The organism is Pseudoxanthomonas sp. LjRoot143 (assembly GCF_964252945.1).
Lineage (GTDB): Bacteria > Pseudomonadota > Gammaproteobacteria > Xanthomonadales > Xanthomonadaceae > Pseudoxanthomonas_A.
On the sequence record NZ_CAXUPM020000001.1, the window covers coordinates 2312259 to 2363646 of the forward strand.

The following is a 51388-nucleotide window of genomic DNA, read 5'->3' on the forward strand; positions in this document are numbered from 1 at the left end:
TCGACGACGCCGTAGTCGGTCACCTCGCCCTCGGTCACCGTCAGCAGCCCAGCCGCAACCCAGCCCGCGTAGGGGACCGTTCCGCGCGCCGTGCGCTGGGTTACCGCGTTATCCGGAACCCAGCGGCGACCCCAGGTCACCCGGAGATCTCCGACCTCCCACACCAGACGCCACGCGACCATGTCGGTCGTCGACGCCAGGTCGAGCGCCGCGGTGCAGGGGTACTTCTCCAGCTCGTCCAGGAAGACGTCGCCTTTGCACTTCTTCCACTTCAGCAGGTCGACCCACGCCTGCGCGGAGCTGGCCGGCCGATTCAGACGCTTGATCTTGAACTCGGCCAGCTTGCTCGGCATGGCCTTCGCTTCGACGGCCTCCTTTCGGATCGCCGTCAGAAGATGCGGATTGCTGTCGATGAGCGGGTTCGCTTTGACCCATGCGGCCTCGTCGAATTCGTCGTCATCATCGTCCACCGCGTAGAACAGTGCGAGGAAGTGATCGGCCGAGTTGCCGAACACGCCCTGCAGTAGTTGCTTCGCGAACTGCCGAATCTCGGCCCAGGGGCCGGGGTTCGTGTAGCCCTCCGTCGTCGTGTAGAGCCAGAGCGGGCTGCTACGCGCACCAGCCGCGGAGGTGAGCACGTTCAGCAGGTCCGCCGTCTTGTGGGCGTGGATCTCGTCCAGCCCGACGTGGGACGGGTTGAGGCCGTCCTGCGTGCTCGCCTTCGCGTGAATCGGCTTGAAGCTGCCGCCGGTGTCCAGCCGCGCGATCGACTTCGCGAAGATCTGCAGGCCGAAGGCTTCGCGGAGATCCGCGGTCTTCTCGGCCATGCGCTTCGCGACGTTGAAGATGATCGACGCCTGCGGGAACGTGGTCGCCGCGCTTATCACCTGCGCGCCTGGCTCGTCCTCGCAGCACTCGCAATAAAGCAGGATCGCCGCCGCCAGCGTCGACTTGGCGTTCTTGCGGGCAACCGCGAAGAGCGCCGACGTGAATCGGCGAGTGCCGTCCGGGTTGCGGAACCCGAACAGCTGCACCACGAAGAACACGTGCGAGGGGTGTAGCCGGATCTCCGGCTGCAGCGTCCCGTCCGGGTTCTTCCACACGCCCTCGACGTGCGGGAGCTTCTCGATGAAGTCGCAGGCGTCGCACGCATGCCACTCGTCGAAGTAGAACGGCGCCCCGCGCTTCTTGGCTCGCGTGAGGTCCGTCACGAAGCGGCGAGCCGCCAGCCGCATGAGGCGGCCGAACTTCTTCCCCTTCTTGTCCGCGATCGCTTCCCGGGCGTACGCCTCGGCGATCGCTACGTAGTCACGTGGGCCGTCGTCCGTTCCTGGCGAACTTGTTGCCGGCGTCTTCTTCTTTGCCACCGTTGGGCCTCACCTTGCCCTGCGCCACCGGCGTGAGCCCGAAGTCGTTCGACAGCGCTCGGAGCTGCGCCACCATCGATGCGACCGGCGCCTCGCCGGCCGCGTATAGCTGCACCACCTTCCCGTGGAGCGCGCACAGCTGGCCGAGCGTGGAGAGCGACGCCTCGGTCAGTAATTTGTTCGCGTGCAGGATCGGCGCCAGCCGATTCCATTCCTTCACCGCGTGCGGGTTCGGCAGCCAGTCCGGCGCCGCAGGAACCTCGTCGACCAGCGGCAGCTCGACCACCGGTGCGTCCGTAGGCTGCGCGCGATCCTTCCGCTCTGTTCCCGCGATCACCTTCAGCGGGTTAGGTTTGCGGGGATTCGGCATGGCCTGGGAACCTGGGCGGCGGGCTCCCCCGCCATGAAAAAACCGTTTTTTCTGAACTGACCGCGCGAAAATTTGCCTGGGCGCACGTGTCGGGGGCGAGGGGGCTCGGACTTTTACCCTCCCCCTCCCCTTTTTCGTTCAGGTTCGCGGGTCAGACCGGGTTGCCGTCCCAATCCCGCTCGACGCCGTCCGCCGGGGCCGCTGGCGCTGCGCCTGCGTCGTCGACCGGCGTCCCGAGCTCTTCGCCCAGCAGCTCAGCCACCGCGGCCACGAGGCCGGCGGTGATCTGTGCCTGTTCGGCGATCGCGCGCGTCAGCTTCTCGGCCGTGACCTGTTGCTGGCCGATGGCCTGCAGCAGCCTTTCGATCGTTTCCGAATCCGCCATTCTCGGTGCTCGTCTTGTAGCTGTGACACCAGGCACAAAGGCTCTGGTGATTGGTGTCGTCGTTGTTGCTGTCGTCGCCGTCGACGTGGTCGACCTGATTGGCTGGCCGAATGCCGCTCTTCGCACACTTCGGGCAGCCGCGACGCTCGCAGCATTCGCACAACGGGTTGCGCGCCAGCTTGGCCGCGCGGATCTTGCGCCACGCCGAGCTGTTCGTCGCCAGAGCTCGCCGAGCCTGTCGGCTGGGCTCCGGTGCGACGTAGCGCTTGACGTGGCCGCGGAACGGGTTGTGCTTGGGTGCCCGCTTCACTCGACCACCACGGGCGCCGTGCAGGCCGCGCGCGTGGCGATCAGTTCTCGCTGGAGCCAGGAGATCCAGCCGTCGGCGAGGGCGCCGTCTTGAACGCCCTCCGCGAGGCTCTGCTCTCGAAGTCCGGCGTACTCAGCCTCTCGACTGGCAATGGCCGGAGCTGCGGCGTCACCGGGGCAGGACAGAGCTGGGGTCCAGAAGTCGCGCAGCTGGATACGACCAGCGCGCAGGTCAGCGATAACACGGTCTTTCGCAGCGAGGGCATGGGCCATCTCCGTTCGGTTGGTGGCGTCGTTCTGGGCCGTGGCATCTCTGTACGCCGTGGCCCGGTCTTTCGCTTCCTGTTGCGCCCTCTTCGTGAGGTCGGCCAGGCCGCGCAGCACGCGGGCGTTGTCGTCGCGGGTCTGTTTGTGCGCCGACTTCTCGGCGTCGTACTTCCCTTCCCAGAGCGCCGCGCCCTTGCCGTGGCCGTGGAACCACACCAGCAGCAGGACGAGCAGCAGGCCGCAGATCTTCAGGATCGAGCGAGAGACAGGATCGAGAGGCATCACGCACCTGCCTGATCGGTTTCGTCGATCGTTCGCTGGTGCCTCAGCACCTCGCATCGCACCTGCACCAGGTACAACACGGCCAGACACACCATGAGCGCGACGCGCTCCGCGTCCACGCCAGCGCCTTCCGTCATGACGCGCGCCGCTGCGGCGAGGCACGAGGCGAAGACGCCGAGCCGAGCCCACGCGCGCGCCCAGGCGCGCCAGGTTGCCGGCTTCGGCGTCATGAGGTTGGACGCCAACGCGCAAAGCGCGGTGACGATCGCTGCCAGCAGGAAGATCGCGGTCATGCCTAGCCTCCGGACTGCTTCAGCTTTCGCCCGGCGAGCACCTTCTTGCCGAACTCGAGCAGGAAGCGGATGGACAGTCCCAGCAGGCCGGCACGTACTTCGATCTGGATCTTGTCGGTCCAGCCCAGCCCGGGAAAGTGTTGGATAGCGACGGCTGCCAGCGCGGCGGCGAAGCCCATCGCTACGATGCCGAACACCAGTCGCGACGCCTTGCTGGGAACCTGCTCGGGCTCGAAGTGGTAGCTCGCCGCGGCTCCGATCAGAGCGGCGACCAGCGCCCACCAGGTGAGTCCGAACACCGCGACAGCCGCACCGGCGGTGGCGATGGCTTTCGCAGCGATTCCAGCAGTTTCGGTGTTCATCGTTTCCCCCTGTTACGCGCTGAGAACCTTCAGCGCGCGCGAGTAGCGCGTCCGTCGGTCCGCCTTTCCGTATTGCCCGCCGTTCACCCGTTCGGTGATCTCGTCGAACTTGTCCGCGTCCGCGAACTTGTTTAAGCCCTGCGCATCCCAGAACGCGCCGGCAGCGAGCGCCGCCCAGCGGGGCGACTCCAGCAGCTCGGGGTGGAGGGTGAAGTCAGGGACGCCGCCGAACTTCTTCGCGAGCAGCTCGGTGATCGCCTCGTAATTCGCGGCGCCGGTGTTGCCGATCAGTCCGCGGGCGCGGAACCGATAGCCGTCACCGGTGGCCTCGGCGCGGTTGCCCATGCGTCCGCCGTAAGCTGCATTTCCCAACGCCTCCGGGTTGCGTGCCAGCTGCTCGACGCGCGGCAGCAGCGAGCGCCAGCGCGACTTCAGCGGAGCACCGGCGCAGATCTCGCGCAGGCGTTGTGCCGAGTAGTTTAGGTTCTCGGAAACCTGCCCAAATGAGGCACTTTCGTGCCCAGTCTGGGCAAGAAAAGCGGCCAGGCGCTTCGGCGTTGTGATCCCGTACGCTTCGCACGCTTCCCGGATCGGGCCGACGTAGCGTGAAGCGAGCGCCGGCGTGCAGCCGACGGCCTTTATCAGGGTTTCCGCCGAAGGCAGCATGACCGTTCCAGGTGTAGAGCCGGTCCCCTCGCTGGATAGCCGCCAGCGCGCGCCCGCCAAAGGCACGCGGCTTCTTCCATCCACTTTTGAGAGTACGTCGATCGTTTTTGGCGGCGCGGCCGGGAGTGCCTCACGGCATGCCACGACTGGCCTTCACACGAAGGGACCGGGATTGGTAGCGGGGCCGGGAGTCGAACCCGGGATTTCCGGCTTATGAGACCGGCGGCATGCCTCTTGCCCACGCCCGCTATTCGGGGCAACAAAAAAGCCCCCGGGTTTCCCCGGAGGCTTCTATTGCATCGTGCCTGAAAAGATAGGTCCGCAAGTCCGGACTGTCAACGCGAATGGGGATGCGTGCAACCTATGCCGCGATCGCTAGTGCCGTGAGGAAGCCACGCACCTCCGCCCTGCCGAGCTCTTCCTCCGCGAAGAACCTCTGTCGGGCCAGGCGATACGTCGGCAATTCCAGCGCGCGGCGTACCAATCCCTCCGTTACCTCCCGTCGCTCGACGCCTTTTCGCCCCATGCCGCAGTAGTAGCCACGCAGGATGCAGGCGCGCTCGACGCTGTGCTTCGCGATGTCGCGGACGATGTCTTCGATCTGCTGCGCCAGCGGGTCCGTCTCCAGCGGCTTGAACCCCGTCACCTTCGGAGGCAGCTCGCCCCGGTGTTCGATGAGCACCTGCAGCATGTCCTTCGAACGATGGCCCAGGTATTCGCAGTCCCGGTGCAGCGCGAACTCCCTTCCCCAATCCTCCAGCCGTGCCCGTACGTACAGGCCGAAGGTATCAACCTGCCCCATGTGCCCTCCTTCCCCTTCCGCCGGTACCGCGGCGCGGCCGATCCACGCCCTTCTCCAGCTCTATCGCATTCAAGATCCGATGTGCCGTCGCGCGGCTGCCCCCGAAGCGCTCCTGAAACTGCTCCGCCGTCGGGAAGACGGGCTGGGAGTCGAACCACGCGAGGATCTTCATCGCCCGCGCCAGTGCCGGGTACCCGATCAGCTCGAACGGTCGCATTGCTTGGGTCGTGCTCATCCGTCGCACCCCGCGCCGAGCTCCCCGGTGTTGTCCTTCGCCGTGAATCGCTGGAAAGGAATCCACCCGCGCTCCGGGCAATGGAAGCCCCAGGGCTTCACCCAGCAGACCGTCACCACCAGCGTCCAGCACTTCGCCGGCGGGTCTTCCCTGCGCACGATGCTGTCGCCGTTGTCGACGATCTTCCGCAGCAGCTCAATCCGGTGCGCGCGGCCACGGGGCACGAAGCGGAGCGTTCCCGCGTCGTACTGCCGATGCACATGCACGCCGCCCTGCTCGATCGTGTGCTCGACGTACGAACCGAACAGGATCAGGCTCCAGAAGTGGCCGGGGTGGTCGTGCAGCGCGCGATCGTCGTCGTCCCGCAGGAACTCGTGCAGGTAGATATTCGGCGCCATGCTGGACAGCCACACGGCGAGGCGCTGCCAGCGCGTGCGGGCCGGTGCGTCCACGTCCCGGAACAGGCGACGCCAGGGGGTGAGATACCAGCGGTGCAGGTAGGCGCCTTCGGGATGCCTGGCCCCGACGGTGAAGTCCGGGGACCGGCGCGAAATTACGTGTTCGATCATCAGCTCGAAGATCGTGGATGCGATCCGCTTCATGGTGCCCCCTTAGGCCAGTTTGATTCGGACGGGGTAGTGGTGCTCTACACCCCGTTTCTTGATTCGGAATTCCTTCGTCTCGCGCCCCTTCACGTCGACGTAATCGGGCGCGCGGCCCGGCTCGGTGAAGAACACGAGGAAGTCCAGGACGTACTTCGTGCCGCAGGGCAGATGCATCGGCACCTGTCGCAGCCAGTGCGACACCTCCCCGGCGGCCTTCCGCAGCTTCAGCTGCTCGTAGTAGCGCGCCTCCCGCTTGCTATCGAACCGGATGCCGTCGACGGTGGTGATCTCATTCCCGTACTTCCGCTCCCTGCCCTGCTTCGTGCCGCCCTCTGCGATCGTGTCGACAGCGCGGGCCACCTGCGGGCTTACCGGGCACCCGGCGTGCCTGGCCTGGGCCTGCTCGAAGAGCTTCCGCATGCCCTCCGGCATGTGCTGCGGACTGGAGAACCTGAGTGCGTTTCGGCTCACGCTGCAGCCCCCCTTCGGAGTGCGGCCTCGGTGATCTCGCGCATGCGACAGATCATGTCGTCCTCGATGGCTTGCAGCGGTGCGGCCGGGCGGTACCGACCGACCAGCCAAGCGTCCGGAAGAACGCTGTTGAAATGCCGGTGGATCTGGCGCATCCAAAGCACGCCGTCGGGGCTGAGATAGACGTCATAGGTACTCCGGGCCTGCAGCCGGTGATGCACGGCGGCGGCGGCCTCTGCCCAGCCGGTAGGAACGGGAAAGGTCTTTCCAGGTGCGCGGGCCATCAGCTCCCCCCAGCCGCGGCGTCGCGCGGAGATTGCCCAGGACGACGACGCCACCCTCGGCGCGGTGCGCTGGCCGGCTTGTCTTCGTTCGCAGCCTCGGCAGGCGTCCAGTCGCCCAGCGGATCGAAGCGGCAGATATCGAGGCGGGACTTCAGGCGGGCGGTGCCGGGCGGGCCGCTGCGCTGCTTCCGCACGATGACCTCCGTCATGCCCTTGTCCGTGCTCTGCGGGTTGTAGACCTCGTCCCGGTACAGGCAGATGACCACGTCGGCGTCCTGCTCGATCGAGCCGGAGTCGCGCAGGTCGGCCAGCACCGGGCGCTTGTCGGTGCGCTTCTCGCACTCGCGCGACAGCTGCGACAGCACGATCACGGGGATGCCCAGATTCACCGCCATCAGCTTGAGCAGGCGCGTCGCTTCGCCGATGCCGACGTTCTTGTTCTCGGCGCCGATGGTCTCGAGCAGCTGCAGGTAGTCGATCACCACCAGGGCCAGCGGATTGGCGGCGTGCTCGCGCTGCGTCTGGGCGATGATTTGCTGAACGCGGGCGCTGCGCGGGCGGGAGATCACCAGCGGGGCGTTCTTGAGCACCCGGAAAGCCGTCGTGAAGCGCTCCCAATCGTCGTCGGTGAGGTCGGCCCGCTTCACGTTGTCGTGCGAAATCCGGCCGTTCGAGCAGATGGCGCGCGTCATGAGCTGCTCGGCGGTCATCTCCAGCGAATGCACCGCGACCCGCTTGTCCTGCGCGACCGCGACGTGCTCGGCGATGTTCAGCGCGAGGGTCGTCTTGCCCATAGCTGGGCGGCCGGCGATCACGATCAGGTCGCCGGCCTGCATGCCGGCAATGACCTCGTTCAGCTCTTCGTACTCGAACGGCAGGCCGGTGATCTCTCCGGCGCCGGCTTCGTAGCGGCGGCGAATGTCCTCGGCGACGCGCTTCAACACGACGCCGGCCGGTTCCAGCTCGCACGGCTGCGACTTCAGCAGGTCGCCCAGCCTGGCCTGCCCCTCGGCGAGCACGTCGGTCGCTTCCCGACCGTCACGAGCGAAGGCGTCGGCGACGATCTGAGTGCCGGCGTCGATCATGCCCCGCCGCAGCGCTGCCTCCCGGATGATCTCGGCATAGGCCCGCACGTTGGCGGCCGACGGGGTGGTGCTCGCCAGCTCGACCAGGTACGCGCCGCCGCCGATCAGCTCACCGTGGCCACGCGCGTTGAACCACTCGCCCAGCGTGACCGCATCGAACGGACGCTTGCGCTCGGCCATGTACTGAATCGACCGCCACAACAGTTGGTGGTCGCGGCGATAAAAGTCCGTGTCCAGCAGGTCCGCGACCAGGTCGTAAGCCTCGGGCGACAGCATCACGCCGCCGAGTACTGCCTGCTCGGCGTCGATGTTGTGGGGCGGTACCCGGAGCTGCTGCAGGTGGTCTTCGGGCGTCATGCCAGCAGCTCCGGCTGTTCCGTCGGCATCGCCGGCAGCGCGCGCATGGCCTGGGCCTGCGCTTCCTCGATGCGTCGACACGCGACCTCGAAGCTGTGCGCGTCCTGCTCCACGCCGATGAACTGATATCCGTTCGCCACGGCTGCGGCGCCCGTGGTGCCGGAACCCATGAACGGGTCGAGCACCACGCCACCGGGCGGCACAATGCGGACGATATCGGCCATAAGCTCGATCGGCTTCTGGGCGACGTGCTCACGCTCGCGCGGGGAGCCGTACTGGAAGAACCCGGGAAGGCATCCGACGCCGCGCTCCGTGGGCATGGGTCCAGCGCTGCCCCACACGACGAACTCGCATGCCGCGCCGAATCGGCCCATCTGCGGGCGGGATCCGATCTTCGCCCACGGCACCACGCCCCTCCACACCCAGCCGCCGGCCTGCAGGTAGTCGGTCGAGATGGGCAGCTGGCGCCAGTCGGTGAAGAAACAGGCCACGGCACCAGGCTTGCAGGCGGCCAGCGCGCGAGCGGCCCAGAGCGCCGACCAGAAGTGGGACGAGCGCTGGTCGCGGTTGTCGCCGCTGAAGTTCTGCAGGGCGTCCTGATTACCGCTCGAGCTCTGCACGTACTTCGATTTGGTGTCCTGCGTGCGATCGCTGCGGAACTGGCCGCCGCTACTGTAAGGCGGGTCCGTGATGACGGCGTCGACGACGGGGTCGCGGGAGAGCTGGTCGAGCACGTCCAGCGCCTCGCCGTGGTACAGGGTGGCGCTCCCGATGGTGACGACGCGCATCAGCCCACCTCCGCGGAATCTTCGGAGCTGGCACGGTCGAAGACCTTCAGCATCTCCGCCGGCCGGGTCAGGAACTCGAAGTCGGGGCGCCAGTTTTCATGCGGCGGCGCGTACGGGCCTGCACCGTTGCGGAACGGGTCGGCCGCGCACTCGGCGAAGTAGTCCTCCCACAGCTGGGGCGGGATGCGGTCGGCTTCGTACTTCTCGCTCGCGATCTGGCGGGCCAGCACAATGCAGCGCTTCACCTGCTGCTGGCGCTTGTCGCGGCCGATGGTCGCGCTCACGGCTACCAGCAGGCCGTGCGGCTTGCCCAGAGCGGCGTTGTACGCCTTGACCGCGTCGTCGGTGACCTGGGCGAGCCGCTGCTCCTTCTCCGCCCTGCGCTGGCTGAGATCGACAGGGGTCGAGGCGGGGTCGACCCGCGAAGCGGTCGACTCATCCGAGCGAAGCGAGGATGTAGCTTCCCTCTCTTCTGTCTCTGTCTCTGTCTCTGTCGTGACAGCGCGTGACGCGGCGTGACTTCCGTTCGAGTCACTGGATCGGCCTGAGCCGGGTTGTGACCTTTCTCGCTCCCGCTGCGCCCTCTTCCGGTCGGCTGCGGTGCTGTCCTCGGCCTTGGGCTGCCTACGTTCCCAGCCCGTCAGGTGGTCGCCGTCGAGCGTCTTGCCCTGCATCGCATCGCGGATGGCGGCCACCTCTGCCTCGTCGTAGCCCAGGGCGGCGGCGGCATCCTCGTCGACCCATCCCGACAGCTCGCCGCGCGGCTTCGACTGTGACGCGCACTCCAGCATCAGCGCCCACACGGACAGCACGTGACCGACCGTGACAGCGCGTGACAGTGCCTTTCCGGCACGAGCTGCCACCACCCGCCACTTCGGATCGGTGGCGGTGCCGTGGTGCCAACGGAGCCAGTGTTCAGCGGCCATCCGGCGCGTCCTCCAGCAGGTCCGGCTCGCGCTGGGGGTTGCGCCGTGCTTCAGCGCGCGCCATCTCACGGGCGCGCAGGGTGTTGAACTCGGCCATCTCTTCGAACGACATTGGATCGCCCCGCTCGGCCTTCGCCAGCAGCGCGCGCACCACCTCGGGGTTAGCGGCCATCGGGTGCCCCCGCGCGGGACGCTGCAGCTGCGTGCGAGGCGACGTGCGCCAAAACGTGCTGCAGGCCGGTGCATGCCTTCTCGATCTGGGCGACCTCGTTCGGCGTGATGCGGCCGTCTTCCATCGCCTGCGCGACGATGTGTGCGAGGTCGCCCTGCCCCGCGGCTGCAGCCAGCATCCCTTGGATCAGCGAGCCGCTTTCCGGGGCGTCGGCGCGTTGCAACGTGAAGCCGTGCGTCGCGGCCATGGCGTGCAGGATCCGGAAATCGTCGGTGACCGACATCAGCTCGTCGGCTTCTGCCAGCGTCAGGTGATGCGTCCCGGTGTTGGGGTTGACCTTGTTCCGCAGCACGGCAGCGGACATGCCCAGGCGCGGCGCGAGCGACTCGCTGCCTCCGGGGTATTCCTTCACGGTCTTATGGGCGGCGTCTTGGATGTTCACTTGGCGGTGACCTGAACGTTTTTTGTGGATGGCGGGCGGAGCAATCTGGTCTCGTCCACAGGGGGAGCGAGACCATGGAACTAAGTGACGAAGGCGCCTCCGGCGTAGGATCGGCAGTGCAAACCGACCTCACCCACACCGGAGACAGAGATGGCCGAACTACTCGGCGAGATGTCACACGACGCCTTGTGCAAGGCCGTGCAGCGGCAGGAATTCGCGATCGCCCAGCTGTACGGGCAGGTCAAGGCGTTGGAAGTGCTGGCGACCACCCTCATTGCCTCCCACCACGCCCCAGCAGCCGCGCTAGCAGCGTGGGAAGTCGTGAAAGAAGCGGAGATCGACCACAACATGGGCACGCCTCTCTACGAGAGCCCGACGTTTCGGGACGCATTCCACTGGTCGCTCTCGCAGCTCGAATTGCCCTTTCGACGGTCTGCTCAAGCCGCAGCGGATCAGAGCTGATCGGCTCAAACCTCGAGGAGCCGGCCTCACTCGCCAGGCGCGAGGGGACGCTGAAGTACGTCTGCCAGAACGGGCTATGCGGCATCACTCACCTCCGGGACGCCGAACACGTCGGGGCGCAGGTCGTTACGGGTGACTTCACCGCTCGTCGCCGCCTCAATCCGGGGCGCGAGCTTCGGGCCGGCCTGCTTGTGGCCTTTCGCGATCATGTAGAGCGTTCCCGCGCTGCAGCCTGCGGCGGTGGCGACTCGGGCGATGACCTGGCAGCCGATGGTGCCGGCGCCCCCTTGAGCGGTGATGTAGTCGGCGAGGTTCATGCCCACACATTACCGTTTCGGTTATCTCAATGCAATACCGTTTCGGGAATTTCCCGCAACGGTAACGACGGCGCACCATTCGGGGCTATGGACGCCAACACCGCCCGCACCCTGAACATGCGCCGGCTTGTCGCTGCGGCGAACGGCCCGGCTGAGTGGACGCGCCAGTACGGGGGCACCCGCTGGGTGCAGGCCCAGGTGAGCCAATGGATCTCCGAAACGAACCCGAAGGGCATCGGCGGGAGGCTGGCTCGCGACCTCGAGCGGGCCATGGGACTCGATCACGGCGAGCTGGATCGCCCGCCCGCTGAGGCGTCTCAAGTTGCGGGACAGACGCGTGACATCGTCCGCCTCGGCGTGAGAGTCGTGGCGATCATCAAGGAGGGCGGCTTCCGTGAAGTCACCGACGAGACATATGCCGACGTTCTCTATGACGCCATGAAGGCGGTTCAAGAGTTCGGGATTTCGGATAGCGCGTCGGAGCTCGACATGGTCAGGCTGGCGCGCGCAGCGGCGGGCAAATCTGGCTAGTGAGGTGATGGCATGGGGATGACGGAGAAGCAGTTGCGGGAGATGGCGTCACAGGTGGCCGCGACGATGGGCAAGGCGAAGCCGAAGCCCCGCCTAACGGTGGTCGACAGTGAAGCGGAGGACGCGGGCGACGGGCTCAATGCCCTGCAGCGCGATGTGTTCTATGGCCGCATCACCGACCTGGCATCGCAGTACGGCCTCGGCTGGCTGGTGCGCCAGGACACCATGCACGTGATGGGCGTGCTCGAATGCCTCACCGATGCCGAGCTCACCGGCCTGCTGTCCCGTCTCGACATCGCCGTCGAGTGCATACATGACGGCGTGCCCTTCGTCGAACGCGGTCTCGTGAAAGGTGCGGTCTGCACCTGGGTTGCATAGGAGAAGCCATGAACCCTTGGAAGATCATCGGATGGATCGTGCTCGGCTTCATCGTGCTGGTGCTGCTTTTCTGCGGTCTCGGGATCGTCGGCTCTGCGTGGAAGCGAGGCCAGGCGAAGCTAGACGGCGGCTCGACAGCTGAGCCGGCGCACAACGTCTCCGTTGTCAGTCTCGATTGCAGCGGCTCGCCGATCGACAGCGCGAAAGTCACGATCATCAACAATGGACCCGAGCTGCGCTTCGCGAAGGTCTACGTGGAGTTCGTCGACGGCGGCGGGCGCGTCGCTGCTGCCGAGGACAGCTTCTTGCGGCCCACGACCATACCGACCGGCTCGCGCGCCAGCGCCACCGTCTACTCGCGCGCCACCCGTGCGGGCAAGTGTCGCGTCGCCGAAATACAGGACCGGGACGGGAACCGCATCGGCATACACTGAGGCCCGCCCTGCCCCTTCCGAAGCCCCCGGCCCGCCGGGGGTTTTTCGTTTCTGGGGCTCCCTGCCGAAAAACTTACCGTTTCGGTATTGACACTCCATAACCATTTCGGTAACTTCTTCTCCGCCAGCCATCCCGGCCCCGGAGTCGAAGCCCATGCCCATCCAGACCGTCCGCCGCAGTGCGCCCCCGTCCGTCTCTGTCCACTTCGACGGCCTGGAGCTGCGCCTGATCGAAGGCGACAGCGCCGTCGAACGCTTCCGCCTGGGCCTGTATCGCGAAGGGGTGTACTCCGCGCTGGTGATGGCGTGGGGGCCGAGCATCCGCGTCACGCGGGACAACATCTCGCCGACGCTCTGGCTGGGGCAGACGTTCTGCATCGATATCCCCGAAGCCGCGCTGCAGTCGATCGAGAGCTGGCTGGCCGAGCTCCCGCCGCCCCGCGCCGTCATGCGCCTGGCCGACCAGCCGGAAGCGCTGCCCATCGAGAACGCGGAAGCGATCGCCGCCGCCGCTTCTATCGCACACGGAGCGCCCTGCGATGTCCGGTGCTGATCGCCGCTTCGATCGCCGCGCACGCGCGCACTTCGCGCCTGCAGTGACCGTCGAGATCCTCCCCGTCGCTGGCCTGCTCACCGGTAACCGCGACATCGAGCGGAGCAGCTGGTGGGCCAGCGCGCCGCAATCCTCACCCGCCACCACCCCGGAGACGCCATGAGTCAGGTAACCGACTTCCGCGCGTATGAGACAGCGCGCGACCAGGCTGCACGCCTGGGCCTTTCCCGCAGCACCGCCGTCCGCATGGTCGCCGACGAGCGCCGCGCCGGTCGTTCCGGTCAGCACGTCGCCGGACTGCTGCGCCTGCGCGCCATGGACAGCGCGCGCCCCACCACCACGCCTCCGGGTGCCGCGTGAGTTCCGGCGTCGACGTGCTCGGCGTGATCGAGCTGCAGCAGTACCGCTTCCGGGCGGCGCGTCTGACGCGAGAACTCCGCGACTGCGCTGATCGCGAACTGCGCGAAGCCCGAGCCACCGTCGCCGAGCTCATCGAGGCAGCCGACGCCTACTTCCGCGGCTATTGCCAGGACGAAGCCGACGACACGTTCGAGGCGAACGACACGCGCGGAGATTGCACCGGCTGCTCGCGCGAACAGGCGCATGCCGCCGCGCGGCTACGTGAGGCGATTGCACTGGCGAAAGGCGGTGCCTCGTGAACCTGGCGGCCACCTGCATCGAGCGCACGCACCGCGGCACGCCGCCGCGGCCTGCCATCACCGCTCCGCCGAACGAGCACCGCGACTTCGTCGACGAAGCCACCCGACTCCGCACCTTCGAGATCTCCGCGCTCAGCCGTGGCGGTCACGTGGAGCGCTACACCCCGCCGCTCACTGGCGGCACCACCGCAAACCGCAACCACAAGGAAACCTGCAATGAGCAGTGAAACGAAGCCGGCGGCGGATCAGGGGCGTGCGTCCCTGTCCCCGATCGCCACGAACGTCGCCGAGATGCTGGCCGATCTCAATGGCGGCGTTTTCATGGAGCAGCTCGGCACCGCGCTCTCCGACGTCGCCCTCGGCACCGTGAACTTCGGCGACAAGGGCAAGACCGGCGAAGTCACCGTGAAATTCAAGCTGGCGCGGATCGGCGAAAGCAATCAGGTCGCCCTCACGCACTCCCTGGCGTTCAAGCGCCCCACCTCGAAGGGCAAGCGCGGCGAAGAGCTCTCCGGTGATACCCCGCTGCACGTCAACGCGGGCGGCCGGCTCACCCTCATGCCCGACACCCAGACCAAGTTCCCCTTCGCCAACAACGGATCCGACAAGTAATGGACGCACAAGCCATCTCCCTCATCCAGAAGACCGCAGTCGACGCCGAAGGCAACCGCATGCCGCCGACCTTCCGGCCGACGATCGCGCTGCCGAACGACTACCTGCTGCACGACCTGGAGCAATACCAGTTCCACCGCTCGCACTTCCGCGGCACGTTCTCGACCAGCTCGCTCGAAGCCTTCGCCGACTACACGAAGCGCGAAGCAGCGCGCGCCGATGAATCGAAGGCTCCCGGCCCCGCGCCTGGCTTCGTCGATGTCGATTCCATGTCGGCCCGTATCTTCTTCGACCTGCTGGTGAAGGACGCGGACGAAGTCACCCAGCCCGGTCACGCGCTGCACGCCGCGGTGCTGTCGCTGAAGAAGACCGCCGAGCACGCCGCCGTGCTGCAGGTCAACGGCCGCCAGCTGAAGCAGGTCGACCTGATCGAATGGCTCGAAGACTGGCAGCCGAACATCGTCGCGCTCGCCGACGAAGCCGGCGCGGCCGTCGCCCTGCCTGCAGCGCTTGCTGCGATCCGCCGCCTGGAGATCGCCTCGAAGACGAACACCACGCACACGACCGAAGCCCTGCGCGCCGAGCGGACCGCGATGGAGCAGGTCGAGGCGCGGGGCGCCGGCCAGCTGCCGACCCGCATCGTCTTCCGCTGCATCCCGTATCCCGGCCTGCCGGCTCGCGACTTCCCGCTGCGGGTGGCCGTCATCACCAGCCACGACAAGCCGATGCTCGCGCTGCGGATCGTCAACCTCGAAGCCATCACCGAAGCCATTGCCGAAGACTTCCGGAAAGCCTTGGCCGAAGGCATCGGCGATGCCGCGACGCTCACCCTCGGCACGTTCAATCCGCATCTCGCCCTGAAGGCGTAACCGCTCCCCTTGGAGTTCCGGCGCCGGCCTCTCTCTCCCCCTACCGTCCCGGCCGGCGCCGGGCTCCCCTTTCTTCCTGGACTCTCCATGGCCGACGGCTCCCGATCGCCTCAGCAGGCGTTCCACTTCCCCAACATGACCGCGACCTCGCGCCTGCGCCAGGGCGAGATCGTCGTCGACCTGTTCGCCGGCGGTGGTGGCGCATCGCATGCGCTCGAAACCGCGCTGGCCCGCGCCGTCGACATCGCCATCAACCACAACCCGTGGGCGATCGGCATGCACGCCGCGAACCATCCCTACACCCGTCACCTCTGCGAGGACGTCTGGGCAGCCAATCCGGTGCGCGAGGTCATGGGCCGCCGCGTCGGCTGGCTGCACGCCTCCCCGGACTGCACGCACTTCAGCCAGGCGAAGGGCGGCCAGCCGCGCGACCGCGCGACGCGCTCCCTGTCTTGGGTCGTGCTCAAGTGGGCGGGCCGCCTGAAGCGCCGCGGCCTGCAGCCCCGCGTGATCAGCCTGGAGAACGTCGAGCAGATCCTGAAGTGGGGTCCGCTGATCGCGAAGCGCGACAAGACGACCGGCCGCGTGATGAAGCTGGACGGCACCGTGGCAGCGCGCGGCGAGCGTGTGCCGCTCGACCAGCAGTTCCTCGTACCCGACAAGCGTCGCGAGGGTCAGACCTGGCGGCAGTTCGTTCGTGCGCTGCGTGCGCTCGGATACGCGGTCGAGTGGTCGAAGCTGCGCGCCTGCGACTTCGGCGCCGGCACCACCCGCCAGCGGCTCTTCATGGTCGCGCGTTGCGACGGTGAGCCGATCTGCTGGCCCGCCCCCTCGCACGGCCCGGGTCGAGAGACGCCCTACGTCACGGCGGCGGACAGCATCGATTGGGGCATTCCCTGCCCGTCGATCTTCGAGCGCCGTCGTCCGCTGGCAGACGCCACCCTGCGCCGCATCGCGCGCGGTGTGCGCCGCTACGTCCTGGACGCTGCCGAGCCCTTCATCGTTGGCGTCGGTGGTCGCATGGGGCAGACGGCCGAGCGGAGCACCGGCACGCCGATGCAGACGCTCACGGCGAAGGCCGACGCCTGCGTCTGCGCGCCGACGCTGGTCGAGTGCGCGAATGCTTCCGCCGATGGCGTCACCCGCGCCGACGTCCCGCTGCGAACCATCACGGCCTGGCCGAAGGGCGGAGCTCACGCGGTCGCCGCGCCGGTGCTGGTGCAGGTCGCGCATGGCGAGGGCAAGCCCAACGGCGTCCAGCGCTGGGGCAGCGGCACCAGGTCCGTCGAAGAGCCGGCGGGCACCGTCACGGCCAGCGGCAGCGGTGGCTACGCGCTGGCAGCGCCGGTGCTCGTCCAGACCGGGTACGGCGAACGCGCCGGCCAGGCGCCCCGCTCGCTGGATCTGGCCCAGCCGCTCGGCGTGGTGGTCGGCGGCGGCGTGAAGCACGCGATCGCGGCGGCGGCGCTGGCGAAGTTCCGCGGCAAGAGCGACGGCGGCCCGGTCTCGGCTCCCCTGCCCACGATCACTAGCGGCGCCGGTGCAGCTCGTCCTGCAGGCGCGGCGCATGCCCTGGGCGTAATCGCTGCGCACCTGGAGCAGGCAGCAGGCGGGCCGAACAGCAACACCAGCCGCCCGCGCGGTGCAGATGAGCCGATGTCGACGATCACCAGCAGCGGCAGCCAGCAGCGCCTCGTCGCGGCGAACATGGTCACAATGCGCGGCGACAACGTCGGCGCGGACGCAGGCGCTCCGCTGCGCACGATCACCGCCGGCGGCGAGCACCACGGCGTCGTGGCCTGCACGCTCTCCCCGGAGCACGAAGCCGGCGCGCTGCGCGTGGCCGCGTTTCTCATGCGTTATTACGGCATGGGCGGCCAGCACGGCGAACTCGACGACCCGGTCGCCACGATCACGACGAAGGACCGGCTGGCGCTGGTCACCGTCGCGGTGCAAGGCGTGCCGCACGTGATCGTCGACATCGGCCTGCGCATGCTTCAGCGCCACGAGCTCTTCCGCGCGCAGGGCTTCCCGCCGGAGTACGTCATCGATCGCACCGCCGACGGCACGCCGCTCAGCGCCAGCCGCAGCGTGAGCATGGTCGGGAACAGCGTCAGCCCGCCGCCGCTGCGCGCGATCGTCATTGCCAACCTCGACCCCGCCGGCGTGCCGGAAAGGATGGCCGCGTAATGCAAGCGCTCAGCATCATGCAGCCGTGGGCCTGGCTCATCGTCAACGGCCACAAGCCCGTCGAGAACCGCACCTGGGCGACCGCGTACCGCGGGCAGTTCCTCGTGCATGCCGGCCAGAAGTTCGACCAGGCCGGTTACGAGCTGGTGCGGGACTGTTATCCCGAGATCGAGATGCCGCGCCCGGAGGACTTTCCGAAGGGCGGGATTGTCGGCGTCGCCTCGATCGTGGACTGCATCACCCGCATGAACTCCAGCTGGTTCCACGGCCCGTTCGGATTCCTGCTCGAGGACGCGCGTCCGCTGCCGCTGGTGACGTTCCGCGGCCAGCTGGGGTTCTTCCACGTGCCCGATCACTGTCTGGCCGATCCGCGCGCCGCGCACCTGGGCGACCCGGTAGAGGCGTTCTGACGTGGCCGACCTGTTCCCCAAACCCCCGCGCCGCATGAAACAGCCGACGAAGGCGTTTCTGCGCGCGCAGCTGGTCACCGCACTGGAGCAGAACGAACGGCTCCAGCGCGCGCTCGCCGAGCCGTGGTGGCGCCGCTGGACGCGCCGCGTCTTCTCCCCCCTGATCCTTGCCGCCGCGCCGTGGTGGCCCCGCAAACGCAACCCGGAGCATCACCATGAACTGCCCTGAATTTAAGGTTTTCGGATCGCCGCTGTTGTGGATCTGGCTCTACTGGCGAGACGTTCCGCGCGCAATGATCCCGCTGCGGGTTTGGCTCAATCCGCTGAACTATGAGGTCAGCCTCTTCTGGCCGCCGTCCTACAAGTCCAACAGCCGTCGGAGGCTGGTCACGATCAACCGTGAGGGGCAGTGGATTCGGAATCGCATCTGGCGGCTCCGCGAGGCAGTCAAGCGGGCGATCGCAGCGGCGAAGCGCGGTGCGGAGGCCCAGGCCACAGAAGACCGGATCTTGTGGGGCGTGGTGGCGAACGCCGGGCGCTTGAGTAGTGAACGCGCCCCTCGCTGGTCGCATGTGATGGAAGCGACCGGCCTGGGTTCTAGTTCAGCGATCGAGCTCTGCCGGCGCTTCGGCTTCGATCCTCACGAGAAGCGCGGCGGCGAGAACATCGAACGCTGCGAGAGCGGCCAGCCCGAATGCGGTCCCGTGGAGCACCACGATTCCGACGGCATGCCGCTATGCCGTGACTGCTGGGACGCGCTCGAAGGAGACGGACATGGGTGATCGCACCGGGATCGAATGGACCGACGCGACGTGGAATCCGCTCCGTGGCTGCTCTCGCGTATCGGACGGCTGCAGGCATTGCTACGCCGAGACGGTCGCGGCGCGCTTCAGCGGTGAGGGACAGCCCTACGCCGGCCTGATCCATCCGACCACGCGCGGATGGAACGGCACGGTTCGCCTGATCTGGGAAGCGCTCGGCGTGCCGGCGCGCTGGTCGAAGCCGCGGCGGATCTTCGTCAACAGCATGTCCGATCTCTTCCACGAGTCGGTGCCGTTCGAGACCATCGATATGATCTTCGCGGTGATGGCGCAGCACCCGCGACATACGTTCCAGGTGCTCACGAAGCGCGCGGAGCGCATGCATCGCTACCTCAGCACGCGGGACCGACTGGAGCGGATTTACGCTCAGTGGTACGCCACTTCGGGACAGCCTGCGGAGGCCGACGCCTGGCCGCTTCCGAACGTCTGGGTAGGCGTGAGCGTCGAAGACCAGCGCGCGGCAGACACCCGCATTCCGCTTCTCCTGACATCGCCGGCGGCGGTGCGCTGGATCAGTGCTGAACCGCTGCTCGGTCCCGTCGACCTGCAGCTGGTCGCCGTGCCGCTCGATCAGGACAACCTGCGGCGCCCTTGGGATCTGGACGGCTACAAATTCAACGCCCTGACCAGAGACGACGAGGACCGGTTCTACCAGGCGCCGGCGGCGTTGGACTGGGTTGTGGTCGGCGGTGAGAGCGGTCGCGATGCACGGCCCATGCACCCGGAGTGGTGCCGCACCCTGCGCGATCAATGCGCGGCGAACGGAGTCGCGTTCCTGTTCAAGCAATGGGGCGAGTGGGAGCCGCGCGAGGAATGGACCGGGCACCAGGGCGGCGGAAAGTTCGAGCGGCAGACCGCGATCATGCTCGACGGCTCGGAGTGCTCGCACGATGTTGTTCCGCAGGACGTGGGCGCGCACCGCCTGGCTCGCGTCGGCAAGAAAGCTGCAGGCCGCCTTCTGGATGGCGTGCAGCACGGCGCATATCCGGAGAGGACATGACCACCGAACTACAGCGCCCTGCAGGCTCGGCGCCGAGCGATCGCCTTCTCGACTTCGATCAGCTGTCGGACAAGGTCGGCATGAAGCGAACGGCGATCTACGCCGCGATCAGCGCGGGGACGTTCCCGGCGCCGGTGAAAATCGGCAAGCTGTCTCGCTGGGTCGAGACGGAGGTCGACGCCTGGATCGATGGGCTGAAGCGCCAGCGCGCGGCCTAAAGCCGCGCGAGCTCTCGATTGATCTCGTGCAGGTTGCGGAGCAGGTGCTCCTCTTCCGCAGCTAGAAAGCCCATGCCCCTGTTTAGCACGTCGTCGATCCGATCTCTGGCGTTCGTGATTGCCCGCGTAAGGCCAGCTCGGCAAAGCACGCCATGCGGCCCCAGCGTGACGAAGAGCGGCCTTAGATCGTCGATCGAACCCATCGCCGCAGGCGCCTGACCGGACACCCCTTCGAGACGTTTCCTCAGGGGCTCCCATCGCTCGCTGTCCTGGCCTTCAGAGAGGGCTGCAGCAACGTCGTCCATTGCCTGCGCGAACTCTGTCCGGAACGCCCACAGCTGCCGGCGAATGAGTTCCCTGCCCTCCGCTCGCGCCTGGCGTTCCTTGTGCGTCGAGAGCCACCACGCGGCCGAGACCGTCACCAGCGAGCCGACTGCCGCACCGAGCAGCGCGGCGCTCGACTCGGGGATCGTGTAGGGCACGATCGGCATGCAGAACAGTGCGCCGAGCAGCACCCCAACGCCGGCGCAGGTGATGCACGCGGCGACCAGCAGGCCGCGGCTTACTGTGTGTTCCTGATCTGACATATCCCCTCCCTAGTAGCCGCAGAATTTCGCCCAGGCCGCCATCAGCTCCCGCCGCTTCTTCAGCAGCGCCCCCCGCCGATACGCCGCCTCGACCTTGTCCCCAATGGTATGCGCCAGCGCGGCCTCACTGACGATATTCGGAAACGTCGTCGTCTCCGCTGCCCAATCCTTGAACGTCGATCGGAAGCCGTGAACGGTGAACTGGTCGAAGCCCATGCGCTCCAGCAGGGCATCCATCGCACCCGTCGACAAGTGGGGCTTGCCACGGCCACCGGGGAAGATGAAGCCGGCCTCGGGCTGCCCCTTGAGCAGCGCGCGCGCAGCGGGCACCAGCGGCACCACGTGCTCCCGCCCGGCCTTCATGCGCTCCGCCGGTACCTTCCAGGTGTCGCCCTCGATCTCGTCGCGGTGCGCCGTCACCACCATGCCGGTGCGCGATGCGGTGAGGATCAGGTACTCCAGCGCGCGGGCGTCATTGCCTGGCCGGGCGCGCAGCAGTTTCAGGAAATTGGGGAGGTCGGCGAAGGGCATGGCCGGGAAGTGCTTCACCCGCTTGAGCTTCTCCGGCTTGGGGAGCAGCTTCGCCAGGTTGCCGCGCCAGCGTGCCGGGTTCTCGGCGTTGCGCTGTTTGTTGGCGGCGGCAGCATCGAGCACCGCTTCGATGCGCTGGCGGACGCGGGTGGCTGTCTCGGTCTTCTCTGACCAGATGGGCTTCAGCACGGCGAGCACGTCGGGGGTATCGATCTGGTCGACGCGCATCCGTCCCAGCGTCGGGTAGGCGTACGCCTCGAGCGTGTTGCCCCACTGGTCGGCGTGCTTCGGGTTCTTCCAGCTGCCGCGGTGCTCGGCGATGTAGGCCGCAGCGGCGGCCTCGAATGTCGGAATGCCCGCCTCTGCCGCTCTGGCGGCCTTGCGGGATTCGATGGGATCGGCGCCGGCCAGAACAACGCGGCGGGCGTCAGCGGCGGCCTCGCGCGCCTGGGCGAGGCTCAGGGAGTGGACGGGACCGAGCCCCATCTCTCGAAGCCGGCCGTGCCGGCGGAATCGGAAGGCCCACGCCTTCGTGTCGGGTGCGACCCTGAGGTAAAGGCCGCCGCCGTCTGCGTGATATCCTGTCTTCGTCAGGGTTGCCACCTGACGTGCGTTCAACCGGTTCAGCGCACGCGCCATCCGCCCATACTCTCGCCCATACTCCCGACGCGGATTGTAGCGAATAAAGGCGAACGGTGACGGACGCGAAAGGCTGGAATTCCCCGGGTTTCTCGGGCAAAATTGAACGGTAGCGAATAGAGGCGAACAGCTTTCGGGCAGACCCTCTCTCCGCCAGTTTCTGGGCCGCGCGCAGCGCGGCCCTCGTCTATGGTGGCCCCGTCGGCCCCTCGCGACGCTAGGTCGAAAATCCCGCCAGGGCCGGAAGGCAGCAACGGTATCGATCGACGCGGGCGCCGAGGTCAGCCGGCGGGGCTACCGCCTTTTCAGGCACAGGCTATTCACTACCCCCTGCCGTTGCGACGGCATCATCGCCATTGCGACGGGGGCATCGCGAGGCGCGGCAGCAACGGTATCGATCGACGCGGGCGCCGAGGTCAGCCGGCGGGGCTACCGCCTTTTCAGGCACTGGCTATTCACTGTCGCCTGCCGTTGCGACGGCATCATCGCCATTGCGACGGCAGTATCGCGGGGCGCGGCAGCAACGGTATCGATCGACGCGGGCGCCGAGGTCAGCCGGCGGGGCTACCGCCTTTTCAGGCACTGGCTATTCACTGTCGCCTGCCGTTGCGACGGCATCATCGCCATTGCGACGGCAGTATCGCGGGGCGCGGCATCGACTATTCACTGTCTCCCGCTCCCGATACAGCGAACCGCTAGTCAGCGACGATGCCCAGTGCATCCGGCTCGCGGCCGGTGACCCAATAGTCGATCACCTGCCAACGCTGCGTATCGACGACGGCGATCCTGTCGCCTCCGCTGATCGCCACGTAGGCGCGCGGACGATCCGCCGCGACCACCACACCGATCGGCAGCGCCGCGTTGCCCAGCATCGTGGGCTGGTAGGTCACGTCCTCGCGCGACAACGGCACGGTCGCCACCGGGACTTTGGTACGTGCATTGAACACCGCGAGCGTCGCGGCACGTGCGTTGGTTACGAAGGCCAGCGAGCCATCCGCCGAGAACACCACGCGGATCGGGAACCCCTTGCTGCTCATGCGGCGCTTTACCGCCAACGTGCGCGGATCGTGCACGGTGACCGTACCGTCCTCGCGGTTCGTGACCCAGACTTCGGCCCCATCCGGCCGCACCGCCACGCCTTCGGCGCCCTTGCCTGCCGGCCGCTCCACCGTCTTCATGCCAGTCTGCAGGTCGATACGGCTCAGCGTGCCGGCCTGGATCTTGGTGAGCCAGGCGACCTTGCCATCCGCCGACGCGGCGACCATATGGCCAGTGCCGCCACCGACGTCGATCGCGCGTTCGATCTCACCGGACGCTACATTCACGAGCAGCAGGCTCGCGGAAGCTTCCGTCGTCACCAGCACGCGCTGACCGTCGGGCAGGAAGCGCAGGCCATGCGGCGCACCATGCTGCCCCAGATCGATCGAACGGGTCGGCCGACCGCCGACCAGGTCCAGTACCGACAGTGTGCTGCCGGTCTTGGCCCCGCCATAGTTCGTCACTACCGCTGAGCGGCCATCCGGCGCGACGGCGATTTCGTGCGGCGCCTCGCCGGTACGGAACTCGCCGACCCGGCGACCATCGCGCAACGACAGGCGCCACACCGTATCCGCGGACTTGTTGCCGACCAGCAGCTCCGCCGCCTCGACCGATGGCAACGGCAGAGCCGTCACCACGGCCGCGAACAGCGCCGCCCGCCACGTGATCATGCTTCCTCCGCCATCGGATGCAGCCAGTCCGCGTCGCCTTCGCGATAGTGTTCGCGCTTCCAGATCGGCACGCGGCGTTTCGTTTCATCGATGATGTAACGGCACGCGTCGAACGCCGCGCCACGGTGCGCCGCACTCACGCCGACCCAGACCGCCAGGTCGCCGATGGCCAGCGTCCCCACGCGATGCGCGCAGCAGGCTTCGATCACGTCGAAGCGCGCCTTCGCTTCGGCGATGATGCGTTCGCCCTCGCGTTCGGCCAGTGTCGCGTACGCCTCGTAATCGAGACCGTCCACCGCGCGTCCCGCATGGTGGTCGCGCACCCAGCCCTCGAAACTGGCGTAGCCACCGGCGCGCCGATCAAGCACCTGCGCGCGCAGCGACGCAATGTCCAGCGGCAGGTCCGACAACAGGAAGCCGGCCATGCTCAGCCTCCGCTCACGGGAGGAATGAAGGCGATCTCGCTGCCCGCTTTCGGCACATCGTCCCAGCGTGCGAACTCGCCATCCATCGCCACCCGGAGATGTCCGCGCGGCCAGGAGAATCCATGTCGCGCCTGCGCCTCGTCGTAGACGCCCGCCAGGTCCGCCGCCGCCGTGGATACCGTTTCGCGGTCGACACCTGCGCGCTCGCGCAGGCTGGCGAAGTACAGCAGCGTGACGTCCGCCATCAGACCTGCCCCACGTCGCGCTTGCCGCCTCGCTTGCCGACCAGTTTGGCCGGCCCCAGCACGATGGCATGCGACAGCGCCTTGCACATGTCGTAAACCGTCAGTGCGGCGACGGTGGCGCCGGTCAGCGCCTCCATTTCCACGCCCGTGCGATGCGTGGTGCGCACCTGGCAGTCGATGCGCAGCGCCTTATCGCCATCCCATTCGACGTTCAGGCGGCAGCCGTCGATCGGCAACGGGTGGCAGAACGGGATCAGCTCGTGCGTGCGCTTGACCGCCATCGTGCCCGCGATGATGGCGGTGTCCACGATGCCGCCCTTCGCGCTGCGCAGTCCATTCCGTTTCAGCTGGCGCGCGACCTCTGCCGGGAAGCGCACGCGGCAGGTAGCCAGCGCTTCGCGCGGCGTCGCCGTCTTGCCAGATACGTCGACCATGGCCGGTCGGCCGTCGGCATCCAGATGGGTCAGGGTGTTGCGGGGCATGCGGATCCTGGGGGATTCAACCGCCGATAAGATACATCTCGACACGCCGGCGGTCCCGCACATCCGGGGTGCCGCGCAGTTCGCTGTAGCGATCGCCGCGTGCGCGCCACGCCCGGGCGACATGCCCGGCCAGGGCTTCCTCGCCCTGCGCGATGACATCGCGCAGGGCGAGGCCATCCGAGGCGAACAGGCAGGTGAACAGGCGGCCATCGGCCGAGACGCGTGCCCGGTGGCAGTCGCCGCAGAACGGCGTACTGACCGAACTGACGAAGCCGATCTCGCCACCGCCATCGTCGAAGCCGTAGCGCTCGGCGACTTCGCCCCGGTAGTCCGCCTGCAACGGATGCAGCGGCCAGCGCGCGGCGATGCGGTCGCGCAATGCCGACGACGGGACCATCCGGTCCAGCTGCCAGTCGTTGCTGTCGCCCACGTCCATGAATTCGATGAAGCGTACGACATGACCGGTGCCGCGGAAGCGTTCTACCAGCGGCAGCACCTGGTCTTCGTTGACGCCCCGCTGCACGACGGCATTGATCTTCAGCCGCGAAAAGCCGGCGGTCACAGCAGCATCGATGCCTGCCAGCACATCACCCACCTGGCCACGCCGTCCCGACATCTCGGCGAACACCTGCGGATCCAGCGCATCCAGGCTCACGGTGACGCGACGCAGGCCTGCGTCGTGCAATGCCCTCGCCTGTTGCGCGAGCAACATGCCATTGGTGGTCAGGGCGATGTCGTCCAGGCCCGGGACGGCTGCCAGCCTGCCGACCAGCGCCGGCAGTCGCTTGCGCAGCAACGGCTCGCCACCGGTCAGGCGCAGCTTGCGCGTCCCCAGATGGACGAACGCACGCACCAGCGTTTCGATTTCATCGAAGGACAGCCGTTGGGACGCGTCGGTACCGTAGTCCTCCGGGACACGATCTGCCGGCATGCAATAACCGCAACGGAAATTGCAGGCATCGATGACCGACAGGCGCAGGTCGTGCAGCGGACGCCCCAGCAGGTCATGCGGCAGCGGAAGCGGGTTCACGGCAGCGCGGTCGGCAACGGCTCAGCCAGCGGAAGTCCCTCGCCCGCGGTCGCGACGCGATGGCCGCGCGCGCGCAGGGCCTCGGCATCCGCCGCGCTGGCGTAGTGATAGAGCACGCAACGGGTCAGCAGGGCCGCCGGATACTCGCGTTCCAGGTCATCGATGCCGCTGTGCGAAGGGTTGCCATGCAGCGCGCAGTCGTGCGCGATCACCTCCCCGGCATCGGCGTGGCGAGCAAGCATTTCGGGAATCGGGCGCGTGTCGCCGGTCCAGACCACGCTGCCGCGCAGGCGCAGGCCGAAAGCCGTGTCCGGCCAGTGGTGGCGTACCGGGAACACCTCCAGCCGCTGCCCGTCATGCCAGAACGCATCGCCCACCGGGATCAGCTGGAAGGCATCCCAGAAGTTCGCGCCGCCCTCGGCCAACACGTTCGGATAGCTGGCGATGCGCTGGTGCAGGAACGGTACCAACGGCGCCGGCACGTACAGGCGGACCTTGCCGCGTCGCGCCTCGTCGAAGTAGCTCGCCACGAACAGGCGCTCCATGCCGGCGACGTGGTCCAGATGCACGTGGGTGATGAAGACCGCATTCGGCATGCCGTCGTAGCGGGCCTGGTAGGCGGTCAGCCCTTCCCCGCCGCAGTCGATCGTCAGCCATGGCGCGCCGTCGCGCTCCAGCGTCGCCATCGCCGAGCCCAGCTCGACCGCGCCGGCATTGCCCACGCCCAGGAAGCGCAGCGTCCAGCCCATCTCAGTAGCCTCGCGACCAGGCGTGGTCGTAGGCGCGGCGGAGCTGGGCAAAGTCATGCCCCACCGCATCCTCGCTGCGCGCGCCGCGCAGCTTGATCAGGGAGCGCCGCAGCCGCGCCAGGTTCTGCTCGCGCCAGGCCGTGGCGGGAATACGCAGGCGGCCGCGGTCGAAATCGATCAGCCAGCCGTGTCCGCTGGCGTCGAAGAGGATGTTCTGCGCATTGAGGTCCGCGTGGTCCAGACCGGCCCGGTGGAAGCGCGCCACCAGCCGACCGGTGCTTTCCCACGGCGCATGTCCTTCGGCCTGCCCGGCGATGTCGGCGAGCGTGCGCACATCCAACAGCCGCTCCACCAGGATCGAGGCGCGATAGAACATGCCGTCGCGCACGTAGCTGGCCGCCACCGGACGCGGTACCGGCAGCCCGCGCGCCAGCAACGCGCGCGTCAGGCGGAATTCGGCGAAACTGCGGGTCCGGTCGGGCCCATGCCAGAGGTAGCGGTCCTGGCTGAAACGCGCCGCCAGCCCGCCGCGACGGTAGTGCCGTAGCACGCACTGGCTGGACGGCGCCTCGATGAACCAGGCACTGCCACGGCCACCGCTGTCCACCGGCCGGGCGCGCTCGCCCCACTTCTCCGGGACGAACCAGTCCGGATCCGCTTGCCGCAGGTGTTTGCGGTCGAACAGAATCGCACCGTATCCGCTGCCTTCGCGGAACGGCGTCAGGGATTCCGAGGCGTCAAAACCGACCATCCAGCGAGTCTAACAACACTTGTCCACGATTCCCCACTCACTGTGCCTGCTGCGCCTGTCCGCCCTCGGCGACGTGACCCACGTCGTGCCGCTGGTACGCACCCTGCAGCGGCATTGGCCGCACCTGCATCTGCACTGGGTGATCGACAAGGGTGGCTTCAAGCTGCTCGAAGGCCTGGAAGGCGTGAGCTTCCACACCTACGACAAGAAGACCGGGCTGGCCGGCATGCGAGCGCTGCGACGCGAACTGCCGAGCGGCCGCTTCGACGCGCTGCTGCAGATGCAGGTGGCGCTGCGCGCCAACCTGCTGTCGGCCTTCATCCCGGCCCGGCGACGGATCGGCTACGACCGCAGCCGCTCGAAGGACCTGCATGGCCTGGTCATCAACGAACGTATCCCCGACCGTCCGGGCATCCATGTGCTGGACGCGATGGGCAGCTTCTGCGAACCGCTGGGATTGAAGCAGGCCGAGATCGTATGGGACCTGCCGGTGCCCGCCGACGCGCACGCGTGGGCCGCTGCGCAATGGCCTGCCGACGCGACGCGGACGCTGGTGATTTCGCCCTGCTCCAGCCATTTGCGCCGCAACTGGTTCGCCGACCGCTATGCCGCCGTCGCCGACCATGCGGCAGCGCAGGGGTGGCGCGTGGTGCTGTGTGGCGGGCGTAGCGAACTGGAGCGCCAGACCGCGGACGCCATCATCGCCGCCATGCACGCACCGGTGCTGGACCTGGTCGGCAAGGACACGCTGAAGCAGTTGCCCGCCCTCTTGGCGCGCGCCGACCTGGTGATGACGCCCGATTCCGGTCCCATGCACATCGCCAATGCCATGGGCACCGCGGTGCTGGGCCTGCATGCGGCCAGCAATCCACGCCGCAGCGGCCCCTATTCCACGGTGCGCTACTGCGTGGACCGCTACGACGACGCCGCGCGCCGCTACAAGGGTCGGCCGGCCGCCGAGCTGAAGTGGGGCACCAAGATCGAGCACGACGGCGTGATGGAACTGGTCACCGTGGACGACGGCATCGCCGCCTTCGAGCGCTTCCGCGACGACGTCGCGGACTGAGCGCGGCTCGTCAGGGCGTGCCGGCGACCCGGTAGTCCTGGTACGACTTCTCTTCCACGTAGGCGGAGCCCAGCGCGAGGTTGATCGCCTTCTTGATGCGGGCGCGTTCGTCGTTCTCGAAGTAGACGCTGCGGGCCAGGCGGACGAAATCGTCGTCGAACGCCTGCGCCTTCTCCTTCAGGCGCACGTCGTCCTCGATCACCCACAGCCGCTCGTTGACCGCCTTCAGCTGGGCACGCAGCTCAACGATGTCGTTGCCCGCCACCGGATGGGCCATCCAGGTTTTTTCCAGCGCGGTGAGCTCGTCCCGCACGTGCGCCAGCTTGGCGGGGTCGCTCATGCGCTCGGACTTGATCTGCAGGATGGCGATCTTGTCCAGCAGCTCACCGAAGGACACGGGCACGAGGATCTCGGACATGGGGGGCTCCGGCGAAAGAAGGCCATTCTAGCGCCGCCGCAGCGGGCATCCCCGAGGAAGGCGGCCCAGAAAAGCAGAAGCCCCCTTGCGGGGGCTTGCCTGAAACTGGCGGAGAGGGAGGGATTCGAACCCTCGATACGCTATTAACGTATGCCTGATTTCGAGTCAGGTACATTCAACCACTCTGCCACCTCTCCGGTGGCCCCGGGCTTCCCCGGGGGCGTGCATGATACGTGGCGGACCGCATCCGGACAAGCGCGGCGCGCCCGCAGGCCGTTCACCGCATCACCTGCCCTCCACGTCGATGAACCCCGATTGGCTCCATCGGGACCATCTACCTTGTCCGATGTCCTGTCCGACCGGATCATTGCGTATGAGCGGATAGGAAAACGCCGTCCGCACAGACAGGGCACCATGATCGAATTCGGCCACATCTCCCACGTCGGCCTCAGGCGCGAGCTAAACGAGGACACCTACTACGGCGACAGCGAGCTGGGCCTGTGGCTGGTGGCCGATGGCATGGGCGGGCACGCCTGCGGCGAAGTGGCGAGCGCCCTGGCGCGCGAAACCATCGTGCGCGAGATCCGCGACGGCACGCCGCTCGCCCAGGCGATCCGCATCGCCGACGAGGAAATCATCCGCACCTCCCGTCGCCGCAACGACACCCTGCCCATGGGCACCACGGTCGTGGCCGCCCGTATCCAGGGCAACCGCTTCGAGGTCGCCTGGGTCGGCGACAGCCGCGCCTACCTGTGGCGCGAGGGCAACCTGGCCCAGCTGAGCCAGGACCACAGCTATGTGCAGGAACTGATCGCCCAGGGCGCATTGACCACCGAGCAGGCACGCACCCACCCGCACCGCAATGTCGTCACCCAGGCGCTGGGCGTCACCGATCCCAACCACCTCAACGTCGAAACCATGACCGGCGAGCTCCGTCCCGGCATGCAGCTGTTGCTTTGCAGCGACGGCCTGACCGAAGAAGTGGACGATCCCAGCATCGCCGCCACGCTGAAGCACGACGACTGCAGTGCGCAGGAATGCGTGGACACGCTGATCGCGGCGGCGCTGGATGGGGGCGGTTCGGACAACGTCACCGCCATCCTGGTGCGCTGTCACTGAGTCGCAGGAGGGCCGGTCAGCCGGCCTCGAGCACTGGCGGGTCCCACAGGCAGCGGCCACCCGCTTTTTTCCGCAGGGTCGCCAGGCGGGCTTCGTGCGCCGCCAGTTCGTCCGCCGACGCCGTGACCCGCGGGCGGGCGCCCGCGACAGCGGGATCGAAGTGATGGACCACCGCCGCCGACGCGCCCGGCGCGGCTTCCTCCGCGCCACCGAAGCCGATTTCACGCTGGCCGGCGGTCAGGTTGAGGTAGACGTCGCATAGCAACTGGGCATCGAGCAGCGCGCCGTGCAGCTGGCGGTGGGTGTTGTCCACGCCCAATCGCTTGCACAGCGCATCCAGCGAATTGCGCTGACCGGGGAAGCGCTGTCGCGCCAGCAGCAGCGAATCCTCGACCGTGACCCGGTCGGCCAGCCGGCCGTACTGCTCCCCGAGTCGCGACAGTTCGTAGTCGAGGAAACCCACGTCGAAAGCGGCGTTGTGGATCACCAGTTCGGCGCCGTCGATGAAAGCCAGGAACTCGTCGGCGATCGCCGCGAACAGCGGCTTGTCGGACAGGAACTCCAGGCTGAGACCGGTCACTTCCGCCGCACCCTGCTCGAATTCGCGCTGCGGATTGATGTACTGGTGGTAGGTCCGGCCGGTCGGACGGCGCTCCAGCAGCTCCACGCAGCCGATTTCGACGACGCGGTTGCCCTTCTTCCACTCAAGCCCGGTGGTTTCGGTGTCGAGGATGATCTGGCGCATCAGGCAGCGGCTTCCTTGGGGAGATGCAGATGGAACAGGTCCACCGCATGTTCGATCGCGGGGAGAACGATCATTCTGTCGAATTCGAATCCCAGTTTCTGCAACAGGCCAATCGAGGCGACGTTATCGGGATTGACGATGGCGTGCAGGCGGTCGATGCAGAGCCGGCTGCCGGCATCGGCGATCACCGCCCGCGCCGCCTCGAGTGCGAAGCCCTGCCCCGCATGCGCTGGCAACAATGCGTACCCCAAGTCGGGGCCGTCCAACCCGTCACGGCGGACCAGCCCGCAGTTGCCGATCAGCGCACCGGTATCCTTGCGCCGGATCGCATACATCCCGAAGCCATGTTGCGCGTAACTGCGCAGTGCGCCGTCGCGCAGATAGCCGCGCGCCTGCTCCAGCGTGCGGACGCCGCGGTCGGCGATGTTACGTATGAAGGCGGGATCGTTCAGCAGCGAGAGCATCAGCGCCACATCGGCATCATCGCGATCGGACATCGCGTGCAGCCGCAGGCGGGACGTCTCGGCGATGAGCTGGCCAGGCGCTATCGCCACCGTCACGCCACCGCTCCGTTGCGGAAACGCACGGCCGCGTTGCGCGCCAGCACGTCGACACGCTCGTTGTCCGGATCGCCGTTGTGGCCTTTGACCCACTTCCAGTCGATCCGGTGGCGCCCGGTCGCGGTGTGCAGCCGCTCCCACAGGTCCCGATTCTTCACCGGGTCGCCGCCGGCGGTTTTCCAGCCGCGTCGCACCCAGCCCGGCATCCACTCGGTAATGCCCTGCCGGACGTACTGCGAGTCGATATGGAGGGTGATCTCACAGCCTTCGGTCAGCACTTCCAGCGCCGCGATGGCCGCCATCAGCTCCATGCGGTTGTTGGTGGTCTGCGCTTCGCCACCGACGACCTCGCGCTCCTTTTCACCGTAGCGCAGGAGCGCCGCCCAGCCGCCGGGGCCGGGATTGCCCAGGCAGGAGCCATCGGTATGGATGCTGACGTGCTTCATGTGTCCTCGTGATCGAAAGTCAGGCCGCGGGCGCGGTGCGCCACGCGCGCGCCACCGGCGCGGGGGGAATGAGGCCGGCGACGCGCTTCTCGGCGCCCAGCAGGCGTGCGGCACGGAAAGGCGCCGGTCCGTGGCCGGGCGCATCCGCGATGCCCTTCCAGACCGGCCCGTAATGCAGGACGTGCTCCGAGACGACCAGGCCGGCGGCCGCCAGTTGCAGGCGCCACTGGTCCAGTGCGCGCGGTACCAGCCCTGCCCCGCGCCAGCGCAGGCGGTAGGGGCTCCAGGGATTCAGCACGAACAGCCACAGGCGGCCACCAGGCTCGAGCACACGGGAGCACTCCTGCAGCAAGGGTTGCGGATCGCCGGCATCCAGCACGTGCTGGAGCACGATCACTCCCATGGCTTCGGTCGGCAGCGGCAGCGGCAGACCGCACTCGATGTGTCCCCCCAGACGATGCGAACCCGCCGTCGCGTGCAGCCGGACGCCGCGAGTGGCCGGGGCATGCGCGGCGTGGGCGGGGTCCGCTCCCGCCGGAGACACCCACAACCAGGGCTGTGGGGTCCGACTGGTGAGGGCCTGGCTGACCCGGGCATATTCCGACGCGAGCAGCGGTCCGCCATGGCCCGTCCCGAACCACGCCAGGGCATCGGGTTGACGGGTAAACGCGAACGCAGGCATGTTCGGATTGTAGAGGACGCCGCCCCCGGGCGTCCGTTCCCTGCCCGGAGCCTGTTACCCGATGCGTCTGCTCGCTCTGCCTGCCTTCGAGGACAACTACATCTGGGCGCTGGTCGACGACGAGGGCGATGCGCTGGTGATCGATCCGGGCGACGCGGCCCCCGTGCTGGCCGCCACCGGCAACGGCCTGTGGCCGGCAGCGGTCCTGGTCACCCACCACCACCCCGACCATGCCGGCGGCATCGCGGCCCTTCGGGCGCGCTGGCCCACCCTGCCGGTGTTCGCGCCCGAGGACGACCGCATCCCCGATGCAACCGAGCGCGTCGGGGACGGCGATACTGTTGCGGTAAAGAACTGGCGACTGTCCGTGCTGGCCGTGCCGGGCCACACACGCTCGCACATCGCGTTCCACGGCGGCGGCACGGACGGACAACCGCACCTGTTCTGCGGAGACACCCTCTTCAGCCTGGGCTGCGGCCGCCTGTTCGAAGGTACGCCGGCGCAGATGCTCGCATCGCTCGACCGTCTGGTAGCGCTGCCCGACGCCTCGCTGGTCTGCTGCGGTCACGAATACACGCTGGCCAATGCCGCGTTCGCCAGCGCCGTAGACCCCTATAACCCGGCCTTGCGCCATCGCATCGAGGAAGCCCGCGGCATGCGCCAGGCCGGCCGCCCCAGCCTGCCGGTCACGCTCGCCAGCGAGATCGCGAGCAACCCTTTCCTGCGGGTGGATACCGAGGCGGTCCGCGCTGCGGTGTCCCATCGCCTGGGCCGAAATCCCGTCGACCGGGTGGAGACGTTCGCCACGCTGCGGCAGTGGAAAAACGACTTCCGCGCATGAAACAGCGCACGCGCCTTCACCGGGCCCTGCTGGCTGCCGGGCTTGCCGTTGCGACGCAAGCAGCGGTCGCCGCCGATCCGCCTGCGCAGGCGGGGACGCAGGCCGTCCCCGCCCAGCCAGCGATCGAACCGGCCAGCCTTCCCGCCAGTCACCAGCGCAGCGGGCTGGAGATCTACCAGCGCTTCCGCGATGGGCTCGCCGATCCAGAGTGCGACAGCGAGGCGACCAACGGCCGCTGGAAGAAGCATTTCAGCCACGCGCCGGGTCAGCTGGCCCGCGCCGAGGACGACGTCCTGCCACTGTTCGGCTACGTGGTCGACGCCTTGCGCGAGGCGCACCTGCCCACCGAGTTCGCCCTGATTCCGTTCGTCGAAAGCGGCTACAAGCCGGGTGCCCGCAATCCGCAGGGGCCGGCAGGGTTGTGGCAGTTCATCGGCATCACCGCGCGCAACCACGGCGTACCGATGCGCGAGGGGTATGACGGCCGGTTGTCGCCGGTGGATTCGACCCAGGCGGCCGTCCGCTATCTGAAGACGCTGCACGGCATGTTCGGTGGCGACTGGCGGCTGGCGGTGATGGCCTACAACGCCGGCGAGTACCGGGTGCTGCAATCGATGCGCCGCGCCGGCATGAACGCGCGCAATGCCCGCCCGGCCGAATTGCCGGGCCTGTCGGGCATCACCTACGCCTATGTGGAGAAACTGCACGCCCTCGCGTGCATCTTCCAGCAGGCGGAAGACCGCGACGCCTGGCTCCGACAGATGGACCGTCCTGTCCCGCGCCTGGCGGCGCATGTCCTGCCCGGCGACGCCACCCTCGACGCCTGGGCCAGGGCGCAGCAACAGCCCGCCGCGCTGCTCAAGCGGCTCAATCCCGCGCTGGCCGGTCGCTTCAGCCGGGCAGGCAAACCGATGCAACTGCTGGCACCGACCAATGCGGGGGTCACCGACGCCGCAGCGCCAGCGGAAGCATCGGCGGTACCGCCGACCACGGAACCCGATGCGCGGGCTGGCACGCGCTCCGCAGGCCGTACGCATACGGTCAAGAGCGGCGACTCCGCCTGGACCATCGCGCGTCGCCACGGCATCACGACGGCGCGCCTGCTGCAGATCAATGGACTGGCGGCGGACGCCGTGCTGCGGCCGGGCATGGTGCTGAAGCTGGACGGCGACGCCGACTGACCAGGACACGCAAAAAGAAGAATCCCGCCGGGAGGCGGGATTCGGATCGTACTCGACAGCGCAGGCGACTCAGAGGCGCTCTTCGAACACCTTCACCTTGAAGCGCTTGCGCAGCGCGTCAACGTAGGCCTGGGTCGCGATACCGGCATTGATTTGCGCCAGTTGCTGCTGCATGGCCGCGCGCTCTTCCGCTGGCATGTCCGCGATCGCGCCATCGGTCACCTTGTTCACGGTAAACACGGCATAGGCGCCGTCGCCCAACGCCACCCTGCCAGCGACCACCTTGCCGTCCGCCGGTCGACCCGCCGCGAAGATCGCGTCGTTGGCCTCGGCCGTCGGCATCGGCATCCCACGGCGCAGACCCGGCAGTTCGTTGAAACGCAGGCCATCGGCCGCAGCGACCGTCGCCAGCGACTCGCCCTTCTGCACGCGGGCGACCAGCGCATCGGCCGCGGCCAATGCCGCCTTTTCCTGACGATCGGCGCGGATGGCGAGCACCACGGCATCGCGCGCCTTGTCCAGCGGCAACGCCTGCTCCGGCGTGTGCTGGGCCACGCGGATGACGACGCTGTGGTTGGGTGCGATTTCGATCGGATCGCTGATCGTGCCGTCCTGCACCAGCGTGTCGGAGAACGCCGCCCGCAGTACCGCCGGCACCATCGCAATGCCCTGGGGCGCATCCTGCGAGAACGGACCCAGCTTCTGCAGCGACAGGCCAGTGGCTTCGGCCGCAGGCGCCAGCGCGGTCGGGTTCTTCAATGTTTCATTGACCAGGCGTCCGGCCAGATCATTGAACGCCCGGTCGCGCTCGCTGTTGGCCTCTTCCGTCGCCAGCTCACCGCGCACCTCTTCGAAGCTGCGCCCCGTACCGGCATCGATCCGCTTCAGCTGCAGCACGTGATAGCCGAAGTCGCTCTTGACCGGACCGCGGATCTCGCCGTCCTGCATGGCGAACGCGGCGTCCTCGAAGGGCTTGACCATCGAACCGTCCTGCGCGAACGGCGGCAGCTCACCGCCGGCGTCCTTCGAACCAGGATCTTCCGAATTCGCGCGCGCCAATGCCGCGAAGTCGGCGCCTTCGCGCGCCTGCTTGGCCAGTGCGGCGGCCTTTTCCTCGGCCTTCTTCTGCGTGGCGGCGTCCGCGCCGGCGTCGGTCGCGATCAGGATGTGCGCGACCACACGCTGCTCGGGCGACATGAAGCGCGACTTCTCGGCCTCGTAGCGCTTGCGCAGCGCTGCATCGTCGGCCGCCGCCGCGACCGGCAGCGTCGCGCCATTGATCTCGACGTACTCCAACGACACCTGCTCGGGTCGCTTGAAATCGTTCTTGTGGCCGTCGTACCACGCTTTGACCTGCGCATCGGTGACAGGCGCCGTGTCCTCCGCCACCGGCGGCAGCAGCGCAACGCCGATGTCGCGCGTCTCGCCCAACAGCTTCCACATGCGCGTCTGTTCGCCTTCGGTCACGAAGTCGGAATCGCCGATGGCCTGCGGCACCAGCAGCATGCGCAGGCGCTCGCGCTGCTGTTCCTGGAACTGCAGCGGCGAGACCGCCGGCACCTGCGATGCGAGCAGCATCTGGTACTGCTCGGGGCTGAACTTGCCGTCGACCTGGAACGCCGGCTCGCTCGCGATCATCTCCTGCACGGCCGCGTTGCCCACGACGATACCGGCACGCTTCGCGCCCAGCGCCAGCACCTTCTGGTCGATCAGTTGCTCCAGCACCTTGCGCTTGTTGTCCGCGCTTTCGAACTCGCGCGGATCGAACGCATCACCCAGCGCCTGGCGCTGCTGCTGGCGTGCCTGCTCGAACGCCGCGCGGAAGTCCTCCTGGGTAACCTCTTCCCGCTGCCAGAGCATCGACGCCGGCCACCACTGCGGCGCGGACTCCCACCAAGTCGGCGGCGCTTCCACCAGCGCCACGTCACTGGCGGTGCCACCGGTCATGTACTCGTTCACGCCAACGAAGGCGAACGGAATGATCAGCAGACCCAGGATGAGACTGGCGATCCAGCCGGAGGTTTTGTCGCGGAGTTTCTGCAGCATGTGCGCACGGGACCCGAATTCGTTCAGCCGCGAAGTTTAGCGCGCCATGGAGGCGGCGTCTCGCCATCCTGCGGCAACCCTCGAGGCAGGCCGGCCGAGACGTCCCACAAGACGAGGACAGCAAAAAGCCCGCTTTCGCGGGCTTTTTGGGTGAAATGGCGGAGTGGACGGGACTCGAACCCGCGACCTCCGGCGTGACAGGCCAGCATTCTAACCGACTGAACTACCACTCCGCGCTGAGACGAACATTGTAAGACGATTTCAGCGCTTTCCGCTAGACCATCCAACAATTTTTTTAACCTTGCACCGCCCCGATGTGGTGGGTGCTGAGGGTTTCGAACCCCCGACCCTCTCCGTGTAAGGGAGACGCTCTACCGCTGAGCTAAGCACCCAGGGTGATCGCACCCTGCCATCGGCAGCGAGTCGATTAGTTTACGGCATCCTTCAGGGCTTTGCCAGCCTTGAACGCAGGATTCTTGGACGCCTTGATCTTGATGGTGTCGCCGGTCTTCGGGTTGCGGCCGGTGCGGGCGGCGCGCTTGCGGACCTGGAAGGTGCCGAAGCCGACCAGCGTCACGCTGTCGCCCTTCTTGAGGGCCTTCGTGATGCTGGAGATGACGGCGTCGACGGCGCGGCCGGCTTCGGCCTTGGACACTTCGGCTTCGTCGGCGACGGCATCGATCAATTCGGTTTTGTTCATTGAGTAACTCCCTGTGCGGCACAACCGCGGAATGAGTGGCCGGAACCGCGGGCTTCACTTGCCTCACTGGAACCGTCCGTTATGTCCACGCGCATCAAGGCACAGCCTCGTGCATGCGGGTGACGTCGTTATACCAGTGCAAAAAATGCCACGCAAGCCGAAAACCCAGCAATGACGCGGGTTTCAGGGCGATGACAAGCACCGCCCGTCGCATTGTTCAATGCTTCACGCCGGGTTGCTGAGACCCTTTGCTGCGCTCCTTCTTGGTCGCCGGTACCTTCCGCTCGCCGCCCGTACCGCCTGCGGCGGGCACCGGCGCCAATGGCCGCTCCAGCGCGAGATCGAGCACCTCGTCGATCCACTTCACCGGCACGATCTTGATGCCGTCGGTGACATTCGCAGGAATGTCGGCCAGGTCCTTCTTGTTCTCGTCAGGAATGATGACGGTAGTGATGCCGCCACGCAGGGCCGCCAACAGCTTTTCCTTGAGGCCACCGATCGCGGTGACGCGGCCACGCAACGTGATCTCGCCGGTCATCGCCACGTCCGCGCGCACGGGGTTCTTGGTCAGCGCGGATACCAGTGCGGTCACCATTGCGATGCCCGCACTCGGACCGTCTTTCGGCGTCGCGCCATCGGGCACGTGCAGGTGCACGTCGTGCTTCTGCAAGAACTCCGCATCGACGCCCAGGCTCACCGCCCGGCCGCGCACGACGGACATCGCCGCAGAACCCGATTCCTTCATCACATCGCCCAACTGTCCGGTGAGCAGCATGTTGCCCTTGCCGGGCACCAGCGCGACTTCGATCTGCAGCAGGTCGCCGCCGACTTCCGTCCACGCCAGCCCGGTGACCAGACCGATCTCGTTCTGCTCCTCGGCGCGGCCGAAGTCGTAGCGACGCACGCCGGCGTACTTCTCCAGATTCTTGGAGCTGACCTGCATCGCAGCCGCTTTCTTCTTTGCCGGCTTGGGCCCCGCCAGCGCGATCTCCTTGACCACCTTGCGGCAGATCTTGGCGACTTCACGCTCGAGATTACGCACACCGGACTCGCGCGTGTAGTAGCGCACCAGGTCGCGAATCGCGCTTTCAGCGATCTTCAGCTCGTCAGCCTTCAGGCCATTCGCCTTCAATTGCTTCGGCACGAGGTAACGCTGTGCGATGTTGACCTTCTCGTCCTCGGTGTAACCCGGGATGCGGATGACCTCCATGCGGTCCAGCAACGGACCCGGAATGTTCAGCGAATTCGAGGTCGCGACAAACATCACCTCGGACAGATCCAGATCGACCTCGAGGTAATGGTCGTTGAAGGCGTTGTTCTGTTCCGGATCCAGCACCTCGAGCAGCGCGGACGAGGGATCGCCGCGGAAGTCCATCGACATCTTGTCGATCTCGTCCAGCACGAACAGCGGGTTCTTGCTGCCGGTCTTGTTGAGGTTCTGCACGATGCGGCCCGGCATCGAGCCGACATAGGTCCGGCGATGTCCGCGGATTTCCGCCTCGTCGCGCACGCCGCCGAGCGACATGCGTACGAACTTGCGGTTGGTCGCCTTGGCGATGCTCTGGCCCAGCGAGGTCTTGCCGACGCCCGGCGGGCCGACCAGGCACAGGATCGGGCCCCGCAGCTTCTTCACGCGCGACTGCACCGCGAGGTACTCGAGGATGCGCTCCTTGACCTTCTCCAGACCGTAGTGGTCGGCGTCCAGCGTGTCCTGCGCGACCTTGAGATCCTTGCGCACCTTGGTGCGCTTGTTCCACGGCACGCCGAGCAGCCAGTCCAGATAGTTGCGGACGACCGCCGCCTCCGCCGACATCGGCGACATCTGCTTGAGCTTGTTGAGTTCGTTGCGCGCCTTCGTTTCGACGGGCTTCGGCATGCCGGCCTCAGCGATCTTGCGTGCGAGCTCTTCCAGTTCGTTGGGCGCCTCGTCGAGCTCGCCCAGCTCCTTCTGGATGGCCTTCATCTGTTCGTTGAGGTAGTACTCGCGCTGGCTCTTCTCCATCTGCGACTTCACGCGCCCGCGGATGCGCTTCTCCAATTGCTGCACGTCGATTTCACCGTCGACGAAACCGACCAGCAGCTCAAGCCGCTCCCCGACCTCGACGGTTTCCAGCAGGCGCTGCTTGTCGCTCAGGCGCACGCCCAGGTGCGCGGCGATCGTGTCGGCAAGCCGGCTCGGCTCGTCGATCCCGGCCAGAGTCTGCAGCAGTTCGGGCGGCAGCTTGCGATTGGTCTTCACGTACTGCTCGAACAGGCCCATCAGCGAGCGGGCCACGGCCTCGATCTCGCGCGGCTCGCGGGCGTCAGTGGAATCGACCTCTTCGCCTTGTCCATACAGGGAGCCATCACGCTCGACGACATTCGACACGCTCACGCGCGTGGTGCCCTCGACCAGCACCTTGATCGTGCCATCCGGCAGCTTCAGCAACTGCAGGACCTGCGCGAGCGTGCCGACGGTGTACAGATCGGCCGCGGCAGGATCGTCCGTCTCGGCGGATTTCTGCGCCAGCAGGATGATGCGCTTGTCGGCCTCCATCGCCTGCTCCAGCGCACGCATGGACTTGTCACGCCCCACGAACAGCGGGATGACCATGTGCGGGAACACCACCACGTCACGTAGCGGAAGGACCGGCAGGTCGAGGATTTCAGTCTGGGGACGGCGGGGCATGGGGGCTCCAGCGAAGGTCGGAATACGGAGGTGCGTGCGCACCAATGGGCCCGTTATGGGGCCATCGCCGGGGGGATGCAAGAGCGTCGCCAAAACCCCAATGGAACCGGCGACTTGCAGGCGAGCGCCAGAAACTGAACAGGCGCCACGAGGGCGCCTGTCAGGAGAAGTTTTGCGGCCGGATCACTCCGCCGAGGCGACCTTCGGTGCCGGCGGATTCTGGTAGATCAGGTACGGCTCGGACTTGTGTTCGATCACCGACTCGTCCACGACCACCTTGCTGACGTTCTCCAGCGATGGCAACTCGTACATCGTGTCGAGCAGCACCGACTCCACGATCGTGCGGAGACCACGTGCGCCCGTCTTGCGCTTCAACGCCTTGCGGGCGATCGCCGACAACGCGTCGGGCCGGAACTCGAGTTCGACGCCTTCCATCTCGAACAGCTTCTTGAACTGCTTAGTGATGGCGTTCTTCGGCTCGGTGAGGATTTTGACCAGTGCGGTCTCGTCCAGTTCTTCCAGCGTGGCGACGACCGGCAGGCGGCCGACGAACTCGGGGATCAGGCCGAACTTGATCAGGTCTTCCGGTTCGACTTCCGACAAGACCTTGCCGACTTCCGGCTTCTTCTCGGAACTCTTCACCTTGGCACCGAAACCGATACCGCTGGCCTCGGTGCTGCGCTGCTGGATGATCTTGTCCAGGCCGGCGAACGCACCGCCGCAGATGAACAGGATGTTCTTGGTGTCGACCTGCAGGAATTCCTGCTGCGGGTGCTTGCGGCCGCCCTGTGGCGGAACGCTGGCGACCGTGCCTTCGATCAGCTTGAGCAGCGCCTGCTGCACGCCTTCGCCGGACACGTCGCGGGTGATCGACGGGTTCTCGCTCTTGCGCGAGATCTTGTCGATCTCGTCGATGTAGACGATGCCCTGCTGAGCCTTGTCGACGTCGTAGTCGCACTTCTGCAGCAGCTTCTGGATGATGTTCTCCACGTCCTCGCCCACGTAACCGGCCTCGGTCAGCGTGGTGGCATCGGCGATGGTGAACGGCACGTTGAGCAGGCGCGCCAGCGTCTCCGCCAGCAGCGTCTTGCCCGAACCGGTCGGGCCTGCGAGCAGGATGTTCGACTTGGCCAGTTCGACCTCGTCGTTCTTGCTGCGGCTCTCGATGCGCTTGTAGTGGTTGTAGACCGCCACCGCCAGCGTGCGCTTGGCGCGGTTCTGGCCGATCACGTACTGGTCCAGGACCTCGAGGATCTCGCGCGGCTTGGGCAGGTGGCTGCGGGCGGACTGCGCCTTCTCTTCCAGCTCTTCGCGGATGATGTCGTTGCACAGCTCCACGCATTCATCACAGATGAACACGCTCGGGCCCGCGATCAACTTGCGGACCTCGTGCTGGCTCTTGCCGCAGAACGAGCAGTACAGGATTTTTGTGCTGTCGCCGGAACGGCCCTGACGATCTTCGCTCATGCTGGTATTACTCGGTCGCTCAACCTGCCCGGGAGGGCTTGCGGTCGCAGAATAGCACACGGTCCCGGCGTGTCAGCCGGGTCCGTGAACAGGGGGATTTGGGCCAGAAAACCGCTCAATCCGGGGATCAGGCCGACTGGATGGAATCGTCCGGGCGACGCTCAAGCACCTGGTCGACCAGGCCATAGGCCTGCGAATCCGCCGCGCTCTTGAAGTTGTCGCGCTCGGTATCGCGCTCGATGGTTTCCAGCGACTGGCCCGTATGGTGGGACAGGATGGCGTTCAGCTTGGCGCGCAGCGTCAGGATCTCGCGGGCGTGGATGTCGATATCCGTGGCCTGGCCCTGGAAGCCGCCCAGCGGCTGATGGATCATCACGCGCGAGTTCGGCAGCGCATATCGCTTGCCCTTCGCGCCCGCCGCCAGCAGCAGCGCGCCCATGCTGGCCGCCTGGCCCACGCAGATCGTGCTCACGTCCGGCTTGATGTACTGCATGGTGTCGTAGATGGCCATGCCGGCCGTCACCACGCCGCCCGGCGAGTTGATATACAGACTGATGTCCTTCTCGGGGTTCTCGGCCTCGAGGAACAGCATCTGCGCCACGATGACATTCGCCACGTGGTCGTCCACGCCGCCCACCAGGAAGATCACGCGCTCCTTCAGCAGACGGGAATAGATGTCGTAGGCGCGCTCGCCGCGGCTGGTCTGTTCGACCACCATCGGCACCAGGTTGAGGGCTTGGGTTTGAATGGTCATCGGTTCTCGCGCCTGTCGTTCATGGGAAGGTCCGGCCTAGGATAGCCGGACCTTCTGCCCGGGCGGACGCCCGGATCAGTTGCGGATGGCTTCCTGGAAGGAAAGCGCCTGCTCGGTGTGCTGGGCGCGCTCGGCGATCCAGTCGATCACCTGCTCTTCCATCACACGACCCTGCAGACTGTTCATCAACTGGGGGTCGTTGCGGTACAACTCAATGACCTGTTCCGGCTCTTCGTAGGTCGAGGCGATCAGGCGCAGCGTCTCGTTCAGGCGCTTCGGGTCCAGGCGCAACTGGTTGCGACGGGCCACCTCGCCCACCAGCAGGCCGACCAGGACGCGCTTACGGGCAGCATCCAAGAAGCCTTCGTGGGCGTTGTCCGGGATCTGCACGTTCTGGCCTTGGCGGCGAGCCTGCTCGGCGGCCTGCTGGACCATCACGCGGGCCTCGTTCTCGACCAGGCGCGGCGGCATCTCGACATGGGCGTAGGCGGCAATCAGCTGCTCGCCGACTTCACGGCGCAGACGGGTCATCAACGCGCCCTTCAGCTCACGCTCCAGGTTGCTGCGGATGTCCGAGCGGAACTGCTCGGCGTCGCCGCTCTTCACGCCGAAGCTGCGGATGAACTCGCGATCGACCTCGGGCAGCACCGATTCGGCCACGTCGGTGACCTTGACGTGCACGTCAACCTGGCGGCCCGCCAGCTGCGGCACACGCCAGTCGGCCGGGAACGTCACCGACACCGTCTTCTCGTCACCCTTCGTCAGGCCGACCAGCGCCTGTTCGATCTCGCCGAACATCACGCCCGACCCGATCAGGGTGGCGCCCTTTTCGGACCCTTCGGCCGGCATGCGCTCATCGCCCGCCTGCGACCACGTCTCCAGCGCAACACGGTCGCCTTCCTGCGCGCCACGTTCGACGACCTGGAAGGTGCGGCGCTGCATGCGCAGGTTGTCGATCATCTGGTCGATGTCGGCGTCGCTGACGTCGGCGGTATTGCGCACCACGGTGAGCTTGGCGACGTCGACGTCGCCGAAGTCCGGCACCACCTCGAACGTGGCGACGAAGTCCAGCTCGCCTTCGCCCTGCTTCTCGATGCGCGGGTTGCCGGCCAGCTGCAGCTCCTGGTCGCGCACGGCATTGTTGAAGGTCTCGCGCAGCAGGCCGTCGAGGGCTTCGGCACGCACCTGGTCGCCGAAGCGCTGCTCGATGACCTTGGCCGGCACCTTGCCGGGGCGGAAGCCCTTGATGCGCGCGGTGCGCGACAGCTCGCGCAGGCGGCCGCCGATGTGGGTGTCCAGACGCTCCGCCGGCAGGCTGAAGCTCATGCGGCGCTCGAGATTGCCGACCGATTCGACCGAAACTTGCATACTCACTGACTCCTGCGGCCACGGCTCAGCCGGGGCGATGTTGATAATCCGGGACGCCTGGGACGCAGGCACAAAGCCCGTCCCGGCGGAACTTGCTAGTTTCGCCGATTCCGCCGCAGGCTGCCAGCGGGGACGGGATGTCAGGATTGCGGAGCCGCCATCGCGGCCGCTCACGGGCATCGGCGGGGCCGTCTCGGCGCCGGCATGGTGCGAAAGGAGGGACTCGAACCCTCACGGGGGTTACCCGCTGGAACCTAAATCCAGTGCGTCTACCAATTCCGCCACTTTCGCAGGTCGCCGCATTGTACGCATCGGCCCGCCGGACCCGGCAAGAAAAAAGCGCCCGGGGTGACCGGGCGCTTTCGGCTTTGGTGGGCTGTCAAGGATTCGAACCTTGGACCTATTGATTAAGAGTCAACTGCTCTACCAACTGAGCTAACAGCCCCGAAAAACTGGGCGCGTAGTGTACCCGCATCCCTTGCTTGTTACAAACCCTGCGAAGCAGGATTCTTGCATCGATGGGGTGGAAGACGGGATTTGAACCCGCGACCCCCGGAATCACAATCCGGTGCTCTAACCAACTGAGCTACATCCACCACTGAAACCTGTTGCTCCTGCCGAAGTTTGCCACACGTGGCGCGCCCGACAGGACTCGAACCTGTAACCGCCGGCTTAGAAGGCCGGTGCTCTATCCGGTTGAGCTACGGGCGCTCTGTCCGGATTGTCGCATCCCGCCCTTCCGGAACACACCCTGGCGGCACATCAGACTGGTCGGGGTAGAGGGATTCGAACCCCCGACCCTCTGCTCCCAAAGCAGATGCGCTACCAGACTGCGCTATACCCCGACGAGGGTCCCGGCGTGACGTCTGGACGTCAACGAGGTCGCGTATTGTCGGAATCCGCGGCCCGACTGTCAAACGAAACGTGATCGACCCCGGCCTGCGATATGCTCCCGGTCTGGGGACAGCATGTCCAGCAACCACCTGAGGGGACCACCATGCGTAGCGGCAATCCGGCACTGAAGGAATCGACGTTCCTCGACCTTGGCAGCGGCGCGGTCGTTGCGCGCGACGGCGAGGCGATGACGCTCAACGGCACCATCAACAAGACCGGGATCCTCTTGTTGCTGACGGTGCTGACCGCCGCGTTCTCCTGGAACCAGGCGCTGGGCCCGGACGGCCTGCCCGCTCCCGGCTTCGCGGTGTACATGTGGGGCGGCGCCATCGGCGGCCTGGTGCTGGCGCTGATCACGGTCTTCAAGAAGACCTGGTCGCCCGTCACTGCGCCGCTGTACGCGCTGGTCGAAGGCTTCTTCCTGGGCGCAATCTCGGCGGTCTACAACGCGCAGTTCGGCGGCATCGTAATGCAGGCGGTGATGCTGACCTTCGGCATCCTGTTCGCGCTGCTGTTCGCCTACCGCAGCGGCCTGATCAAGGCTACCGAGAACTTCAAACTGGGCGTGGTCGCCGCTACCGGCGGCATCGCACTGGTCTACCTGGCGACCATCGCGCTCGGCTTCTTCGGCATCAAGATTCCGTTGATCCACGAATCCGGCCTCATCGGCATCGGCTTCAGCCTGTTCGTCGTGGTCATCGCGTCGCTGAACCTGGTGCTGGATTTCGACTTCATTGAAACCGGTGTCGAACAGGGCGCACCGAAGTACATGGAGTGGTACGGCGCGTTCGGCCTGATGGTCACGCTGGTGTGGCTGTACCTGGAATTGCTGCGCCTGCTGTCGAAGCTGCAGTCGCGCGACTGAACACAACTCCGGTCTTCATGAAAAGGGCGCCTTCCGGCGCCCTTTTCTTTTCAGCCGTTCGCCGTGCTCGCCTGTCGATGCCGACGCGACGGCCACACCATGAAGAGCACGGTAACGATCGCAAGCAGCCAGCAGTAGTGCACCTTGCCCATCAGCGCCAGCGGCGACAGCCCGGCCAGTGAGGCCGCCAGCAGGATCTGAGCGCCGTACGGCAACAGGCTCTGGACGATGCAGACGAAGATGTCGAGCACGCTGGCCGCACGCGCGGGCGGTACGTCATGGCGTTCGGCAATATCGCGCGCCACGCCGCCACTGATCAGGATGGCCACCGTGTTGTTGGCGGTGAACACATCCGTCAGCGACGCCAGCGCCGCGATGCACCACTCGCCCGTGCGACGCCCGGTGTTGCCACGGGCAAGCCGAGAAATCTGGGCCGCCAGCCAGTGCAGACCGCCGCTGGCCTTCATCAGTGCACCCAGGCCGCCGATGAACAGCGCCAGCAGGGTGATTTCCACCACGCTTTCGAAGCCGGCGTAGATGTCGTCGGTGAAGGTGGGCAATCCGTAATCCTGCGGCCCGAAGAACACACCGAACAGCCCCGCGACCACCAGCCCGACGGTCAGCACGACCAGCACGTCGAGCCCGCTGATCGCCAGCGCCAGCACCAGCACATAGGGCAGCACCAGCCAGGGCGAGGCCGGTTCGGCCGCCTCGACGGGCGAAGCGTCGCCCACCACGGCCAGCAGCGCGAGCGTCACCACCGCGGCGGGCAGCGCGATCTTGATGTTCTCCCGGAACTTCTCGCGCACCGTGCAGCCCTGGGTACGGGCGGCGGCAATGGCCGTATCCGAGATGACGGACAAGTTGTCGCCGAAGGTCGCACCACCGATCACCGCACCCACCACCAGCGCGCGATCGATGCCGGCGGCATCGGACACGCCCAGTGCGATCGGGGTGACGGCCGCGATCGTCCCCATCGACGTACCCACCGCCAATGAGAGGAAGCCAGCCACCAGGAACAGTCCCGGCAGGATCAGCGCGGGCGGCAGCGCTCCCACGCCCAGTGCGACCACCGCATCCACGGCGCCAATCTGCTTGGTGACCATGGCAAAGCCGCCCGCCAGCAGGAAGATCAGGCACATCAGCACGATGTTGCTGTCGCCGATGCCCTGCAGCAGCGTGTCCATCGCCTTGACGCCTGCCCGGTGCGCGATCCACAGACCAAGCGCGATGGCCGGCAGGATCGCCACCGGCGCATGCAGCCGATAGAACCCCATCGCATCGCCCTGCTCGGTGTAATACAGACCGGCGCCGAAGAAAAGCGCCAGGAACAGCAGCAGCGGAGTCAGCGCGAGGGCGCTGGGACGGACGGACATGAACAGGGCCTTCTGCGTGGGCCGCGGATTGTGCGTGCCCTTCGCCTCGCATCCAACCTCATGGATGGGACATACGCAAACAAAAACGGGACGCTGCGCGTCCCGTTACTGTACCGCCCGTCCGAAAGGCTCAGACGCGGCTGGCGATGGCCTTTGCGAACGTCATCGTGGTGCCGCTACCACCCAGGTCCGGCGTCAGCGAATCCTTGGCTTCCAGCGTGGCGATGATCGCCGCGCGCAGGCGCTCGGCCTTGTCCGGCTGGCCCAGGTGGTCGAGCATCTGCGCCGCGCCCAGCAGCAGCGCGCACGGATTGGCAACGCCCTTGCCGGCGATATCCGGCGCCGAACCGTGCACCGCTTCGAAGATCGCCGCATCGGCACCGATGTTGGCGCCCGGGGCCAGGCCCAGGCCGCCGACGAGGCCGGCGCACAGGTCGGAAATGATGTCGCCGAACAGGTTGGTGGTGACGATGATGTCGAACTGCTCCGGACGCATCACCAGCTGCATGCAGGTGTTGTCCACGATCATCTCGTTGGTCTCGATGTCGGGGTACTGCGCGGCGACTTCGCGCGCCACCTTCAGGAACAGGCCCGACGTGGTCTTCAGGATGTTCGCCTTGTGGACGATGGTGACCTTCTTGCGGCCGGTCTTGCGGGCCAGGTCGTAGGCGTAGCGCACGATGCGGTCGGAGCCCTTGCGGGTGATCTTCTGCGTCAGCAGGGCGGTTTCGCCGTCTTCCGAGATCGACTGGCCTTCGCCGATGTAGGCGCCTTCGGTGTTCTCGCGCACGGTGATCAGGTCAACGCCGGAGGCAAAGCGCGACTTGGTGTTCGGGAACGACTTGGCCGGGCGCACGTTGGCGTACAGGTCGAAGTGGCGGCGCAGCGCCACGTTGATCGAACTGAAGCCCTCGCCCACCGGCGTGGTCAGCGGGCTCTTCAGGGCCACGCCGTTCTTGCGGATCGAGTCCAGGGTGGCCTGCGGCAGCAGGTCGCCATGCTTTTCGAGCGCCACCAGGCCGGCGTCGGCGTCTTCATAGGTCAGGCCGACCTTCATCGCGTCGAGCACGTACAGGGTGGCGTCCATGATCTCCGGGCCAATACCGTCGCCGCGGATGACCGTAATCGTCTGGGTCATTGAGTGGGGTTTCCGAACAGGGGCACGCGTCGGACGGGGTCGCGACGGGCGCAAAGGGGAAGAGGTTTGCGCGCCATTATGCCCGAGGGCCCCATGCGGGCCCAAATCGACGATGGTCGGAGACCCCGTGGCGGGGCCGCCGGACACGCTCAGCCGTGGTCGTGGACGGCAGGCGCATCGGCCTGCCCGCCTTCCAGCTGATCGAGGAAATCCACCGCGCGGCGCAGGTGCGGGATGACGATGGAGCCGCCCACCACCAGGCCCACCGAGAACGTCTCGAAGAACTCCTCGCGCGTCACGCCGGCCTCCTTGCACTGGGCGACGTGGTAGCTGATGCAGTCGTCGCAGCGCAGGACCATCGAGGCGACCAGGCCCAGCAGCTCCTTGGTCTTCACGTCCAGCGCGCCTTCCTGGTAGGTCTGCGTATCCAGTGCGAAGAAGCGACGGACGACCTGGTTGGGCTCGTCGAGGATCCGCTTGTTCATCCGCTGGCGGAACTCGGTGAAGGCCTTCACCCGGTCCTGGCTGTCGTCCTGCGCGCTCATGCGGCACCTCCGGCCAACAGCGGCTCGAGCTTGCCGGCGCGGTGCAGCGCGATCATGTCGTCGTAACCGCCCACGTGCACATCGCCCACGAAGATCTGCGGCACGCTGGTGCGATTGGCCTTGGCGATCATCTTCTCGCGCTCGGCGGGGTCCAGGTCGATCCGCACCTCGGTCCAGGTCTGGCCCTTGCTCTTGAGGAAATTCTTGGCCGCCACGCAGTACGGGCAGATGGCGGTGCTGTAGAGGGTGATCTCGGGCGCGGCGGCGCCCTGTGGGATGTCGCTCAAGGGAGTTCTCCGGAACGAAAGGAACAGGCTGCGGTGTCAGCCAATATCGGGCGTATCGGGTCGACTTCCAGTCAAGGCCGCGGAACAGTGCGGACCGTCATCGGTCCGATTAACCACGTATTCACTCGCCCGGGGCAGCGACCGGTCATCCTGATGATGACGCCCATTATCCGCCACGGAGCCACGTTTGCGTCCCTTGCTGCTCGCCACCGTCCTGACCCTGGCCCTCGCGGCGCCCCTGGCTTCCTCGCAGGAGAGCCGCCTGCCCGACATCGGCTCCTCGGCGGGCGAACTGCTGACGCCCGCCCGGCAGGCGCAGTACGGCGGCATGATGCTGCGCGAACTGCGCAACTACGGCTACCTGCTGGAGGACCCGCTGGTCACCGACTGGCTGCAGGGCGTGGGCGGCCGGCTCGGCGCGGACAGCGACAATCCGCAGCAGTCCTACACCTTCTTCATGATGCGCGACCGGCAGATCAACGCCTTCGCGACGCTGGGCGGGTACATCGGCATGAATGCCGGCCTGGTGCTGACGGCCGACCGCGAGGACGAGGTGGCCGCGGTGCTGTCGCACGAAATCGCCCATGTCACCCAGCAGCACGTCCTGCGTGGCGTCGAGCGCGCCCAACGCGACCAGGTTCCCATCCTGCTCGGCATGCTCGGCGCCATCGTGCTGGCGCAGGCCGCCGGTGGCAGCTCCAGCGGCGACGCCTCGCAGGCGGCCATCGCCTCGGCGATGGGGCTGATGCAGCAGCGGCAGATCGACTACACCCGCTCCAACGAATCCGAAGCCGACCGGGTCGGCATCCGTACCCTGTCCCGTGCCGGCTACGACATCGATGCGATGGCCGGCTTCTTCGCCAAGCTGCAGCAGGCCACCCGGGTCGCCCGCGGCAGCGGCCGCGAATCGGTCCCGGACTACCTGCAGACCCACCCGGTCACCACCACCCGCATCAGCGAAGCGCGCCAGCGCGCCGACCAGATGCGGGGCAGCCAGGTCACGGCGACTACCAGCGTGCCCGGCGGCGAGCGGGTGGAGCGCTTCGACCGCAACGCCATCACCCTGCCTGAAACCCGCAGCGACAATCCCCTGCTGCCCATCCCGGTGACCCTGCCCTCGCAGGTGTTCCGCCAGGGCGACTCGGGGCAGTTCGACTGGGCCCGCGAACGGCTGCGCGCCCTCAGCGCAAGCACGCCTTCGGCCGCCGTGCGCGAGTACGAGACGCTGCGCCGCCAGGCCGGAAAGCCGCTGACCGGCCCGCAGCGCTATGGCCTGGCGGTGGCCCACCTGCAGGGTGGCGACACCCGCACCGCGTTCACCGAGCTGCAACGGCTGGCCGACGAGCACGACGACAACCTCTGGGTCCTGCTGTCGCTGGGAGAAGCCGAATCGCGCACCGGCCATGCAGCGGCGGCCAACCATCGCTTCGATGCGCTGATGCAGCGGTACCCCCAGAACCGTCCGGTCGCCCTGACCTATGCCAAGGTGTTGAACGAACAGGGGGGCCGCGAGGCCGGCCAGCGCGCGCAGGCCGTCCTGCGACCGTTGATGGCCCGCTCGGGCGATGACCCGGTGTTCCAGCAGCAGTTCGCCCGGGCCAACGAGCTGGCCGGCGACACCGCCCGCGCCGGCGAAGCCTATGCCGAGGCCGCCTACCTGAACGGCCGGCCGGAGCAGGCGCTGATCCAGCTGCAGAATCTCAAGAAGCAGGGCGACCTGGATTTCTATGCCCGCGCCCGGGTGGATGCCCGGATCGCCAGCATTACGCCCGAGGTGCTGGAACTCAGGCGCCAGGGCGTGCGCGACCCCGACATGGAACGCCGCTGACCGGCGATCGGGCCGCCTGCATGACAGTCCTGCGGCGTGTCATGTAAACGTCACAAAATTGTCGTCTACTGGCGCGGTCCCTCCTCCCCTCCCCGGACCCTGCGTGCAGAAGCACATCCTGATCGTCGACGACGAGCCCGCCATCCGCGACATGGTGGCCTTCGCCCTGCGCAAGGGCGACTACGAACCGATCCACGCCGGCGACGCCCGCGAAGCCCAGAACGCCATCGCCGACCGCGTCCCGGACCTGATCCTGCTGGACTGGATGCTCCCCGGCACCAGTGGCCTGGAACTGGCCCGCCGCTGGCGCAAGGACGCCATGACCCGCGACGTGCCGATCATCATGCTGACCGCCCGTGGCGAGGAGAACGACCGCGTCGGCGGGCTGGAAGCCGGTGTCGACGACTACGTTGTCAAGCCGTTCTCCGCCCGCGAGCTGCTGGCGCGCATCCGCGCCGTCATGCGCCGCTCGCGCGACGATGACGAGGACGGCAGCGTCGCTGTCGGCAACCTGCGCATCGACGGGGCCGCGCACCGCGTGTTCGCCGGCGACACCCCCGTCGCCATCGGCCCCACCGAGTACCGCCTGCTGCACTTCTTCATGACCCACCCCGAGCGCGTCTACTCGCGCACGCAGCTGCTCGACCATGTCTGGGGCGGCAGCGTCTACGTGGAAGAACGGACCGTCGACGTGCATATCCGCCGCCTGCGCAAGACGCTTGAACCGCACGCGCTGGAGAACATGGTGCAGACCGTCCGCGGCTCGGGTTACCGCTTCTCCGCGGCGATGTGACCCTGCGGGTTGCGCGGAAGCGCGGCCGGCGCAGGCTGTCACACACATCTGACACAATCGATCCATGCCCCACGACATCCGCACCGCCTGGTTCAAGACGCTCGGCCAACTGGCGCTGATCCTGGCGGCGGCGATCGTGGTCGGCCTGCTGCTGGGCCAGGTCTGGCCGGTGGTGACGCTGGCCGCGCTCGGTGTGGTGGCGTGGCACTACTGGCGCTTGCGCAAGGTCCTGCTACGGCTGACGGCACGCCAGCGCATGGAGCCGGCGCAGGGCAAGGGCGTCTGGAACGAACTGGATCGCCTCCTGTTCCGCGGCCAGGCGGAAATGCGTACCCGCAAGCGGCGCCTGCTCGACATGCTGCGCGCCTACCGCGCCGCCGCCGCCGCCCTGCCCGATGCCGTGGTGGTAGTGGAACGCAACAGCCAGCGTGTGCAGTGGTTCAACAAGGCCGCCACCAGCCTGCTGGGACTCCAGTATCCGACCGATATCGGCACCCCCGTCGGCGACCGCCTGCAGCCCTTGCCGATGTC

Annotated in this window: 67 protein-coding genes, 9 tRNA genes and 1 other RNA gene (2 of these 77 only partly in view); 26 read left to right on the plus strand and 51 right to left on the minus strand. The window is 67.1% G+C overall.

What is annotated here, in order from left to right; genetic code table 11:
- The 18 genes from ACSQ1W_RS10990 to ACSQ1W_RS11075 form a co-directional block, all read right to left on the minus strand.
- A protein-coding gene (locus ACSQ1W_RS10990) for a terminase large subunit (protein WP_436043483.1) crosses the window boundary here: on the minus strand, positions 1–1367 show its 5' portion. The gene continues 385 nt to the left of window position 1, outside the view; the window shows 1367 of its 1752 coding nt (coding positions 1–1367); its start codon is at positions 1365–1367; the stop codon falls past the left edge of the window.
- Positions 1309–1737: a hypothetical protein gene (locus tag ACSQ1W_RS10995; protein WP_436043485.1), complete on the minus strand. Its 429-nt coding sequence runs from the start codon at positions 1735–1737 to the stop codon at positions 1309–1311. The genes ACSQ1W_RS10990 and ACSQ1W_RS10995 overlap by 59 nt, the downstream gene beginning before the upstream one ends.
- Positions 1738–1888: 151 nt before the next feature.
- On the minus strand, positions 1889–2122 hold the full coding sequence (locus tag ACSQ1W_RS11000) for a hypothetical protein (protein ID WP_436043486.1): 234 nt from the start codon (positions 2120–2122) through the stop codon (positions 1889–1891).
- A 306-nt stretch (positions 2123–2428) separates the two neighbouring features.
- Positions 2429–2980 (minus strand): hypothetical protein, encoded by a 552-nt coding sequence (locus ACSQ1W_RS11005; RefSeq protein ID WP_436043487.1) that lies wholly within the window; start codon positions 2978–2980, stop codon positions 2429–2431.
- The gene (locus ACSQ1W_RS11010; RefSeq protein WP_436043489.1) at positions 2980–3273 is read right to left on the minus strand and encodes a hypothetical protein; all 294 of its coding nucleotides are present in this window, start codon (positions 3271–3273) and stop codon (positions 2980–2982) included. Before ACSQ1W_RS11010 ends, ACSQ1W_RS11005 begins: the two co-directional genes overlap by 1 nt.
- Positions 3274–3275: 2 nt before the next feature.
- Complete coding sequence (locus tag ACSQ1W_RS11015; RefSeq protein ID WP_436043490.1) at positions 3276–3635, minus strand: hypothetical protein; 360 nt, start codon at positions 3633–3635, stop codon at positions 3276–3278.
- 12 nt (positions 3636–3647) lie between these two features.
- A complete protein-coding gene (locus tag ACSQ1W_RS11020; RefSeq protein ID WP_436043492.1) occupies positions 3648–4301 on the minus strand; it encodes a glycoside hydrolase family 19 protein in 654 nt (217 codons plus the stop codon).
- A gap of 173 nt (positions 4302–4474) precedes the next feature.
- Positions 4475–4550, minus strand: a tRNA-Met gene (locus ACSQ1W_RS11025).
- 112 nt (positions 4551–4662) lie between these two features.
- On the minus strand, positions 4663–5103 hold the full coding sequence (locus tag ACSQ1W_RS11030; RefSeq protein ID WP_436043494.1) for a hypothetical protein: 441 nt from the start codon (positions 5101–5103) through the stop codon (positions 4663–4665).
- Entirely contained in the window at positions 5090–5338 is a 249-nt protein-coding gene (locus ACSQ1W_RS11035; protein WP_436043496.1) for a hypothetical protein, read from the minus strand. The genes ACSQ1W_RS11030 and ACSQ1W_RS11035 overlap by 14 nt, the downstream gene beginning before the upstream one ends.
- Complete coding sequence (locus ACSQ1W_RS11040; protein ID WP_436043497.1) at positions 5335–5940, minus strand: hypothetical protein; 606 nt, start codon at positions 5938–5940, stop codon at positions 5335–5337. The genes ACSQ1W_RS11035 and ACSQ1W_RS11040 overlap by 4 nt, the downstream gene beginning before the upstream one ends.
- A 9-nt stretch (positions 5941–5949) precedes the next feature.
- Complete coding sequence (locus ACSQ1W_RS11045) at positions 5950–6363, minus strand: DUF1064 domain-containing protein (protein WP_436043499.1); 414 nt, start codon at positions 6361–6363, stop codon at positions 5950–5952.
- 47 nt (positions 6364–6410) lie between these two features.
- Positions 6411–6698 carry a hypothetical protein gene (locus tag ACSQ1W_RS11050; RefSeq protein WP_436043501.1) on the minus strand — a complete coding sequence of 96 codons (288 nt, stop codon included), beginning with the start codon at positions 6696–6698 and terminating at the stop codon, positions 6411–6413.
- Positions 6698–8140 (minus strand): replicative DNA helicase, encoded by a 1443-nt coding sequence (gene dnaB, locus ACSQ1W_RS11055; RefSeq protein ID WP_436043503.1) that lies wholly within the window; start codon positions 8138–8140, stop codon positions 6698–6700. Before dnaB ends, ACSQ1W_RS11050 begins: the two co-directional genes overlap by 1 nt.
- Positions 8137–8928, minus strand: a complete 792-nt coding sequence (locus ACSQ1W_RS11060) for a DNA-methyltransferase (protein ID WP_436043505.1) — start codon at positions 8926–8928, stop codon at positions 8137–8139. Before ACSQ1W_RS11060 ends, dnaB begins: the two co-directional genes overlap by 4 nt.
- Entirely contained in the window at positions 8928–9854 is a 927-nt protein-coding gene (locus tag ACSQ1W_RS11065) for a hypothetical protein (RefSeq protein ID WP_436043507.1), read from the minus strand. Before ACSQ1W_RS11065 ends, ACSQ1W_RS11060 begins: the two co-directional genes overlap by 1 nt.
- Complete coding sequence (locus tag ACSQ1W_RS11070; RefSeq protein ID WP_436043509.1) at positions 9844–10026, minus strand: hypothetical protein; 183 nt, start codon at positions 10024–10026, stop codon at positions 9844–9846. Before ACSQ1W_RS11070 ends, ACSQ1W_RS11065 begins: the two co-directional genes overlap by 11 nt.
- Positions 10016–10468: a phage regulatory CII family protein gene (locus ACSQ1W_RS11075; RefSeq protein WP_436043510.1), complete on the minus strand. Its 453-nt coding sequence runs from the start codon at positions 10466–10468 to the stop codon at positions 10016–10018. The genes ACSQ1W_RS11070 and ACSQ1W_RS11075 overlap by 11 nt, the downstream gene beginning before the upstream one ends.
- Before the next feature lie 150 nt (positions 10469–10618).
- On the opposite strand from ACSQ1W_RS11075, the gene ACSQ1W_RS11080 reads away from it, so the two are divergent.
- Positions 10619–10930 carry a hypothetical protein gene (locus tag ACSQ1W_RS11080; protein ID WP_436043512.1) on the plus strand — a complete coding sequence of 104 codons (312 nt, stop codon included), beginning with the start codon at positions 10619–10621 and terminating at the stop codon, positions 10928–10930.
- Between the two features lie 74 nt (positions 10931–11004).
- Here ACSQ1W_RS11080 and ACSQ1W_RS11085 read toward each other — a convergent pair whose 3' ends face one another.
- A complete protein-coding gene (locus ACSQ1W_RS11085; protein ID WP_436043514.1) occupies positions 11005–11247 on the minus strand; it encodes a transcriptional regulator in 243 nt (80 codons plus the stop codon).
- A gap of 87 nt (positions 11248–11334) precedes the next feature.
- On the opposite strand from ACSQ1W_RS11085, the gene ACSQ1W_RS11090 reads away from it, so the two are divergent.
- From ACSQ1W_RS11090 to ACSQ1W_RS11165, 16 genes are all read left to right on the plus strand, one after another.
- Entirely contained in the window at positions 11335–11778 is a 444-nt protein-coding gene (locus tag ACSQ1W_RS11090) for a hypothetical protein (protein ID WP_436043516.1), read from the plus strand.
- Between the two features lie 12 nt (positions 11779–11790).
- Entirely contained in the window at positions 11791–12156 is a 366-nt protein-coding gene (locus ACSQ1W_RS11095) for a hypothetical protein (RefSeq protein WP_436043517.1), read from the plus strand.
- Between the two features lie 8 nt (positions 12157–12164).
- Positions 12165–12590, plus strand: coding sequence for a CHASE3 domain-containing protein (locus tag ACSQ1W_RS11100; RefSeq protein WP_436043519.1), 426 nt, complete (start codon positions 12165–12167; stop codon positions 12588–12590).
- A 154-nt stretch (positions 12591–12744) separates the two neighbouring features.
- Positions 12745–13143 (plus strand): hypothetical protein, encoded by a 399-nt coding sequence (locus ACSQ1W_RS11105; RefSeq protein WP_436043521.1) that lies wholly within the window; start codon positions 12745–12747, stop codon positions 13141–13143.
- Positions 13130–13306: a hypothetical protein gene (locus ACSQ1W_RS11110; RefSeq protein WP_436043523.1), complete on the plus strand. Its 177-nt coding sequence runs from the start codon at positions 13130–13132 to the stop codon at positions 13304–13306. Before ACSQ1W_RS11105 ends, ACSQ1W_RS11110 begins: the two co-directional genes overlap by 14 nt.
- Positions 13303–13503, plus strand: coding sequence for a hypothetical protein (locus ACSQ1W_RS11115; protein ID WP_436043525.1), 201 nt, complete (start codon positions 13303–13305; stop codon positions 13501–13503). The genes ACSQ1W_RS11110 and ACSQ1W_RS11115 overlap by 4 nt, the downstream gene beginning before the upstream one ends.
- Positions 13500–13802, plus strand: coding sequence for a hypothetical protein (locus ACSQ1W_RS11120; protein WP_436043526.1), 303 nt, complete (start codon positions 13500–13502; stop codon positions 13800–13802). Before ACSQ1W_RS11115 ends, ACSQ1W_RS11120 begins: the two co-directional genes overlap by 4 nt.
- Positions 13799–14029: a hypothetical protein gene (locus ACSQ1W_RS11125; RefSeq protein ID WP_436043528.1), complete on the plus strand. Its 231-nt coding sequence runs from the start codon at positions 13799–13801 to the stop codon at positions 14027–14029. The genes ACSQ1W_RS11120 and ACSQ1W_RS11125 overlap by 4 nt, the downstream gene beginning before the upstream one ends.
- Positions 14019–14414, plus strand: coding sequence for a hypothetical protein (locus tag ACSQ1W_RS11130; protein ID WP_436043530.1), 396 nt, complete (start codon positions 14019–14021; stop codon positions 14412–14414). The genes ACSQ1W_RS11125 and ACSQ1W_RS11130 overlap by 11 nt, the downstream gene beginning before the upstream one ends.
- Entirely contained in the window at positions 14414–15283 is an 870-nt protein-coding gene (locus ACSQ1W_RS11135; protein WP_436043532.1) for a DUF2303 family protein, read from the plus strand. The genes ACSQ1W_RS11130 and ACSQ1W_RS11135 overlap by 1 nt, the downstream gene beginning before the upstream one ends.
- 87 nt (positions 15284–15370) lie before the next feature.
- A complete protein-coding gene (locus tag ACSQ1W_RS11140; protein WP_436043534.1) occupies positions 15371–17473 on the plus strand; it encodes a DNA cytosine methyltransferase in 2103 nt (700 codons plus the stop codon).
- Positions 17473–17883: an ASCH domain-containing protein gene (locus ACSQ1W_RS11145; RefSeq protein WP_436043536.1), complete on the plus strand. Its 411-nt coding sequence runs from the start codon at positions 17473–17475 to the stop codon at positions 17881–17883. Before ACSQ1W_RS11140 ends, ACSQ1W_RS11145 begins: the two co-directional genes overlap by 1 nt.
- Position 17884: 1 nt before the next feature.
- A complete protein-coding gene (locus ACSQ1W_RS11150) occupies positions 17885–18112 on the plus strand; it encodes a hypothetical protein (RefSeq protein ID WP_436043538.1) in 228 nt (75 codons plus the stop codon).
- Entirely contained in the window at positions 18099–18665 is a 567-nt protein-coding gene (locus tag ACSQ1W_RS11155; protein WP_436043539.1) for a hypothetical protein, read from the plus strand. Before ACSQ1W_RS11150 ends, ACSQ1W_RS11155 begins: the two co-directional genes overlap by 14 nt.
- On the plus strand, positions 18658–19704 hold the full coding sequence (locus ACSQ1W_RS11160; RefSeq protein WP_436043541.1) for a DUF5131 family protein: 1047 nt from the start codon (positions 18658–18660) through the stop codon (positions 19702–19704). Before ACSQ1W_RS11155 ends, ACSQ1W_RS11160 begins: the two co-directional genes overlap by 8 nt.
- A complete protein-coding gene (locus tag ACSQ1W_RS11165) occupies positions 19701–19922 on the plus strand; it encodes a helix-turn-helix transcriptional regulator (RefSeq protein ID WP_436043543.1) in 222 nt (73 codons plus the stop codon). Before ACSQ1W_RS11160 ends, ACSQ1W_RS11165 begins: the two co-directional genes overlap by 4 nt.
- Here the strand turns inward: ACSQ1W_RS11165 and ACSQ1W_RS11170 are convergent.
- A complete protein-coding gene (locus ACSQ1W_RS11170) occupies positions 19919–20509 on the minus strand; it encodes a hypothetical protein (protein WP_436043544.1) in 591 nt (196 codons plus the stop codon). The genes ACSQ1W_RS11165 and ACSQ1W_RS11170 overlap by 4 nt on opposite strands.
- A 9-nt stretch (positions 20510–20518) precedes the next feature.
- Positions 20519–21679, minus strand: coding sequence for a tyrosine-type recombinase/integrase (locus ACSQ1W_RS11175; RefSeq protein ID WP_436043545.1), 1161 nt, complete (start codon positions 21677–21679; stop codon positions 20519–20521).
- A 198-nt stretch (positions 21680–21877) separates the two neighbouring features.
- On the opposite strand from ACSQ1W_RS11175, the gene ffs reads away from it, so the two are divergent.
- Positions 21878–21974, plus strand: an RNA gene (gene ffs / locus ACSQ1W_RS11180) — signal recognition particle sRNA small type.
- Between the two features lie 400 nt (positions 21975–22374).
- On the opposite strand, the gene ACSQ1W_RS11185 is transcribed toward ffs, so the two are convergent.
- From ACSQ1W_RS11185 to ACSQ1W_RS11215, 7 genes are read right to left on the minus strand one after another with little or no spacing between them, the layout of a single operon-like run.
- Entirely contained in the window at positions 22375–23388 is a 1014-nt protein-coding gene (locus ACSQ1W_RS11185) for a Vgb family protein (RefSeq protein ID WP_436043547.1), read from the minus strand.
- Positions 23385–23813, minus strand: a complete 429-nt coding sequence (locus ACSQ1W_RS11190; RefSeq protein ID WP_436043548.1) for a molybdenum cofactor biosynthesis protein MoaE — start codon at positions 23811–23813, stop codon at positions 23385–23387. The genes ACSQ1W_RS11185 and ACSQ1W_RS11190 overlap by 4 nt, the downstream gene beginning before the upstream one ends.
- Positions 23814–23815: 2 nt before the next feature.
- Positions 23816–24061 carry a MoaD/ThiS family protein gene (locus tag ACSQ1W_RS11195; protein WP_436046169.1) on the minus strand — a complete coding sequence of 82 codons (246 nt, stop codon included), beginning with the start codon at positions 24059–24061 and terminating at the stop codon, positions 23816–23818.
- Positions 24058–24540, minus strand: a complete 483-nt coding sequence (moaC, locus tag ACSQ1W_RS11200; RefSeq protein WP_436043549.1) for a cyclic pyranopterin monophosphate synthase MoaC — start codon at positions 24538–24540, stop codon at positions 24058–24060. The genes ACSQ1W_RS11195 and moaC overlap by 4 nt, the downstream gene beginning before the upstream one ends.
- A 16-nt stretch (positions 24541–24556) precedes the next feature.
- Entirely contained in the window at positions 24557–25570 is a 1014-nt protein-coding gene (gene moaA, locus ACSQ1W_RS11205; RefSeq protein ID WP_436043551.1) for a GTP 3',8-cyclase MoaA, read from the minus strand.
- Positions 25567–26319 carry an MBL fold metallo-hydrolase gene (locus ACSQ1W_RS11210; RefSeq protein WP_436046170.1) on the minus strand — a complete coding sequence of 251 codons (753 nt, stop codon included), beginning with the start codon at positions 26317–26319 and terminating at the stop codon, positions 25567–25569. Before ACSQ1W_RS11210 ends, moaA begins: the two co-directional genes overlap by 4 nt.
- 1 nt (position 26320) lies before the next feature.
- Positions 26321–27070: a 3-deoxy-D-manno-octulosonic acid kinase gene (locus tag ACSQ1W_RS11215; protein ID WP_436043553.1), complete on the minus strand. Its 750-nt coding sequence runs from the start codon at positions 27068–27070 to the stop codon at positions 26321–26323.
- A gap of 19 nt (positions 27071–27089) precedes the next feature.
- On the opposite strand from ACSQ1W_RS11215, the gene ACSQ1W_RS11220 reads away from it, so the two are divergent.
- A complete protein-coding gene (locus ACSQ1W_RS11220; RefSeq protein WP_436043555.1) occupies positions 27090–28136 on the plus strand; it encodes a glycosyltransferase family 9 protein in 1047 nt (348 codons plus the stop codon).
- A gap of 10 nt (positions 28137–28146) precedes the next feature.
- On the opposite strand, the gene ACSQ1W_RS11225 is transcribed toward ACSQ1W_RS11220, so the two are convergent.
- Positions 28147–28554 (minus strand): DUF6165 family protein, encoded by a 408-nt coding sequence (locus tag ACSQ1W_RS11225; RefSeq protein ID WP_192271637.1) that lies wholly within the window; start codon positions 28552–28554, stop codon positions 28147–28149.
- A gap of 106 nt (positions 28555–28660) precedes the next feature.
- A tRNA-Ser gene (locus ACSQ1W_RS11230) sits at positions 28661–28751 on the minus strand.
- Positions 28752–28968: 217 nt separating this feature from the next.
- Here ACSQ1W_RS11230 and ACSQ1W_RS11235 point away from each other — a divergent pair.
- Entirely contained in the window at positions 28969–29673 is a 705-nt protein-coding gene (locus tag ACSQ1W_RS11235) for a PP2C family protein-serine/threonine phosphatase (protein WP_192271639.1), read from the plus strand.
- Positions 29674–29689: 16 nt separating this feature from the next.
- Here the strand turns inward: ACSQ1W_RS11235 and dnaQ are convergent, their stop codons facing one another.
- The 4 genes from dnaQ to ACSQ1W_RS11255 are packed head-to-tail and all read right to left on the minus strand — an operon-like array spanning position 29690 to position 32106.
- Positions 29690–30418 (minus strand): DNA polymerase III subunit epsilon, encoded by a 729-nt coding sequence (gene dnaQ / locus ACSQ1W_RS11240; RefSeq protein ID WP_192271641.1) that lies wholly within the window; start codon positions 30416–30418, stop codon positions 29690–29692.
- Positions 30418–30978 carry a GNAT family N-acetyltransferase gene (locus ACSQ1W_RS11245; protein WP_436043558.1) on the minus strand — a complete coding sequence of 187 codons (561 nt, stop codon included), beginning with the start codon at positions 30976–30978 and terminating at the stop codon, positions 30418–30420. Before ACSQ1W_RS11245 ends, dnaQ begins: the two co-directional genes overlap by 1 nt.
- Positions 30975–31424 (minus strand): ribonuclease HI, encoded by a 450-nt coding sequence (gene rnhA / locus ACSQ1W_RS11250; protein ID WP_436043560.1) that lies wholly within the window; start codon positions 31422–31424, stop codon positions 30975–30977. The genes ACSQ1W_RS11245 and rnhA overlap by 4 nt, the downstream gene beginning before the upstream one ends.
- A gap of 19 nt (positions 31425–31443) precedes the next feature.
- Positions 31444–32106: a methyltransferase domain-containing protein gene (locus ACSQ1W_RS11255; RefSeq protein ID WP_192271646.1), complete on the minus strand. Its 663-nt coding sequence runs from the start codon at positions 32104–32106 to the stop codon at positions 31444–31446.
- A 61-nt stretch (positions 32107–32167) separates the two neighbouring features.
- On the opposite strand from ACSQ1W_RS11255, the gene gloB reads away from it, so the two are divergent.
- The gene (gloB, locus tag ACSQ1W_RS11260; protein ID WP_436043562.1) at positions 32168–32947 is read left to right on the plus strand and encodes a hydroxyacylglutathione hydrolase; all 780 of its coding nucleotides are present in this window, start codon (positions 32168–32170) and stop codon (positions 32945–32947) included.
- On the plus strand, positions 32944–34128 hold the full coding sequence (locus ACSQ1W_RS11265) for a transglycosylase SLT domain-containing protein (RefSeq protein WP_436043563.1): 1185 nt from the start codon (positions 32944–32946) through the stop codon (positions 34126–34128). The genes gloB and ACSQ1W_RS11265 overlap by 4 nt, the downstream gene beginning before the upstream one ends.
- Before the next feature lie 69 nt (positions 34129–34197).
- Here ACSQ1W_RS11265 and ACSQ1W_RS11270 read toward each other — a convergent pair whose 3' ends face one another.
- From ACSQ1W_RS11270 to ACSQ1W_RS11330, 13 genes are all read right to left on the minus strand, one after another.
- Positions 34198–36174, minus strand: a complete 1977-nt coding sequence (locus tag ACSQ1W_RS11270; protein ID WP_436043565.1) for a SurA N-terminal domain-containing protein — start codon at positions 36172–36174, stop codon at positions 34198–34200.
- 156 nt (positions 36175–36330) lie between these two features.
- Positions 36331–36407 (minus strand) — tRNA-Asp (locus ACSQ1W_RS11275).
- A gap of 84 nt (positions 36408–36491) precedes the next feature.
- Positions 36492–36566: transfer RNA gene (locus tag ACSQ1W_RS11280), tRNA-Val, on the minus strand.
- 35 nt (positions 36567–36601) lie between these two features.
- Positions 36602–36898, minus strand: a complete 297-nt coding sequence (locus ACSQ1W_RS11285) for an HU family DNA-binding protein (RefSeq protein WP_225583236.1) — start codon at positions 36896–36898, stop codon at positions 36602–36604.
- 193 nt (positions 36899–37091) lie between these two features.
- On the minus strand, positions 37092–39542 hold the full coding sequence (gene lon, locus ACSQ1W_RS11290; protein ID WP_192271662.1) for an endopeptidase La: 2451 nt from the start codon (positions 39540–39542) through the stop codon (positions 37092–37094).
- A 183-nt stretch (positions 39543–39725) separates the two neighbouring features.
- A complete protein-coding gene (gene clpX, locus ACSQ1W_RS11295; RefSeq protein WP_192271664.1) occupies positions 39726–41009 on the minus strand; it encodes an ATP-dependent Clp protease ATP-binding subunit ClpX in 1284 nt (427 codons plus the stop codon).
- 127 nt (positions 41010–41136) lie between these two features.
- Positions 41137–41763, minus strand: a complete 627-nt coding sequence (gene clpP / locus ACSQ1W_RS11300; RefSeq protein ID WP_192271666.1) for an ATP-dependent Clp endopeptidase proteolytic subunit ClpP — start codon at positions 41761–41763, stop codon at positions 41137–41139.
- Between the two features lie 75 nt (positions 41764–41838).
- A complete protein-coding gene (gene tig / locus ACSQ1W_RS11305; protein WP_192271668.1) occupies positions 41839–43131 on the minus strand; it encodes a trigger factor in 1293 nt (430 codons plus the stop codon).
- Between the two features lie 205 nt (positions 43132–43336).
- A tRNA-Leu gene (locus ACSQ1W_RS11310) sits at positions 43337–43422 on the minus strand.
- A gap of 78 nt (positions 43423–43500) precedes the next feature.
- Positions 43501–43576, minus strand: a tRNA-Lys gene (locus ACSQ1W_RS11315).
- Positions 43577–43650: 74 nt separating this feature from the next.
- Positions 43651–43727: transfer RNA gene (locus ACSQ1W_RS11320), tRNA-His, on the minus strand.
- Positions 43728–43765: 38 nt separating this feature from the next.
- A tRNA-Arg gene (locus tag ACSQ1W_RS11325) sits at positions 43766–43842 on the minus strand.
- 57 nt (positions 43843–43899) lie between these two features.
- Positions 43900–43976, minus strand: a tRNA-Pro gene (locus ACSQ1W_RS11330).
- A 152-nt stretch (positions 43977–44128) separates the two neighbouring features.
- Between ACSQ1W_RS11330 and ACSQ1W_RS11335 the strand changes: the two genes are divergently transcribed.
- Entirely contained in the window at positions 44129–44890 is a 762-nt protein-coding gene (locus ACSQ1W_RS11335) for a Bax inhibitor-1/YccA family protein (protein ID WP_192271670.1), read from the plus strand.
- Between the two features lie 50 nt (positions 44891–44940).
- On the opposite strand, the gene ACSQ1W_RS11340 is transcribed toward ACSQ1W_RS11335, so the two are convergent.
- The 4 genes from ACSQ1W_RS11340 to grxC all read right to left on the minus strand — a co-directional run bounded on the left by ACSQ1W_RS11340 (position 44941) and on the right by grxC (position 48236).
- A complete protein-coding gene (locus ACSQ1W_RS11340) occupies positions 44941–46266 on the minus strand; it encodes a Na+/H+ antiporter NhaC family protein (RefSeq protein ID WP_436043569.1) in 1326 nt (441 codons plus the stop codon).
- Between the two features lie 130 nt (positions 46267–46396).
- Positions 46397–47404 (minus strand): isocitrate dehydrogenase, encoded by a 1008-nt coding sequence (locus ACSQ1W_RS11345; RefSeq protein WP_192271674.1) that lies wholly within the window; start codon positions 47402–47404, stop codon positions 46397–46399.
- A gap of 149 nt (positions 47405–47553) precedes the next feature.
- Positions 47554–47949, minus strand: a complete 396-nt coding sequence (locus ACSQ1W_RS11350) for a carboxymuconolactone decarboxylase family protein (protein WP_436043571.1) — start codon at positions 47947–47949, stop codon at positions 47554–47556.
- Complete coding sequence (grxC, locus tag ACSQ1W_RS11355) at positions 47946–48236, minus strand: glutaredoxin 3 (RefSeq protein WP_436043573.1); 291 nt, start codon at positions 48234–48236, stop codon at positions 47946–47948. The genes ACSQ1W_RS11350 and grxC overlap by 4 nt, the downstream gene beginning before the upstream one ends.
- Before the next feature lie 187 nt (positions 48237–48423).
- Between grxC and ACSQ1W_RS11360 the strand changes: the two genes are divergently transcribed.
- From ACSQ1W_RS11360 to phoR, 3 genes are all read left to right on the plus strand, one after another.
- Complete coding sequence (locus ACSQ1W_RS11360; RefSeq protein ID WP_436043575.1) at positions 48424–50064, plus strand: M48 family metalloprotease; 1641 nt, start codon at positions 48424–48426, stop codon at positions 50062–50064.
- A 103-nt stretch (positions 50065–50167) separates the two neighbouring features.
- Positions 50168–50857 carry a phosphate regulon transcriptional regulator PhoB gene (gene phoB, locus ACSQ1W_RS11365; RefSeq protein WP_162336355.1) on the plus strand — a complete coding sequence of 230 codons (690 nt, stop codon included), beginning with the start codon at positions 50168–50170 and terminating at the stop codon, positions 50855–50857.
- Between the two features lie 64 nt (positions 50858–50921).
- Positions 50922–51388, plus strand: partial view of a phosphate regulon sensor histidine kinase PhoR gene (gene phoR, locus ACSQ1W_RS11370; protein ID WP_436043577.1) — the 5' portion only. 874 nt of this gene lie beyond the right edge of the window; the window shows 467 of its 1341 coding nt (coding positions 1–467); the start codon lies at positions 50922–50924; its stop codon lies beyond the right edge, outside the window.

Excerpts from the sequence above, each read along its gene's own strand:
- dnaQ (WP_192271641.1), bottom strand. The coding sequence starts at position 30,418 with ATGCGCCAGATCATCCTCGACACCGAAACCACCGGGCTTGAGTGGAAG.
- ACSQ1W_RS11345 (WP_192271674.1), bottom strand. The coding sequence starts at position 47,404 with ATGACCCAGACGATTACGGTCATCCGCGGCGACGGTATTGGCCCGGAG.
- ACSQ1W_RS11270 (WP_436043565.1), bottom strand. The coding sequence starts at position 36,174 with ATGCTGCAGAAACTCCGCGACAAAACCTCCGGCTGGATCGCCAGTCTC.
- ACSQ1W_RS11090 (WP_436043516.1), top strand. The coding sequence starts at position 11,335 with ATGGACGCCAACACCGCCCGCACCCTGAACATGCGCCGGCTTGTCGCT.
- ACSQ1W_RS11165 (WP_436043543.1), top strand. The coding sequence starts at position 19,701 with ATGACCACCGAACTACAGCGCCCTGCAGGCTCGGCGCCGAGCGATCGC.
- ACSQ1W_RS11340 (WP_436043569.1), bottom strand. The coding sequence starts at position 46,266 with ATGTCCGTCCGTCCCAGCGCCCTCGCGCTGACTCCGCTGCTGCTGTTC.
- ACSQ1W_RS11105 (WP_436043521.1), top strand. The coding sequence starts at position 12,745 with ATGCCCATCCAGACCGTCCGCCGCAGTGCGCCCCCGTCCGTCTCTGTC.
- clpP (WP_192271666.1), bottom strand. The coding sequence starts at position 41,763 with ATGACCATTCAAACCCAAGCCCTCAACCTGGTGCCGATGGTGGTCGAA.
- ACSQ1W_RS11015 (WP_436043490.1), bottom strand. The coding sequence starts at position 3,635 with ATGAACACCGAAACTGCTGGAATCGCTGCGAAAGCCATCGCCACCGCC.
- ACSQ1W_RS11210 (WP_436046170.1), bottom strand. The coding sequence starts at position 26,319 with ATGGGCTGGACGCTGCGCTTCCTGGGCGTGGGCAATGCCGGCGCGGTC.
- ACSQ1W_RS11000 (WP_436043486.1), bottom strand. The coding sequence starts at position 2,122 with ATGGCGGATTCGGAAACGATCGAAAGGCTGCTGCAGGCCATCGGCCAG.
- ACSQ1W_RS11175 (WP_436043545.1), bottom strand. The coding sequence starts at position 21,679 with ATGGCGCGTGCGCTGAACCGGTTGAACGCACGTCAGGTGGCAACCCTG.
- ACSQ1W_RS11155 (WP_436043539.1), top strand. The coding sequence starts at position 18,099 with ATGAACTGCCCTGAATTTAAGGTTTTCGGATCGCCGCTGTTGTGGATC.
- ACSQ1W_RS11085 (WP_436043514.1), bottom strand. The coding sequence starts at position 11,247 with ATGAACCTCGCCGACTACATCACCGCTCAAGGGGGCGCCGGCACCATC.
- ACSQ1W_RS11060 (WP_436043505.1), bottom strand. The coding sequence starts at position 8,928 with ATGCGCGTCGTCACCATCGGGAGCGCCACCCTGTACCACGGCGAGGCG.
- ACSQ1W_RS11130 (WP_436043530.1), top strand. The coding sequence starts at position 14,019 with ATGAGCAGTGAAACGAAGCCGGCGGCGGATCAGGGGCGTGCGTCCCTG.
- ACSQ1W_RS11010 (WP_436043489.1), bottom strand. The coding sequence starts at position 3,273 with ATGACCGCGATCTTCCTGCTGGCAGCGATCGTCACCGCGCTTTGCGCG.
- ACSQ1W_RS11185 (WP_436043547.1), bottom strand. The coding sequence starts at position 23,388 with ATGATCACGTGGCGGGCGGCGCTGTTCGCGGCCGTGGTGACGGCTCTG.
- ACSQ1W_RS11225 (WP_192271637.1), bottom strand. The coding sequence starts at position 28,554 with ATGTCCGAGATCCTCGTGCCCGTGTCCTTCGGTGAGCTGCTGGACAAG.
- ACSQ1W_RS11020 (WP_436043492.1), bottom strand. The coding sequence starts at position 4,301 with ATGCTGCCTTCGGCGGAAACCCTGATAAAGGCCGTCGGCTGCACGCCG.
- ACSQ1W_RS11145 (WP_436043536.1), top strand. The coding sequence starts at position 17,473 with ATGCAAGCGCTCAGCATCATGCAGCCGTGGGCCTGGCTCATCGTCAAC.
- ACSQ1W_RS11255 (WP_192271646.1), bottom strand. The coding sequence starts at position 32,106 with ATGCCTGCGTTCGCGTTTACCCGTCAACCCGATGCCCTGGCGTGGTTC.
- ACSQ1W_RS11065 (WP_436043507.1), bottom strand. The coding sequence starts at position 9,854 with ATGGCCGCTGAACACTGGCTCCGTTGGCACCACGGCACCGCCACCGAT.
- tig (WP_192271668.1), bottom strand. The coding sequence starts at position 43,131 with ATGCAAGTTTCGGTCGAATCGGTCGGCAATCTCGAGCGCCGCATGAGC.
- ACSQ1W_RS11045 (WP_436043499.1), bottom strand. The coding sequence starts at position 6,363 with ATGCGGAAGCTCTTCGAGCAGGCCCAGGCCAGGCACGCCGGGTGCCCG.
- moaC (WP_436043549.1), bottom strand. The coding sequence starts at position 24,540 with ATGCCCCGCAACACCCTGACCCATCTGGATGCCGACGGCCGACCGGCC.
- ACSQ1W_RS11140 (WP_436043534.1), top strand. The coding sequence starts at position 15,371 with ATGGCCGACGGCTCCCGATCGCCTCAGCAGGCGTTCCACTTCCCCAAC.
- ACSQ1W_RS11235 (WP_192271639.1), top strand. The coding sequence starts at position 28,969 with ATGATCGAATTCGGCCACATCTCCCACGTCGGCCTCAGGCGCGAGCTA.
- ACSQ1W_RS11035 (WP_436043496.1), bottom strand. The coding sequence starts at position 5,338 with ATGAGCACGACCCAAGCAATGCGACCGTTCGAGCTGATCGGGTACCCG.
- ACSQ1W_RS11005 (WP_436043487.1), bottom strand. The coding sequence starts at position 2,980 with ATGCCTCTCGATCCTGTCTCTCGCTCGATCCTGAAGATCTGCGGCCTG.
- ACSQ1W_RS11160 (WP_436043541.1), top strand. The coding sequence starts at position 18,658 with ATGGGTGATCGCACCGGGATCGAATGGACCGACGCGACGTGGAATCCG.
- ACSQ1W_RS11070 (WP_436043509.1), bottom strand. The coding sequence starts at position 10,026 with ATGGCCGCTAACCCCGAGGTGGTGCGCGCGCTGCTGGCGAAGGCCGAG.
- ACSQ1W_RS11115 (WP_436043525.1), top strand. The coding sequence starts at position 13,303 with ATGAGTCAGGTAACCGACTTCCGCGCGTATGAGACAGCGCGCGACCAG.
- ACSQ1W_RS11215 (WP_436043553.1), bottom strand. The coding sequence starts at position 27,070 with ATGGTCGGTTTTGACGCCTCGGAATCCCTGACGCCGTTCCGCGAAGGC.
- rnhA (WP_436043560.1), bottom strand. The coding sequence starts at position 31,424 with ATGAAGCACGTCAGCATCCATACCGATGGCTCCTGCCTGGGCAATCCC.
- ACSQ1W_RS11170 (WP_436043544.1), bottom strand. The coding sequence starts at position 20,509 with ATGTCAGATCAGGAACACACAGTAAGCCGCGGCCTGCTGGTCGCCGCG.
- ACSQ1W_RS11335 (WP_192271670.1), top strand. The coding sequence starts at position 44,129 with ATGCGTAGCGGCAATCCGGCACTGAAGGAATCGACGTTCCTCGACCTT.
- gloB (WP_436043562.1), top strand. The coding sequence starts at position 32,168 with ATGCGTCTGCTCGCTCTGCCTGCCTTCGAGGACAACTACATCTGGGCG.
- ACSQ1W_RS11050 (WP_436043501.1), bottom strand. The coding sequence starts at position 6,698 with ATGGCCCGCGCACCTGGAAAGACCTTTCCCGTTCCTACCGGCTGGGCA.
- dnaB (WP_436043503.1), bottom strand. The coding sequence starts at position 8,140 with ATGACGCCCGAAGACCACCTGCAGCAGCTCCGGGTACCGCCCCACAAC.
- ACSQ1W_RS11080 (WP_436043512.1), top strand. The coding sequence starts at position 10,619 with ATGGCCGAACTACTCGGCGAGATGTCACACGACGCCTTGTGCAAGGCC.
- ACSQ1W_RS11095 (WP_436043517.1), top strand. The coding sequence starts at position 11,791 with ATGGGGATGACGGAGAAGCAGTTGCGGGAGATGGCGTCACAGGTGGCC.
- ACSQ1W_RS11030 (WP_436043494.1), bottom strand. The coding sequence starts at position 5,103 with ATGGGGCAGGTTGATACCTTCGGCCTGTACGTACGGGCACGGCTGGAG.
- clpX (WP_192271664.1), bottom strand. The coding sequence starts at position 41,009 with ATGAGCGAAGATCGTCAGGGCCGTTCCGGCGACAGCACAAAAATCCTG.
- ACSQ1W_RS11135 (WP_436043532.1), top strand. The coding sequence starts at position 14,414 with ATGGACGCACAAGCCATCTCCCTCATCCAGAAGACCGCAGTCGACGCC.
- lon (WP_192271662.1), bottom strand. The coding sequence starts at position 39,542 with ATGCCCCGCCGTCCCCAGACTGAAATCCTCGACCTGCCGGTCCTTCCG.
- ACSQ1W_RS11110 (WP_436043523.1), top strand. The coding sequence starts at position 13,130 with ATGTCCGGTGCTGATCGCCGCTTCGATCGCCGCGCACGCGCGCACTTC.
- ACSQ1W_RS11190 (WP_436043548.1), bottom strand. The coding sequence starts at position 23,813 with ATGGCCGGCTTCCTGTTGTCGGACCTGCCGCTGGACATTGCGTCGCTG.
- ACSQ1W_RS11040 (WP_436043497.1), bottom strand. The coding sequence starts at position 5,940 with ATGAAGCGGATCGCATCCACGATCTTCGAGCTGATGATCGAACACGTA.
- ACSQ1W_RS11265 (WP_436043563.1), top strand. The coding sequence starts at position 32,944 with ATGAAACAGCGCACGCGCCTTCACCGGGCCCTGCTGGCTGCCGGGCTT.
- ACSQ1W_RS11350 (WP_436043571.1), bottom strand. The coding sequence starts at position 47,949 with ATGAGCGCGCAGGACGACAGCCAGGACCGGGTGAAGGCCTTCACCGAG.
- ACSQ1W_RS10995 (WP_436043485.1), bottom strand. The coding sequence starts at position 1,737 with ATGCCGAATCCCCGCAAACCTAACCCGCTGAAGGTGATCGCGGGAACA.
- ACSQ1W_RS11100 (WP_436043519.1), top strand. The coding sequence starts at position 12,165 with ATGAACCCTTGGAAGATCATCGGATGGATCGTGCTCGGCTTCATCGTG.